Source organism: Citromicrobium bathyomarinum (assembly GCA_001306305.2).
GTDB lineage: Bacteria > Pseudomonadota > Alphaproteobacteria > Sphingomonadales > Sphingomonadaceae > Alteriqipengyuania > Alteriqipengyuania bathyomarina.
Map to the genome: position 1 here is coordinate 562,747 of CP155577.1, position 57,104 is coordinate 619,850.

A 57,104-nucleotide genomic window follows, 5' to 3' on the forward strand; every position below is an offset into this window, starting at 1 on the left:
CATCGAGCATCAGGGCCGCAAGTGGCTGCGTACCGGCGATGTCGCGCGGATCGATGCGGACGGCTTCATCGAGATCGTCGACCGGATCAAGGACATGATCGCGGTCGGCGGGTTCAAGGTCTTCCCCAGCCAGGTGGAGGACGTGCTCCAGACCCATCCCGCCATTCGCGACGTGCTGGTGATCGGGGTGCCAGACGATTACCACGGTGAGGTTCCGCGCGCCTACGCGACGCTGCAACCCGATCAGGAAGCCCCCACCGCCGAGGCGCTGCGCGACTGGCTCAACACCCGCGTGGGCAAGCACGAGCGGGTCGACCAGGTGGTGATTCGCAAGGAACTGCCGGTGACGATGGTCGGCAAGCTCGACCGCAAGGCGCTGAGGGCTGAAGTGCTTGGCTGATCACACGGCCTCGTTGCGAGGATACAGCGCATGAAAAAGGGGGCCGTCACGCGATCCGCGACGGCCCCCTTTTTTCGTAAGATCGGCGATCAGTAGTAGTTGGCGCTCGCGCTGGCACTCTTCTCGTCCGAGGAGTCATCCGAGGAGAAGGGCGAAATGCCCAGATCGGCGGTGGTCGAACCGCCCGCCGAAGAGGTGCTTTCGCTGCTGCTCTCGCTCTGGGCGCTCGCCTGGCTCGAAGAGGCACTGGCGGAACCGGCTTCGCGCGGGGCGAAACGGCCCTGGACCGAGGCACCCTGTTCCACGGTCAGCGCTTCGTAGTGGACATCGCCGTTGATCGTCGCGCTGCGCAGGATCACCAGCTCACGCGCGTGGATCGATCCGTCGACCCGCCCGGCAAGGCGCGCGCTTTCCGCCTTCACTTCGCCGGCGATCTGGCTGGCTTCGCCCTGCACCAGCGAGGCGCAGTCGATATCGCCTTCGACCGTGCCGTCGATATGCAGTTCGGTCGAGGCCGCGATGTTACCGGTGATGGTGACGTCGGCGCCGAGCACCGAGAAGCTCCCCGAGGAGGACGACGACTTAGACACCGGCGTTGCCCTGGGTGTCGCTGGCCGTGCGGGTGCGCTGGGCGCCGGAGTTTCGGCGGACTTTTTTGAGAACATCGGGGGCTAACTCCAAGAATGTGCGCGGATTGACTGCTGTGCCGTTCACTCGAACCTCGAAATGCAAGTGCGGGCCGGTCGAACGACCGGTGCTACCGATTGCGCCGATAACCGTACCTGCTTCAACCCGCTGCCCGACCCGCGCCTCAAAACGCGACATGTGGGCGTAACGGGTTAAGAGACCTTGCCCGTGGCTGATTTCGACCACGTTACCATAGCCGCCCTTTCGGCCCACAAATGTCACGGTTCCCCGCGCGGTGGCGAAGATCGGCGCGCCCATCCTGGCGGGGAAGTCCAGCCCGCGGTGCATCGCGGCGCGCCCGGTGAAGGGGTCACGGCGATAGCCGTAGGAGGAATTGACCGCCGCCGCCTTGGTCGGTGCGAACTGCGGCACGCCCTGCAGCGTCGCTTCGAGTGTGGCCATGCGCGACAGGCTCGCGCCGAGGCGTTCGAATCGCGGATCGATCTGCTCGTCCTTGCCGAACAGCGCTTCGAGCGGGCCGCCGCGCGCGCTGGTGTCGGCCGAGGCGAGCATCCGGTCCGGATCGAGGCCAAGCTCGCGCAGCGCCCACATCGCGCGGCGCGATCGCTGGTCGGCGTAGCGGGTCAGCCCTTCGACGAAGGCGAGCTGGCGTGATTCGATCCGCGCAAGCGAGGCCGCTTCGGGCACTGCGGCGGAGACCTTCTCGACCAGTTCGTCGGTCTCGTTGGTGCTGTCGGTGACATTGTCGTGCTTGACTGCATCGGGGGGCAGCATCTCGATCATGCCCTCGATGAAGTCCTGCCGCTTCTCCAGATCCTGCGTCACCTCGCCGATATTGGCGCGGTAGGCCTTCAGCCGCTCTTCCGAAGTGGCGACATCCGCCTCGCGCTCCAGCAGCGCGACCCGCTCCACGCTGGAGCGGTATTGCAGCACGCTCATCACGCCCATGCTGCCCACGAAGGCGACCGAGGCGGTCAGCGCCAGTGCGGCGGTGCGTTTCTGAAGTTTCGAACTGATCTTGATGAAACGGACCTGGCCTTGCGAGCGCATGAAAAACTCACGCTCCGGAAACCAGTTTTCCATCCGCTCACGCCAGGTGAGCCGGTGCTGCTGTTCGTTGCTCAAGTCGACCCCTACCGTTGTCCCGGTCCCGATTCGGGGGTTAACAGTGGGGCCCGACACGGTCGAATCCCGCGCCGAGTCGTTAGGACGAACGGAACCCTACCTACGATGAACTGTTAAATACCGATGGCGTTAACCATGTTTACGCGGGAACCACTTGGTCATTCGCGGGTTCCGCTGCGCTTGACCGACCGTCCGCCTCCACCATTCCACGCGTCCACCACCCGACGCAGGAGGCGGCGCGTCGGCCTGCTCGGGGGCAGCTTCAACCCGGCGCATGGCGGCCACCGGCGAATCTCGCTGTTCGCGATGGACGCGCTCGGGCTGGACGAGGTGTGGTGGCTGGTCTCGCCCGGCAATCCGCTCAAGCCGAAAGAGGGCATGGCTCCGCTGGCCGCGCGTTATGCCTCGGCGGTGGCGCAGGCGCGCCGCGCGCCGATCCGGGTGACCGCTATCGAGCGCGAGCTGGGCACGCGCTATACGGTCGACACCATCGCAGCGTTGCAGAATCGCTTCTCTGCCCACGAATTCGTGTGGCTGATGGGGTCTGACAATCTGGTGACATTCCACAAGTGGCGGGCGTGGCGCCGGATCGTATCGAGCGTGCCGATTGCGGTGATCGCCAGACCGGGGTATGAGATGGCAACCGTCGCCAGCCCCGCGGCGGCCATGCTGCGGCGTTTCCGGGTGGATCCGGCGCAGCTCAGGAAACGGGGCGAGTGGAGCGCACCTATTCTGGTGACATTGCGTTTTGATCCCGATGCCCGGTCCGCCACCGCGATTCGCGCTGGCGCGCCAGACTGGGCCGCCGATTATCGTGACGCTGCGCTCCGCGATCAGATTACCCATCGCCCCATCACAGATTTCAGTATCGATCCGGAGCCGGGCAGCGCATGACTCGCATATGCTCCCGGCCATTCCCATATCACTGGAATGACAGGAGTATCGACCTCGCCCATGACCAATGTGCAAGCCGCCATCATGCCCGCCACCAAAGCCCCGAGAGTTTCTGCCATGACTGAAGACAGGTCCGACGCGCTCCACGCGCTGGTGATGCAGCAGCTCGACGACGATCAGGCTCAGGACATCGTCAGCATCGACCTGGCCGGCAAATCGAGCATGGCCGATCACATGGTGGTCGCCTCCGGCCGGTCGACCCGGCAGGTCGCCTCGATCGCGCAGAAGCTGGCCGAGAAGATCAAGCAGGACGGCTACGGCTCGGTCCGGCTCGAAGGCTTGCCCGCCGCCGACTGGGTGGTGATCGATGCGGGCGACGTGGTGATCCACCTGTTCCGCCCCGAAGTGCGCAGCTTCTACAATATCGAGCGGATGTGGTCCTTTGGCGACGACGAGAACCGGACCGTCGCAGGCAACGCCTAGGTTTCCTCCTGGTGCGAGCGCTGAACAATGCTGCTTCACATCATCGCGCGCGGCAAGATCGGACGCTCGGCCGAGGCACAGCTGGTCGACCGCTATCTGACGCGGATTGCGTGGGACACCAAACTGACCGAACTGCCCGACACCGGCGGCAAAATCCCGCCGACCAAGGATCCGCACCGCACCGTCGCGCTCGACGAGAAAGGGCGCGATCTTTCCTCCGAACAGCTTGCCGAAATCCTCGGCCAGTGGCGCGATGGTGGGATTCGCGAGACGCGTTTCCTGATCGGTGCCGCCGACGGGCATAGCGAGGCCCAGCGCCAGGAGGCGGACCTGCTGCTCGCATTCGGCAGCGCGACCTGGCCGCACCTGCTGGCGCGCGCGATGCTGGCCGAACAGCTCTATCGCGCGACGAGCATTCTTGCAGGACATCCCTATCATCGGGCAGGGTAGCACGCGTGCTACACCGCCTCGCCCTGCTTGCCGCGCCGATTGCCGCGATCGCGCTGGTCGTCGCCGCGCCGCAGGTGCGTGGGCAGGGCGTCGAGGCCTACGAGAATGCGGACGCGGTGCGCGCCGCGATCGAGCGGGCGCAGCAGGCGTCGCAGCGGGCTGCTCAGCGCGCCCGCTCGCTTGAAGCTGCTGCCGCCGAGGCGGAGCAGGAGGCAGCGAAGGTCGCCCGCCAGTCCGCCGCGCTTGCCGCACGGATTCAGGAAACCGAGGCGCAGATCGCGGTGGCGCAAGGCCGCCTGTCGCTGATCGCGCGCCAGCAGCGCGCGCTCGATGCACGGCTGGCCGAGCGGCGCGAACCGCTGATCCGACTGACCGGCGCGTTGCAGAACGTCTCGCGCAGGCCGCTGGTGCTGTCGGTGTTCCGACCCGGATCGATCCGCGACAGCATGTATCTGCGCGCGGTTCTGGAGACGACCATCCCCGAAGTGCGCGGGCGCACCGCCGCGCTGCGCGGAGAGATCGACCGCAGCCGCGCGCTGCGTGATCGGGCCGAAACCCTGCTCGCCAAGCTGGCCGAGGAAGAGGGGCGCCTCGCGCTGCGCCGCAAGCAGCTGGCCGAGATCGAGACCCGCAAGCGGCTCGCCGCGCGCCGCCGGGGCGGGGAGGCCGACCGGCAGGAAGAGCGCGCGCTCGCCTTCGCCGAACAGGCGCGCGATCTGGACGGGCTGGTGGCGCGGATAGATGCAGCGGGCACATTGCGTGAGGAGCTGGCCGCGCTACCCGGCCCGGTGATGCGCCCGTCCGACCCGGGTCGTGCGCGCACACGCGCCATACCGATGCCCGCACCGACGCGCGAGCAGATCCGCTCGCCCGCAGGCCTGCGCCTGCCGGTCGATGGGCGCACGCTGCGCGGTTTCGGATCGGTCGACAGCTCGGGCGTGCGCAGCGATGGCATCCTGCTGCGCGCGGGCGGCGGAGCGCAGGTCGTCACCCCCGCACCGGGCCGGGTCGCCTTTGCCGGGCCGTTTCGCGGCTATGGCCGGATCGTTATCGTCGAACACCCGGGCGGCTGGACCAGCCTCGTCACCGGGCTCGCGCGCACCGACGTGACCGTGGGCGAGCAGCTGACCGAAGGCGCATCGCTGGGGGTCGCCCCGTCTGCGGGCGGTCCGATCGGGTTCGAACTGCGGCTGGGCGGGCGCCCGGCGAACCCTCTCGACCACCTGTCGAACTGAGCTTGCCCCCTCGCGGCACCGTCCCAAGTGCATCTGGCGTTAATGGCTTGCTCCCTATAAACGGGGGCGAATGTCCGGAAGGCTTGAGACTATGAAACTGCCCGTCGTCGCCCGCTCGCTCGCGCTGGTCACCGCCGTAGCGATGATTCCCATCGCCACCGCCGGCATGGCCCAGGTCGACAGCCGCGTGGCGCCCGAGTTCGCCAAGCTGTTCGCCACCTATCAGCGGATTCAGGCGAGCTATGTCGACGAAGTCGATGACGAGAAGCTGATTCGCGGCGCGATCGACGGGATGCTCGCGAGCCTCGATCCGCATTCGGCCTATCTCGACGGCAGCGATCTGGAGCGGCTCGAAACGCTGATCGACGGCAATTATTCAGGGCTCGGCCTGTCGGTCGTGATGGAAGACGGCGCGGTCAAGGTGATCAGCCCGTTCCGCGGCAGCCCCGCGGAAAAGGCCGGGATCAAGGCGGGCGACTTCATCACCCACCTTGATGGCAAGCTGATCTACGGCGGCGATCTGGACGAGGCGGTGCAGCAGATGCGCGGCCCCGCCGGCACCTCGATCAATCTGACGATCTTCCGCCCTGGCAGCGACGAGCCGATCGAAACCAGCGTGACGCGCGGCGTGATCGAGCTGGAGCCGGTCACCTACGAAGTGAAGGACGGCAAGATCGGGGTCATCACCGTCAACGAATTCTCGCGCGATGTCGGCGCGGACGTGTTTGCGGCGTGGAACGATATCCAGCGCGAGGCGGGCGGCCGGGTCAACGGCCTGGTGCTCGACCTGCGCTCCAACCCTGGCGGTTCGTTGGACGAGGCGATCGCGCTGTCGGACCTGTTCCTCGACGAGGGGCGGATCGTCTCGCAGCGCGGCCGTGCGCGGGGCGAATCGATGTCGTTCAACGCGGAGACGGTTTATCGTGGGCAGATCGCCAAGGATGTGCCACTGATCGTGCTGATCGACGCGGGCTCCGCCTCGGCAAGCGAGATCGTCGCGGGCGCGCTGCAGGATCACCGCCGCGCGCTGATCATGGGCGAACGCAGCTTCGGCAAGGGCAGCGTGCAGTCGCTGGTCCCGCTGGGGCCGGACGCCGCGCTCAAGCTGACCACCGCGCGTTACTACACGCCGTCGGGCCATTCGGTGCAGGAAGGCGGGATCAAGCCCGACATCCGTGTGCCGCAGCTGTCCGATCCGGACATGGAACGGCGCCGCAAGTACCAGCTGCGCGAAAGCGACCTGCGCGGTCACCTGATCAACGAGGCCGATCTGAAGGACGACGATCTGGAGAACGACATCCGCCAGGATCCGCGCTTCACCCAGACCGCCGCCGAGCTGGAAGAGCAGGGGATCGAGGATTTCCAGCTCGACTACGCGCTCAAGACGCTGCGCCGGACCACGCCCAGCTCGGTCGCGCTGCGCAAGTAGTCCGGGCGATACAGGCATGATCGATACGCCCACCGCGCGCACCGCACGCTGGATCGTCCTGCTCGTCCCCGCGCTGCTCCTGGGCGGGGCCTATGTCAGCCAGTACGTCTTCGGCCTGTACCCGTGCGAAATGTGCTGGTGGCAGCGCTATCCGCATTTTGCTGCGTTGGCACTGGCGCTGCTCGCCTTCATCGCCCCTCCCCAGCGGGTCTGGATCGCCCTTGCGGCGCTGGCGATCATCGCCTCGGGCCTGATCGGCCTGTTTCACGCAGGGGTGGAGTATCACTGGTGGCAGGGGATCACCGGCTGCGCGGCAATCCCCTCGGCCAGCGAAGGGGGCAGTGCGCTCGACGCGATCATGAACACGCCGCTGGTGCGCTGCGACGAGGCGGCGTGGCGACTGTTCGGGATCTCGCTGGCGGGCTATAACTTCCTGATATCGACTGCGGCGGGAATCGCCGCGATTTCGCTGCTGGCGAAGAAGGGCAAGCGCGCATGAAAGACCATATCCACCGGATGATCCGGGTCGATCAGGCAGGCGAGTTCGGCGCAACGCGCATCTATGCCGGGCAGCTGGCGGTGATGGGCGATCGCGGGCCGCATTCGGGCGAGATCGCCGCGATGGCGCGGCAGGAAGACGAACATCACGAAGCGTTCAACCGGCTGGTCGCAGAGCGGGGCGTGCGCCCGACCGCGCTGCACCCGTTCTGGTCCGTCGCCGGCTATGCGCTGGGCGCGGCGACCGCGCTGATCGGGCCCAAGGCCGCGATGGCCTGCACCGCCGCGGTCGAGACCGAGATCGACCTGCATTATTCCAAACAGCTCGACGAGCTGAAGGATGCCGACGAAGATCCCGAACTGCAGGGCATGATCGAACAGTTTCGCGAGGAAGAGCGTGAGCATCACGATGCCGCGATCGCTGCTGGGGCAGAGGAAACCCCCGGCTATCCGCTGCTCTCTGCCGCGATCCGGCTGGGCTGCCGCGCCGCGATCCGCCTGTCCGAGCGGGTGTGATGCGCGGGAACCGCCCCTCGCGCTCGCTCGCTTCAGTCACAGTTCAGCCATCCGGCGCGCTTATGCAGTGCGCCCACAGACCATCCCATTCCTTGCCGCAGAGGCCCACCATGAAAATCTTCGCAACCGCCGCCATTGCCAGCCTGATCGCCCTTGGCGCAGGCGCGCCCGCCGCCGCACAGGACGAGGCCGGGGACAAGGTCAGCATGGTCATCGCCTATGGCGACGATGAGGTCGACTGCCCGGAAGACACGATCTGCGTCGTCGCGCGGATGGACGAGAGTGAACGCTTCCGCATCCCCGAAAACCTGCGCTACAGCAACGACCCGGCCAATACCGCCTGGGCCAAGCGGGTCGAAAGCTTCGAATATGTCGGCAAGTTCGGCGCGATGAGCTGCTCGCCCTCGGGCGCGGCGGGCTTCACCGGCTGCACCCAGAAGATGATCGACGCCGCCTACGAAGCGCGCGAAGGCGGGTCCGCCGCCCGCTTCGGCCAGCTGATCGCTGAAGCGCGGGCGGAGCGGCTTTCGACCATAGACGAGGATGCCGCCGCCGAGCAGGAGCGCGTCGAACAGATCGAGCGCGAATACATGGAGCGGATCGAGCGTGAGCGGGAGGCCGAAGTCGCTGCCGAGGCGCTGCCGCAACCCACCACGCAGCAGCCTGATGGTTCGGGCGACGAGTAAGGCCCTCGCACGCAGTTAACGCGCCGTCTCGGCTTGTTAACCGATTTTGCGTAAGCGGGGCGACATGGCCCGCACGAACACCAACGCGCCGCTCAAGATTGCAATCGTCTTCGGCACCCGGCCGGAGGCGATCAAGCTCTTCCCGCTGATCCACCTGCTGCGCGAAGACCCGCGCTTTGCGCCTGTAGTCGTCTCTACCGGGCAGCACCGCGCAATGCTCGATCAGGTGCTCGATATTGCGCAGGTTGTGCCCGATCACGATCTCGCGGTGATGCGCGCGGACCAGAGCCTCGACGCGCTGACCGCGCGGCTTCTGACCGGAATCGGCGAAACGCTGGATGCCGAGTCGCCCGACTGGGTGGTCGTGCAGGGCGACACGGCCAGTGCGATGTGCGGCGCACTCGCCGCGTTTTACCGCAAAATCCCGATCTGCCATGTCGAGGCGGGCCTGCGCAGCGGCGACATCCACCATCCCTGGCCCGAAGAGGTCAACCGCAAGGTGATCGGCACGATGGCCGCGCTCCACTGCGCACCGACGCAGACCGCCGCCGACGCGCTACGACGCGAGAATATCGACACTGCCAGCATTCACGTCACCGGCAACACGGTGATCGACGCGCTCCACTGGGTACTCGGCGCGATCAAGCGTAAGCCCGATCTTGCGGCGGATCTGCACACGGCGGCGCAGCGCTTTGCAGGCAAGCGGATCATAGGCGTCACCACCCACCGCCGCGAGAATTTCGGCGAGGGGATGCGCGCGGTTGCCCGGGCGATCCGCGCGATCGCGGAGCGGGACGACACCGCCGTGCTGTTCCCCGTCCACCTCAACCCCAATGTCCGCGCCACCATGCATGACGAGTTGGAGGGGCTGGACAATGTCGCGCTGCTCGAACCACTCGACTATCCCAATTTCGCCGCGCTGATGCAGGCGAGCACGCTGATGCTGACCGACAGCGGCGGCGTGCAGGAAGAAGCGCCCGCACTGGGCAAGCCGGTGCTGGTGATGCGCGCGACGACCGAGCGGCCCGAAGGGGTCGAGGCAGGCACGGCCAAGCTGGTCGGCACCGATCCCGAAGCGATCCAGCGCGAGGTCTTCCGCCTGCTCGACGACGAGGCTGCCTATGCTGCGATGGCGCAGGCGCACAATCCGTTCGGCGATGGCCACTCATCGCAGCGGATCGCGCAGCTGATGGCTCAGCACTAACGGCGCTCAGCGCACGCCTAGTCGATCCCGTGATAGGCCTTGAACCAGCTGACGAAGCGCGGGAAGCCTTCGTCGGCGCTGGTTTCGGGCTGGAAGCCGTGGTCACGCGCGATCGCATCGATATCGGCGAAGGTGCGCGGCACGTCGCCCTTCTGCATCGGCAGCAGCTCGATCTGCGCCTTGCGACCACACGCGGCCTCGATGATCCCGATCACCCGCATCAGCTCTTCGGAGCGGTTGTTGCCGATATTGTAGAGCGCGTGCGGCGCTACGCTACCACCCGGCTTGGTCGCTCCGTCGTCGCCCGGCGGTCCGTCGAGGCAGGCGACGATGCCGCGCACGATATCGTCCACATAGGTGAAATCCCGGCTCATCTCGCCATTGTTGAACACCGGAATCGGCTCGCCTTTCAGGATCTTCTGCGTGAAAATCCACGGCATCATGTCGGGCCGGCCCCACGGGCCGTAGACGGTGAAAAACCTGAGGCCGGTCTGCGGCAGGCGGTAGAGATGGGCGTAGCTTTCGCTCATCAACTCGTCCGCCTTCTTGGTCGCGGCGTAGAGTGAGTAGGGGTGATCGACCCGGTCCTCGACCGCGAAGGGCACCTTCTCGTTCCCGCCATAGACCGAGCTTGAGCTAGCATAGACGAGGTGGTCGACGCCGCGTTCGCGCCCCAGTTCCAGCATGTTGAGATGGCCGGAAATGTTCGAATGCGCATAGGCGCGCGGGTTCTCGAGCGAATAGCGGACCCCCGGCTGGGCGCCGAGATGGACGATCCGGTCGAAGTCGTGTCCGTCAAGCGCGCGCGCCAGCGCCTCGTGATCGCCGAAATCGCATTCGATGAAGCGGAACGCCTCGCCCGCCGTCGCCGCCACCCGCGCGAGACGGTCGCGCTTCAGAGAGACCGCGTAATAGGGGTTGAGATTGTCGATCCCGATCACGCGATGGCCACGCGCCACCAGTGCCTCGGCCAGCGAGGCACCGATGAAGCCCGCCGCTCCGGTAACCAGAATGTTCACGCAGGTCTCCTTGCTCGCGCATGCCCCTAGCATCGGGGCCGTTACCATAAATTTTACCCGCGCCATGCAAAAGCGATGCGGAAGACTAGGCCACAGGGGCACGCAGACGCATGACCAACGACACACCCACGGTTGCCGTGGTCGGGCTCGGCTATATCGGCTTGCCCACCGCTGCAATCATCGCGCGCACCGGATGCGCGGTCACCGGCGTCGATGTCTCGCCCGAAGTGGTCGAAACGATCAACCGCGGCGCGATCCATATCGAGGAAGTCGATCTGGACGGGCTGGTCCAAGCGGTGGTCTCGCGCGGGACGCTGTGTGCCTCTACCCAGATGCCGCGCGCCGATGTCTATGTCATCGCGGTGCCTACCCCGTTCGAGAAGGATGGCGAGCATACGCCCGATACCGGCTACGTGATGGCCGCTGCCGACGCGATCGCCCCGGTTCTGGATGCGGGCGCGCTGGTGATCTGCGAGAGCACCTGTCCGGTCGGCACGACCGATGCGGTGCGCGACCGTCTGGCCGCGCTACGCCCCGATCTTGCGATGCCGGGGCTGGCGGCGGGCACGCCCGATATCGCCATCGCCTATTGCCCGGAGCGGGTGCTGCCGGGCCGCATTCTGGAGGAACTGGTCCATAATGATCGCTCGGTCGGCGGGGTCACGCCGCGCTGTGCGCGCAAGGCGATCGCCTTCTACAAGCGCTTCGTGCGCGGGGAATGCATCGCCACGGACGCACGCTCGGCAGAGATGACCAAGCTGGTCGAAAACGCGTTTCGCGACGTCAACATCGCCTTTGCCAACGAATTGTCGATGATCGCCGACAAGCAGGGGCTGGACGTGTGGGAGGTGATCCGCCTCGCCAACCGCCACCCGCGGGTCAACGTTCTCCAGCCCGGGCCCGGTGTCGGCGGCCACTGCATCGCGGTCGACCCGTGGTTCATCGTCCACGGCGCACCCGAAGACGCCCGCGTCATCCGCACCGCGCGTGAGGTCAATGATGCCAAGATGCAGCACGTGCTGGAGCGCGCGAGTGCGCTGATCGAAGAGAACCCGCGGGTGCCGGTCGCGTGCCTTGGGCTCGCGTTCAAGGCGAATATCGACGATTTTCGGGAAAGCCCCGCGCGCTTCATCGCCGCGCGGCTGGCGCGCACATTCGGCTCGCGGATCAATATCGTGGAGCCGTTTGCGCGCGAACTGCCGATCGAATTCGGGGAAACCGGCGCGAAGCTTGTCGACATCGACACCGCGCTGGAAACCTGCGGCATCCTGATCGTGCTGGTCGACCACGACCTGTTCCGCTCGATCCCGGCGGAAGAGCGCGCCCACGCGCTGGTTTACGATACGCGCGGTATCTGGGCGGCGGATACGCCTGCACCGGGCCGGGCGACTCCGCTACGCCTTGCAAGCTGAAGATGTGAAGCGGCCGGCGTGACTCAGGCCTTGGCCTTGCCGCCCTTCTCCTCATCCTCTTTGCCGTATGAGTATCCGTATTCGTAGCCGTAGGAATAACCGTAGGCGGATTTCTTGGCTTCGAACTTGGTGAGGAGGGCGCCGAAGATGCGGATGTTGGCGGAGTTCAGGCGTCCGATGGCGTTCTTGACGAGGCCGGCGCGGATATTGTGGGATTCGACCACGTAGAGCACGCCTTCGACATGGGTTGCGATGAGCGGCGCGTCGGCGAGGCCCATGACCGGTGGCGAGTCGATCACGACATGGTCGTAGGTTTCCAGCAGGCGGCGCATCAGCAGGTCGAGGCGGTTGCCGGTCAGCAGTTCGGCGGCGTTGGGCGGGATCGGACCGGCCGACATCGCGGTGAACCCCAGGTGGGTCATCGGGAAGGTCATGGTCTCGATCTCGTCGTCGCCGGCGAGGAAGTTGGACAGGCCGCGATCGTGATCGACCCCGCCCAGCTGGTGGACCGAGGGTGAGCGCATGTCGCCATCGACCAGGATCACGCTCTTGCCCGCACGCGCCAGCGTGGTGGCAAGCGCCAGCGAACTGGTCGACTTGCCTTCCGCAGGCCGGGTCGAGGTGACCGCGAACGAGCGCGGCACGCCGTGTTCGGTGGTGAAGCCCAGGTTGGTGAACGCGGCGAGATAGGCATCGACCAGGCTCGACTTGCGATCGAGCAGCGCCTCGTCCGGACGCCCCTCGGCAACCGTGGGGATCGTGCCCAGCAGCGGCAGGCCGAGCTTGCGGCGCACCTCCGTGGGATCGGTGATCGCCTCGTCGATCTGTTCGAGCAGGAAGGCCAGCGCCGCGCCCAGACCCGCGCCCACGATCAGCGAGAGCAGGATGTTCATCAGCAGGTTGGGGCTGGAGGGGGCCTGCGGGACATCGGCCGGATCGATGATCGAGACATTGTTGACCCCGACCCCGCCGGCAACGCCGATCTCCTTGAAGCGCTGCAGCAGCCCGTCATAGAGCGCGCGGTTGGTATCCACCTCCTGCTGGTAGATATTGTACTGGATCGAGCGGCGACGCAGGTCGAGATAGTCCGCCTTGAGGCGATTGACCCGCGCCTGGAGCGTCTGTTCGCGCTCCAGCGCGGCGCGGTAATCGCCCTGCAGCGAGCCCGAGACGCGCGCTTCCTCGCGTGCGATCGCCCGGTCGAGCTCGTCGATCTGCGATTGCAGCGCGCGCGCCTGCGGATAGCCCGGCTCGAACCGGACCATCAAAAGCTCGTACTGGCCGGCCAGATCGGCGCGCTTCTCGCGCAAGTTGTTGATCGCCGGGTTGGACAGCGATTCGGTGGAGGAGGAGCCGCCGCCCGCCTGGCGTGCGCGCGCCTCGGCCTGGATCCGGTCGGCGGTCGCCTCGGTCAGCGCGGCGTTGAGCGCGGCCAGATCGTCGGCCACGATCGAGCGTTCCTGCGTGCGCCCGTCGGCCCCGGGCTGTGCGGGCAGGTTGATGATCTCCTCGCTCGAGGCGTAGGTCACCAGCTGGCGCTGGGACTCATCGAGGCGTTCCTTGTAGTCGGCCAGCTGCGCCTGCAGCTGGTCGCGCCCGTAGGAGGTCGCCTGGACCTTGCGCTCGAGGTTGGACTGGATGAAGTTTTCCGCCCAGCTGTTCGAGACCCGCGCGGCAAAGGCGGGATCGGGCCCGGTAAAGCTGATGTCGACCAGCCGCGAGAGGCGCGCGGGCGCAACGCTGATATTGGCGAGCAGGATCTCGCCCGCGATCCGCTGACGGTCCTGGCGGCCCTGCGCGGTGTAGCGCCCGTTATCGAGCGCGAAGGCGGGGTCGTCTCCGCCTTCCACGCCGTAGGATGCGAAGAACTCGGGATTGTCGATCAGGCCCAGCTGGCCTGCCACCCGCTCGGCCAGGGTGCGCGCGCGCAGCAGGCCGTACTGGGTCTGGTAGAACTCCTGGTCGGAGATGGAGACCTCGCGCTCGACCCCTTCGAAGTTGGTCACCTGGCTGCCTTCGCGCGAGATCTCGATCGTCGCGGTGGCGGTGTATTGCGGGGTCATCAGCAGGGTCGCGACCAGGCCCAGCGCAACGCAGGCCGCGATCGAACCCAGGATCAGCCAGCGCCAGCGCTGCGCGATCCGCAGGTAATGCTGCACGATCGAGGGCCCATCGCCCTCGCCCGGCTGGCCCGCCTGCACGCCCAGCGGATTGCCGCCACCCTGCGGGGGCTGGTCGGAAGGGCCGGACTCGCTGCCGAACCGGGAGGCCTGGATGTTCATGCTCGGCTAAAACCTTGTTGCAGGCGCACGATTGCGCGCGCCCGGAAAAACCTACTGCAAAATCGTGACCAGCGGCGATGCCAGCAGCGGCGCCACCGTCAGGAAGTCGCGGAACAGACGTCGCTGGGGGGAGTCGCCCACCACCACGATGTCGTTGGCGTAAATCGCGGGGTCGTCGTACAGCCCGCGCTCGATCGCCTCAAGGCTGTAGAGCCCGGCCATCCGCCGGCCGTTGACCGTGCGCAGGATCACCACCTCGTCCTTGCGCGCAAACTCGCTCGTCCCGCGCGCCGCCGCGATCGCACGCAGCAGCGTCGTCTGGTTGGTCACCGGATACAGGCCCGGGGTCTCGACCTCGCCCGACACGGTCACCACCTGGCTGACCGAGTTGACGATGTTCACCGTCACCTCCGGATCGCGCACGTAACGCGCATCCAGCGCCCGCTCCACATCCATCGCCAGCTCGCCCGCGGTCTTGCCGCCAGCCTCGACCGTGCCCAGAAACGGCAGCGCAATCCGCCCGCTCGCATCCACCTGCACATCGCGCGTGAACTCGGGATAGTTGAATACCTCGATCCGGATCGTGTCCAGCGGACCAATCAGCGCAGGACGATCCGGCGCCACTAGATCATCCCGATTGGGAATAGGCAGCCCATCCGCAGCCTCCACCACCGTCATACGGTCCGTCGATACCAACGGCTCACGAGAACCGCACCCCGACAAAACCAGCACACACAATAGCAATATCAATCGATGCATCGCCAATCCCTTGCGGGCTTCTCCCCCCATGCGGGCGCTTGGTTAGGCCAAGAAGCCGAAAGAATAAAGCCCTCGCCAAGACTTGCCGCATGCAGACCCGCCGGGGTTGCGCGATTGCGGGACGCGGGCGGACAAAAGAGATGCGCGGATGCCACGCCTTTCCTAACGCCTTAAATACACGGTTGGAAAGCTTCGGCGGCCCAGCTAGAGGAGCGCCGCATCGGGCGCTGTGCTGATTGTGCGGATCGAGTATTGAAAATGGGACAAAACGCTGTTGACGCGGCATGCTCGTCGCGGGCGGCGGGCGCGGTTGGCCGAAGACGGCACACGACGCGGAGAAAAATCAAACGTTCGGTGACGATCAGCTTGCTTGCAGTGCTGGTGGCGATCCTGCTGCGCATCGTCATTTTCGGCATGCCCGAGGCGAGCCTGTTTCAGGTCGGCTACGCCTGCCTGGCGGCCTTCGCCTCTTCGCTGATCGGTGTCCTGCTGATCGAGAACGTCAACCGCTATCCAGGCGTTGAGCGCGCTTCCGCAATCGTTCCGTCCTTTGCGCTGGCCTACGGGCTGATCGCGATCGGCCTGCTGATGTTCAAGCTCGATTACAGCCGCTTCGTGCTGATCGGCAGCTTCGTGGCGGTGGTGCTGCTCTCGTACCTCGAACATTTCCGCTACAAGGATGAGCTGGTGCTGCGCATCAGCGTGCTTGCGCAGCCCGACGGGGCAGCGCTCCCGCAGCTCCCCTCGATCGACTGGCTGAAACATTCGGACCATGCCGGCTTCGACCATGCCGATGCGATCGCGGTCGACTTCCGGCTCCCGCTGACCGACCGCCAGAGCGAGATGCTGGCCGACGCCGCGCTCGCGGGGATTCCGGTCTACAACCTGCGACATCTGATCGAATCGGTGACCGGCGAAGTGACGCTGGAGCATATCTCCGAGACCGCGTACGGATCGCTCACGCCCTCTCCTGTCTACCAGACGATCAAGCATGTGCTCGATCGTCTGATCGCGCTGGTCGTGCTGATCCCGCTGCTGCCGTTCCTGCTTCTGGCGGGGATCGCGATCAAGCTCGACAGCCCGGGCCCGATGATCTTCCGCCAGAGCCGGATGGGCTATCGGGCGCAGCCCTTCACCGTCTACAAGTTCCGCACCATGCAGCATTGCACCGCTCCCACGCCTGCCGGGCTGGACGATCTCGTGACCAAGGATGCGGATGCGCGGGTCACCCGGATCGGGCGCATCTTCCGCCGCACACGGGTCGACGAACTGCCGCAGATCGTGAACATCCTGCTGGGACAGATGAGCTGGATCGGCCCGCGTCCCGAGGCCGAGAAGCTGTCACGGTGGTATGAGGAGGAAATTCCCTATTACCGCTATCGCCACGTGGTGCGCCCCGGCATCAGCGGCTGGGCACAGACCGTTCAGGGCCATGTCGCCGATGTCGACAGCGTGAGCACCAAGCTCAATCACGATTTCTTCTACATCAAGAATTTCTCCCTTTGGCTCGACCTGCTGATCCTCGCCAAGACGCTGCGCGTGATGGTCAGCGGGTTCGGCTCGAAATAGCTATCATCGACCTGTCACACGAAGCGCACAGGCGGGCGGCCGATGCCCTTCGCAAGCGCGAACCGAGATTGAGGAACACAGCCATTGCATAGCCAGCAACTGATCGATCGCCTGAACAACGGCACCGCCACCATCGGGGTGGTCGGCCTGGGCTATGTCGGCCTGCCTCTGGTGCTGCGCTATTGCGAAAAGGGCTACAAGACGATCGGCTTCGACGTCGATTCCCGCAAGGTCGAGAAGCTGGCCAAGGCGCAAAGCTATATCGAGCATATCTCGGGCAAGGATATCGCCGCCGCCAACGAGACGGGCTTCGAGGCGACCACCGACATGGGCCGGATCGACGAAGTCGATGCAATTATCCTGTGCGTGCCCACCCCGCTCAACAAATATCGCGAGCCCGACCTTACCTACGTGCTCAACACGACCGAGGCGATCGTGCCGCACATGCGCGCCGGGCAGGTCGTCTCGCTCGAAAGCACCACCTGGCCGGGCACGACCGACGAAGAGCTGAAGCCGCGGATCGAGAAATCCGGCCTGACCGTGGGTGAAGAGGTGTTTCTGGTCTATTCGCCCGAGCGCGAGGACCCGGGCAACGAGAAGTTCGAGACCGCGACCATTCCCAAGATCGTCGGCGGGGTAACCGAAACCTGCCATGCGGTGGGCCAGGCGCTGTATGGCGGGGTGATCGACACGGTGGTCCCGGTCAGCTCGACCAAGGTTGCCGAGCTGACCAAGCTGCTCGAAAACATTCACCGCGCGGTCAATATCGGGCTGGTCAACGAGATGAAGATAGTCGCCGACCGGATGGATATCGACATCCACGAGGTGATCCGCGCGGCGGCGACCAAGCCGTTCGGCTTCGTGCCCTATTACCCCGGCCCGGGCCTCGGCGGTCACTGCATCCCGATCGACCCGTTCTACCTCACGTGGAAGGCGCGCGAATTCGGCCTGCACACCCGCTTCATCGAGCTGGCGGGCGAAGTGAACAGCTCGATGCCCGATTTCGTGGTCAACAAGCTGGCGCTGGCGCTCAACGGCAAACACAAGTCGATCGCGGGCTCGAAGATCCTCGTGCTCGGCATCGCCTACAAGCCCAATGTCGATGACATGCGCGAATCTCCCTCGGTCGAGATCATGGAGAAGTTGCGCGATCTGGGCGCTGACATTCACTACAGTGACCCGCACATCCCGGTCTTCCCCGAAACGCGCGAGCATGATTTCGACCTGTCCTCGGTCGATCTGACGGCGGACTCGCTGGCCGGGTTCGACGCGGTGGTTCTGACCACCGACCACAAGGCCTTCGACTACGACCTGATCCTCGAACACGCCGCCGTCATCCTCGACACGCGCGGCAAGTTCGATCGCAACCACGAAAAGGTGTTCCCGGCATGAGCAACACGCGCATCGCCCAGATCGGCGTCGGCCACTGGGGCAAGAACCTTGCGCGCAATTACGCGCAGCTGGGCGCGCTGGCGGCGGTGGCCGACTATCACGCGCCGACGGCGGAGCGGATCGCGCAGGAGCACGGGACCGAGGCGCGCAGCTTCGAGGATATCCTCGCGGATGACAGCATTCACGGCGTGTCGCTGGCGACACCGGCGGAAACCCATGCCGATGTGGCGATTGCCGCGCTCGAAGCGGGCAAGCATGTCTATGTCGAAAAGCCGCTTGCCCTGCTGCCCGCCGACGGAGAGCGGATGGCGGCCAAGGCCGAAGAGGTGGGCAAGATCCTGATGGTCGGCCACCTGCTGCAATACCACCCGATCTTCCGCAAGGCGAAGGAGCTGGTGGCGGGCGGCGCGATCGGCCAGCTGCGCTATGTCTATTCCAACCGCCTCAGCCTGGGCAAATTCCGCACCGAGGAAAACGTCATGTGGTCCTTCGCGCCACACGATTTCTCGATGCTGCTCGCGATGGTGGGTGAAGCGCCCGATGCCGTGACGGCCGAAGGCGCGGCGTGGATCACGCCGGGCATCGCCGACTGGTGCACCGCGCACCTGCAGTTCCCCGGAGGCGTGCGCGGCCATGTGCAGACCTCGTGGAGCCATCCTTTCAAGGAGGCGAGGCTGGTCGCCGTGGGCGATGAGGGCATGCTGGTGTTCGAAGACAGCGCGCCCGACTGGGATCGCAAGCTTTCGATCTATCGCCACGGGATCGACCGCTCCGGCCCGGCCCCCGCACCGATCAAGGCCGATCCGGAATATATTGCGGTCGAACAGGGCGAGCCGCTGCGTTCCGAATGCCAGCACTTCATCGATTGCATCGAACAGGGCACGCAGCCGCTTACCGATGTGGCCGAGGGACTGCGCGTTCTCGAAGTCCTCGACCGCGCGGAAGCCGCGCTGCAGGCCTCGCTGGGAGAAAACAAATGACCGACAAGAAGCCCTATTTCGCGCACGAAAGCGCCTATGTCGACGAGCCCAGCACGATCGGCGCTGGTACCAAGATCTGGCATTTCAGCCATGTCCTGCCCAACACCACGATCGGCGAGAACTGCGTGCTCGGACAGAACGTGGTCGCCGGGCCCGACGTGACGATCGGCAATAACTGCAAGATCCAGAACAACGTCTCGCTCTACAAGGGTGTGGAGCTGGCCGACGGGGTGTTCTGCGGCCCGTCCTGCGTCTTCACCAACGTGCTGACCCCGCGTGCGGAGATCGAGCGCAAGTCCGAATTCGCACCCACTCCCGTGGGCCGCGGCGCGACCATCGGGGCCAACGCGACCGTCGTGTGTGGCCACCGGATCGGCGATTATGCGATGATCGCGGCCGGTGCCGTGGTTACCAAGGATGTAGCCGATTTTGCGCTGGTCGCGGGCGTTCCGGCAAAGCGGATCGGCTGGGTTTCGCGCACGGGCGAGCGTCTCGACGAGACGCTGGTATGCCCGCGCACGGGCGAGAAATACGAATATGACGCGAGCAGCGACACACTCCGGCTGACGGAAGAAAGGGCCTAACCCCATGCAATTTATCGATCTCGCCGCGCAGCAGCAGCGTATCCGGCCTGCTCTCGACGCGCGCATCGCCGCCGTGCTCGACCACGGCAAATATATCATGGGCCCCGAAGTGGCCGAGTTCGAAGGCAAGCTCGCCGAATTCTGCGGCGCGAAGCACGCGCTGGGCTGCGCCAACGGCACCGACGCGCTGCAGCTGGCGCTCATGGCGCTGGGCGCCGGGCCTGGCGACGCGGTATTCTGTCCCACCTTCACCTTTGCATCCACCGCAGAAATCGTGCCGATGACCGGCGCGACCCCGGTGTTCGTCGATGTCGACGAGCGGACCTACAACCTCGACGTCGAAAGCCTGAAGCGCGCGATCGCCTTCGCCAAGGCCGAGGGGATGAAGCCCGCCGGGGTGATCGCGGTCGACCTGTTCGGCCTGCCCGCCGATTACGACGCGATCGAGGCGGTTGCACAGGAAAACGGCATGTGGGTCGTGAGCGATTCGGCGCAGGGCTTCGGCGCGGATTACAACGGCCGCCGCACCGGTTCGATCGGCACCATTGCGACCACCAGCTTCTTCCCGGCCAAACCGCTTGGCTGCTATGGCGATGGTGGTGCGGTGTTCACCGATGACGACGAGCTGCGCGCGCTGCTCGATTCCTACCGCGTGCACGGCAAGGGCACGCACAAGTACGATAACGAGCGGATCGGCCTCAACTCGCGGCTCGACACGCTGCAGGCGGCGATCCTGCTGGAAAAGCTGGCGATCTACGAAGACGAGATCGAAGCCCGCCAGGTGGTCGCCAACCGCTATACCGATGCGCTGGGCGACCTGCTGATCACCCCGCACGTGCCCAATGGCTGCCGTTCGGTGTGGGCGCAGTACACGGTGCGCACCCGCGACGGTTCGGGCCGCGATGCGGTGATGGCGACCCTGAAAGAACATGGCGTTCCCTCGGTCGTCTACTACCCGCGCCCGCTGCACCTACAGACCGCCTATTCCTCCTTCCCCGGCGACCCCGAAGGGCTCGCCACGTCGGAGCGGATGGCCAATGAGGTCTTCAGCCTGCCGATGCACCCCTACATGGACGAAGGCACGCAGGCACAGGTGATCGAGGCGCTGCGCGCGGCGGTCGTCCCGGCCTAGCGGCGGAGGGCCCAGGTGACAGGCGCAAATCGTGGTGCAGGACGAGGCAGGGATTTCCGGTATTCGCGAGATCGGCGCGCGCATGGTCGCGGCGACACCGCAAGATAGCGCGAATTTCTTCGGCTTTTACGATCTCTGCCCGTTCTCGCCCGATGGGCGCGACCTGCTGTTGCTCAATTGCCCTGCCGACTGGGTGACCCTGCCCGTGGGGGAGCCTGCACTGGTGCGCCGCTGGCGGCCAGAAGACGCCACTTTCGAGACGCTCGGCGAAACGCGCGGCTGGAACTGGCAGCATGGCGCACGCCAGCAATGGCGGCGCGACGGATCGATCCTGTACAACGACGTCGACGGGCAGGGGCATGCGGTTGCGCGCAATGTTAGCCCGGATGGCACGCCGATCCGGACGCTCGATATGGCGATCGGCGCGCTGTCCCCCGACGAATCGATTGGCGTTGGGGGCAATTACGCGCGCCTCGCCCGGCTCGACCCGACCTATGGCTATGGCGCCGCCGTCGATCGCCATCTCGGCGAGGGGCCGACGCAGGACGGGCTGTGGAGCGTCAGCATGGCCGATGGGGCCGTGTCGCTGCTGCTCTCCTATGCCGAACTTGCCGAGACTGTAGGTTCGCCCCATTCGGATCGCCGGTTCGTCACCCACCCGGTCTTCTCACCCGACGGGACCCGGCTGGCCTTCTTCGTGACCGATGCGGGCGAGGGCGGGACCACCTATGCCCGGCTGCTGGTGCGCGATTGCGACAGCGGCAAGGTTCGCGTGGTCGCGCAGGAAAGAGTCAGCCATCCGGCGTGGATCGGTGAGGACCGGATCTGGTATTGGGGCCGCAATTCCGGGGCGGTGCGCGCGCTTGCGACTAATCGGCTGCTCGCCAACCCGGCGGTGCGTGCGGTCGCCAGGTTTGCCCGTCGCCTGCTGCGCGCGCGGATGAACCAGCTGGTGGCCGAAGGGTTCTACGTGTCCGATCTGAACGACGACACGCGCAAGCGGGTCGCCGAGCATACCCTCACCGAAGACGGCCATTACAGCTGGCGTGGACACGGATCGGTCTTGCTGGGCGATACCTATCCCGACGAAGACGCGTGGCTGACCCTGTTGCTGTTCGACCTCGCCTCTGGCCAGCGGGTGGATCTGGCCCGCATCCGGCACGAGGTCGCGACCCGGGAAGAGCCCATGCGGTGTGACCTCCACCCGCGCTGGGATCGATCCGGCACGCGGGTGTGCATCGACTTCGTCACCGACGGATGCCGCCGCACCGGCATTTTCGACGTTGGCCCTGCGCTCTCCCGGCTGGCAACGGCCGGCGCATGAACGAAGAGCCGCCTGTGACCCCCGCGCCCGATTCTGGCGCGACCCCGCCAATTGGGCGGATTGCGGCGCTGCGTGGGCGCGTGTCCGCGCTCGCCCAGCAGGGGCTGGTTCGTTCCACTGGGGTGCTGATCGGTGGCACGGTCGGTGCCAATCTCATCACCGCACTCTCGCTCCCGGTGGTGACGCGCCTCTACACCCCCGTGGAGATGAGTGTGCTGGCGGTTTTCGCCAGCCTGCTCCAGACGCTTTATGTGTCTATCTGTTTGCGGTTCGACATCGCCCTGTCGATGCCCGAAAGCGATGATGATGCGATCAATCTGCTGGCGCTGGGGGCCTTTTTTGCGGCCGTCCTGTCAGGATTGATTGCGCTCGTTCTGCTCGTCCTCCCGGCATCCGCCTATGACGCATTCGGCCATCCCGAACTCGTCAATCTTATCTGGTTCCTGCCTCCCTCGCTCGCGCTGGCCGGAATCTACAGCCTGATGCAGCTGTGGTATGTGCGCAGAAAGGGCTTCGGTCCGATTGCGCGAAGCCGGATGGCGCAGGCGGGCAGCGGTGCCGCGACCCAGATCGCACTTGGGCTCCTGCATACCGGACCGTTCGGCTTGCTGCTCGGCTATGCGATCAATTTCAGCGCAGGCTCAATCCTGCTCGGCACACGCTTCCTACGCGGTGAGTTAGACCTTCTCCGGAAGGTTTCGGTGTCCAGGATGCGCGCATTGTTCCGCGAGTACAGACTGTTTCCCGCCTACTCGGCACCCGAGGCACTGGCGCACTCTGCGGCGTGGCAGCTACCCATCGTGCTCATCGCCGCGCTGGCGATCGGGCCTGAGGCGGGTTACCTGACGCTCGCGATGTTCGTTGTCCAGGCGCCGATGTCGCTACTCGGCAATGCACTGTCTCAGGTCTACCTGTCCGAAGCCCCGGCCCGTCACCGTGATGGGGCGCTCGGCCCGTTCACCGTGCAGGTGGTCGGCGGACTGATGCGGATCGGGGTCGGGCCATTGATCGCGCTGGCAATCATATCGCCCTTCGCCTTCGCCTTCGTCTTCGGGTCGGAATGGTCGCGCGCGGGTGTGCTGGTAGTGTGGCTGACCCCCTGGTTCATCGCGCAGCTGTTGACCGCGCCTGTGTCCATGGCGCTGCAGGTGACCAACCGCCAGCGTACCGCCTTCGTCCTGCAGTTCGTCGGCCTCGCCCTGCGGGTGGGACTGGTGGTGGCAGTGGGCATTCTTTCCCCCCGGTTCGTTTCGGAAGCCTATGCCATTTCGGGGGCGATCTTCTATTTCGGTTATCTGGTGCTGCTGCTCCACGCGGTCGGTGCGCACGCGGGCGATGTCGTGCGCGAGATGCGCAGGGCTTTGCTCCCGATCACCGCATTTTGTGTGCTGGGTGTGATCGGTGCGTTCGCGGTGCACTGGCTGGACACCGTGCTGTGAAGCGCCGCGTCTTTCTTGGCGCGACGGCCGCGATGCCGCTGGTGTTTGCCGGTGGAGCGTGGACGAGCCGTGCGCGGAGCGTGCGCTGGCTCGATCTGCTGGACGAGCGGCAGCGCCGCCAGGTGCTCGTCGGCAGGCCGGATTTCGACGTTGCCGCCAGCCTGCGCCAGGCCCTCGAATCCCTGCCCGATGACGCAACGCTCGACGCGCGCGACCTGACCGGAGTGGTCGATCTGGCGAGCGATCCGTTTCCGCAGGCCCAGCGCCGCGCCTTTGCACTTCGCACGGGCGATGCGACATTCCGCTTCGATTTCAATCAGGGTTCGATCGCCTTGCCCTCGCGCGCGACCTGGCAGGGTGAGCGCACGCGGATCGAGCCTGCCCGCCCGATCGAGCGCGTGCTGACCGACGCCTCGCCCGCGGGAGGACTGGTCACCACCGCCATCGCCCCGGGCCTGTGCAGTGGGCGTGCGGGTAGCGACACGATCGAATTGTCGCACCCGATCGAGGCGCAGAGTCTGGTCCCGGGAATGCGGATCGCGATTTTCGGGCTGCGCGAGACGCCATCGCTGGCAACTTCGCTGGCATCCTCGATCGGACCGCAAACCCAGGAATTCGCCTTCGCCGGGAATGTCGATGCAACCATCGGGGCATCGCAGGTCTATCTGAGGATCGGCGAGGAAATCGTGCTCGGTACGGTTGCACAGGGTCGTCTGCGCGTCTCCGCCGATGGTCGCGGTGCGCTGGGCACGCAGCCCGCCGCGCACCGGGCTGGAGAGCAGATCGTACCGCAGCTGAGCTTCCTCGCCTCCATCACCGGAGTTACAGGCACATCGGTGACGCTCGACCGGCGGCTACCGCGCACTATTGTGCGGGCGCCGTTCCGCGCGGGCTCGGTCGGTTCACGGCTGGTGGGCCGGTTTGAGATCGACGGCGCCTACCGGGGCGGCGAGGCGGGGGCGTTTAGCTGCCTTGCCTCGACCCTCTCTCAAGATTTCATGGTCGAAGGAGAGATCGTCCTGTCCCGTGCCTCGCATGGCGGGTTCATGGGCTTTGGCTGTTCGGACGCGAAGATTGCGCTGGCGAGCGTGACCGCGATCGGCCGTCCGCAAGAGCAGTTCGGGGGCAGCATCTGGCTCTATGGCTCTGCGAGCGGCAACCGGGTCTCGGCCGGAAGTCTCAGCGATGGCAATGGCGGCATTTTCATTGACGACAAGTCCTACGGCGTGTCGCGATACGCGCTCGAAGGGCCGTGTGACGACAACACCGTGAGCATCGGGCAGATCGTCCGGCACCGGGTTGCCGGGCAGATCAGCGGCTCGAGCGGCAATACGGTGACCATCGGCCTCGCCCAGGTGAGCGACACCGCGTTCATCGTCGACAAAGGTGCAGCCCAGTCGTCTCGCGGGGTCGGCACCGAGCGCAACATGGTCGATATTGGTCAACTGACCGGGGCCGATCGCATGTTCGGCGATGCCTTGAACGAGACCGAGCTGCGCGGCCCGTTCCGCATCGAGCAATAGCGCGATGGGAGGATTGGTCCTGACTGCAGGCTCTGCTAACCCGGGCCCGTCCAAACCCTTGCCCGACCGAATGCAGCCGCGTCACCGCGTGACGCGATATACCGGAACACCATCATGCTAGATCGCGCCCAGCCAACCGCCGCACACCGGTCACCGGCCGCACGCACCGGCCAGGTCGTGCTGGAATCGCTGGATTCGAGCGCGGCGGTCGTGATCTGCTCGCTCATCTTCGCATGGGCCATCCACCAGGCGCACATCACGATTCTTCAGCCGCAGTGGGATTATGTTGGCTTCAGCTACGCTGCTCCCGGTCTTGGCACGATCGCGATCATGATACTGCTGATTTCGATCGGATCGGTGGCCATGCCAAGCCGGATCGAGCGGCCCTCGTCGATGATCCTGCTTTTCCTTCATGTATCTGTATTCATACCCGGCGTAACCATTGCGCTGTGCCTGCGGATCGACAGTGTGCAGGCCTACGCGCCGATGCTGGCCGTGCTGACGCTGGTTCACGTCATAACCGGCGTGGTGTCGCGCAATGGCCCGGCACCGCCCCAGGGGGAGCGTTTCGTTCCGGGACCCGAGGTCACGCTTCTGCTGATCGGAGTGTGGGCGCTGGTCACTTTGCTGATCATTTACGTCTTTGGCGAGATCATGCGCTTCGCAAGCCTTACCGAAGTGTACGACCAGCGGTTCGCCGTCGATCGCTCGACCAGCATCATCGGCTACATCCGGTCCTATTACGTCAACTTGATCTGCCCCGCGCTGGTCGCGATCGGACTGCTGCGGCGCAACGTTGTCGTGGTTGGAATTGGCTGTGTCGGTTGCCTTAGAGCCTGACTCAGAAGTTTATGCGATCTGGCAGTGGCTTGCGATGAGGCGGGTGAGGCGGCGGATGTGGGCGATGGTAGTCCATGCGGTGGAACTTTCGATAGTTCTTTCCCAGTCCTTTGCGAGCCGTCGACATCTGCCGAGCCAGGCGAAGGTGCGCTCGACCACCCAGCGGCGCGGGAGCAGAACAAAGCCCCTGGCGGTGTCGCAGCGGCGCACGATCTCGAGCGTCCATTGCCCATGCCCTTGAAGCGCGCCGATGAGCTTGTCGCCTGCGTAGCCCCCATCGGCGAAGAGGTGGCGCAGCCACGGGAAGCGGTAGCGGATTGCCTTGATGAGATCGACCGCCCCGTCGCGATCCTGAATGCTGGCAGCGTGGATGGTGACGAACAACATCAGTCCGAGCGTATCGGTGATGATGTGACGCTTGCGTCCCATGATCTTCTTGCCCGCATCGTAGCCCCGTGGGCCGCCACTCTCGGTGGTCTTGACGCTCTGGCTATCGATCACCCCGGCGCTGGGGCTGGCCTCGCGCCCTTCGATCTGGCGCGCAGCCATCACCAGCAGGTGATTGATCGTCTGCCATAGGCCGCTGTCGCGCCAGGCATAGAAATAGCGTTGAACCGTCGAGAGCGGAGGGAAATCCTTGGGCAGCATCCGCCATTGGCAACCGCTTGTTGCCAGATAGAGGATCGCGTTCATCACCTCGCGCAGGTCGGCGCAGCGCGGCCTGCCGCCAGGTTTCGCGGGCGGCAACAGAGGCTCGATCAAGGCCCACTCGGCATCGCGCAAATCGCTTGGATAACGTAGACCCGGGCGGCTATGCTGCTGCCGGGAGGTATCGGTCCACATCGCTTATTCCTCGGTCGTTTCTGGCGAAACCCCGGAATCAGCGATGCACCAGCGCGTCAAGCGCAACCAGCTGATATCTCCCAACTACTTTTGAAGACAGGCTCTTATCGCCTACATGGTCGATGCTCAGAAAGCCGCGCTCGCGCTGCCTGTGCTCATGATCGCGATGTACTACGCGCTACGTTACGCCCCGAACGTGGCGAAGCTGTTCACCGTCCCGATCCTGTTCCTGGCATTTCTAACGCTGGTCTGCATCGTTTTGCGGAGCACGGAGGTTGGCTTTGCGCTTCAATCGGTGTTTTTCACCCGCGGGATTGCCATCCCTTCGCTGACCCTGGTGCAGTATTACGACCTGTTTTCCACCTACGGATATACATGGTGGAGCAATATTACCGGGCTGTCGCTGGTTCTGCCGGCGCCGCCGGCATTCGCCAACGACCCGTCATGGCCCGCGCTCGGCCAGATCGTGGGCGATCACTACTATGGCGCGAGCATCAACCTGAACGCCAACGCAAACCCCTATTCGGGTGAGGGGCTCGCCGCAGGCGGGCTTGTCGGCCTGCTGGTGATTGGCGTGATTATGGCGGCTTTCCTACGGGTCTACGACCTGTGCGTTGCCGGATGGGATCGCCTGTTCGTGCTGCTGATCGCGGTGCCGGTGGGCTTCGCGCTGAGCAACGCGCACCTCAGCACCGTGCTGGTATCCTTCGGGCTCGCCGCCTGGCTGCTGATTTTCGCCTTCTACAAACCGGGCAGGGGTGGGTGGCTCTGATGAGGATCTTCATGCTGTGCGATTTCTTCAACGAGGAACTCGAATATCAGGAAAATCATCTCGTCGATTATTACCGCCGGCACGGCCACGAGGTGATCGTGGTGTGCTCGCTCTACGAGAACGTGTTCGACTATTACACGGACAAGAAGGTCGGCGGGCCGGGCCGCGATTACGAGGTCAACGGTGCGCGGATCGTTAAGCTGCCCTATCGCTACAACATTCTCAACCGCATGCGCGCCTACCCGAAGATCGATGGGTTGCTGGAGGAATTCGAGCCCGACCTGATCTTCGTCCACGACATCATGCTCAACCTGCCGGAATGCATCGCCTATGTGAAAAAGCATCCGCAGACCAAGATGATCATGGACTATCACGCGGATTATTCGAACAGCGGCAAGAACTGGGTCTCGCTGAAGATTCTGCACGGAGTGCTGCGCAAGCGCTTCCTCGACAAGGCGCGCCCGCATCTCTCGATGATCTATCCCATCGTCCCCGCCGGGTTCGACTTCCTGAACGAGGTCTATGGCGTCCCGCGCGACGAGATGAGCCTGCTGCCGCTGGGAACGGACCTGGAATATGGCGCGCAGGTTCACGCTTCAGGGGCGGGCAGGGCAATCCGGCGCGAACTGGGCATCGCGCAGAGCGACTTCGTCATCTTCACCGGTGGCAAGCTGACCCCTTTCAAACGGACCGAAACGCTGGTCGAGGCGGTTAACGCGCTGGATCGTGCCGATGTGCACCTGCTGGTGGCGGGTGCGGCAGGCCCCAACGAAGCGGAGTATTTCGCCGGGCTCGAACAGATGGCCCAAGGCAATCCGCGCATCCATTTCCGCGGCTGGCAGGACAAGCTGGGCGTCTACCGCCATCTCGACGCGGCGGACATCGCGGTGTTTCCCGCCAGCCAGTCGATCCTGTGGCAGCAATCGATCGGCATGGGACTGCCCGTGATCGTGGGCGACCGCTCCGAATTCATGGTCCCGTCCGATGCCAGCTACCTCAACCGCAACGGCAATCTCATCGTGCTCGACCATGAAGAGGATACCGCCCCCCAGATCGAGCGACTGCTGCGCGGCCTGATCGAGGATCGCGAAGCGCTCGCGAAAATGGCCGAAGGCGCGCGCCGCACGGCTGCCGAGATGCTCGACTGGAATAAGCTGATAGACGAGACGCTACGCCATGTGCCTGAGGAGGTAAGGTCCTAACAATGACACCCGCAAACGACGCTCGAACCGGAACGGGCACACATCGCTCTCTTATCGAGATTCCATGCCCCTACTGCTCAGGGACAAGCCATTCTTTCTGGGCCGAAGAGCGCGGATATACCGTGGTCCGGTGCGACGGTTGCCGTTTCCTGTATCTCAACCCGGCGCCACCACCCGAAAGCGTCTCGGAAGCCGTGATGACGGGTTTTCACCACGATGAGGCTGGCGATCTCGATGTGAGGGCGCATCGCAGCGAAAAGAAGGTCGATCATTACGAGGCCATCATCAAGACCATGTTCGCGGACAAGTGGAGCAGCGAACAGCCGATCCACTGGCTCGATATCGGCTCTGGCTATGGCGAAATCATCGAGGCGGTTTCACGGCTGGCGCCGAAAGGCAGCACGATCGAGGGGATCGAGCCGATGAAGCCAAAGGCCGATGCCGCGCGCGAGCGCGGCCTCACCGTTACCAATGATTATCTGCGGCGCGATCATCCCAAGGTCGACATCGCGTCTTCGATCGACGTGTTCTCTCACATCCCGGACTATCGGGCCTTCCTCGCGGACGTGGTGGCAGTACTGAAGCCGGGCGGCGAATTTCTGATCGAAACGGGCAACCTCGCCGACGTCGACGAGCGCTCACAGTTTCCGTTCGAACTTGGGGTTCCCGATCACCTGACCTTCGCCGGACGCGCGCACCTCGAGGGCCTCCTCGACGAGGCCGGCTTCGAAGTGGTGACTGTACAGGAACGCCGCGTCGACGACTTGATGGGCGCGGCCAAGAATCTGGTGAAGATCCTCATCGGTCGCCCGGGCGTGCTTTCGGTCCCCTACCAGTCGAAGTATCGGCAGCTGGTGATCAGGGCGCGCTTGCGCGAGTGAAGGACGCTGGCGGCTTGCGTTTACGGTTCTTCGTCGGGAAAAAGGTCTTGGCGATGAAGAAGAAATCGATCCGCAGGGTCGGTCCGCGAGAGCCGAAGGCGCACTGGTGATGCCGCATTGCGCCATGGCCGGGCGACCACCCATTGAGGGGTTGGTTCACCCGGCCTTGTCCGCTATCAGCCCGCCGAACATCCCTTGAGGTTTCCCGAACATGTCCGAGATCTCCGCCCAGGCGCGGCCCTACCAGATATGCACGAACTGCATCATGGACACGAGCGATTCGAAGATCGTGTTCGATGAAAACGGTGTGTGCGAATACTGTAACAACTACTACAGCAATATTCTGCCCAACTGGCACACCGACGAGCGTGGCGAGCGCGAGATCATGGCGCAGATCGAGAAGATCAAGCGCGACGGCGAGGGCAAGGATCACGACTGCCTGATCGGCCTCTCCGGTGGGGTCGATTCCAGCTACGTCGTCCACCACGCGAAGGAAAAGTTCGGCCTGCGCCCGCTGCTCTACCACGTGGATGCCGGATGGAACTCCCAGCAGGCGGTCAACAATATCGAAAAGCTGGTCGATGGGCTCGACCTCGACCTGTACACCGAGGTCGTCAACTGGCCCGAGATGCGCGACCTCCAGCTCGCCTTCTTCAAGGCGCAGGTGCCGCATCTCGACACCCCGCAGGACCACGCCTTCTTTGCCGGGCTGTACAACTTTGCGGCCAAGAACAAGGTCAAGTACATCCTGACCGGCGCGAACTATTCGACCGAATGCGTGCGCGAGCCGCTCGAATGGCATTATCACGCGTCGGACTTGCGCCAGCTGAAGGACATCCACAAACGCTTCGGCACGCGTCCGCTCAAGACCTTCCCTCTCGCAGGGATCTTCAAGTTCAAGATCTACTACCGCTACGTGCACGGCGTGCAGGTGGTGAAGCCCTTGAACTACATGCCTTACCACAAGGAACAGGCGATCGAGGAGCTGGTCGGCATCTACGGCTGGCAGCGCTATGCCCACAAGCACTATGAATCGCGCTTCACGCGTTTCTACGAAGGCTACTGGCTGCCGAGCAAGTTCGGTTACGACAAGCGCCGCGCGCACTTCTCCTCGCTGATCCTGACCGAGCAGATGAGCCGCGAGGAAGCGCTCGAAAAGATCGCGATCCCCGCCTACACACCGGAGCAGATCGCCGAAGACTTCGAATATATCGCGACCAAGCTGGGCCTTACGGTCGAAGAGCTGCAGGCGCTTCACGACGGTCCGAACAAGACCCACTTCGACTACAAGAACAACACTGCCTTGATCGATCTGGGCACCACGGTGATGCGCAAGCTTGGCCTGCAACGTTCGGTGATGCGTTGATCACCATCGTCGACTACGGCCTCGGCAATATCGCCGCCTTCCTGAACATGTACAAGCGCCTGAACATTCCGGCGCGGGCGGTTCAGACGGCGGCGGAGCTGGCAACGGCGGAGCGGATCGTGCTCCCCGGCGTGGGCGCGTTCGACTATGCGATGGACCTGCTCGATGCATCGGGCATGCGTGAAACGCTCGACGAGATGGTGACGCAGAAGAAAGTCCCCGTGGTAGGCATCTGCGTCGGCATGCAGATCCTCCTCGATGGCAGTGACGAGGGCACGCGCGAAGGGCTCGGCTGGGTGCCCGGGCGGACCCGCGCCTTTGCCACTCGCAACGATATGGAAGGCCTGCCGCTGCCGCATATGGGCTGGAACGACGTGACGCCGGGCAGCGGGCGCGTGCTGTTCGATGCGCTGGACGAAGATCCGCGCTTCTACTTCCTCCATTCCTATTACGTCGAGCCGGCGGAGCAGTCCGATGTCGCGGCGACCGCGCATTACGGGTTCGACTTCGCCTGCGCGATCCATCGCGACAATGTGTGGGGCGTGCAGTTCCACCCGGAAAAGAGCCACCATTTCGGCGCCGCCGTGCTGAAGAGCTTTGCGGAGCTGTAAGACCAGATGCTGCGTCCCCGGATCATCCCCTGCCTGCTGGTGCACGAAGGCGGCCTCGTGAAGACGGTCGGCTTCGGCAATCCGAAATATGTCGGCGACCCGATCAATGCGGTGAAGATCTTCAACGAGAAGGAAAGCGACGAGCTGATCGTCGTCGATATCGACGCGAGCGTGACCGGCGCGGAGCCCGATTTCCAGATGATCGCGCACCTGGCCGCCGAATGCCGCATGCCGCTGTGCTATGGCGGCGGGGTGAAGACTGCGGCGCAGGCCAAGCGGATCGTCAGCCTGGGCGTGGAAAAGGTTGCGGTCAGCGCCGCAGCGGCCGAGCGCCCGGCACTGATCGGCGAAATGGCCAACGAGGTCGGCCGCCAGAGCGTGGTCACCGTGATCGACTACAAAAAGCGGCGGCTGCGCGGCGGCTACGAAATGGTCACCCACAACGCGACCCGCAACGCCAAGCGCGATCCGGTGGAATTCGCGATCGAAGCCGAGGCGCAGGGCGCGGGCGAGATCGTGCTCAACTCGGTCGACAATGACGGCAAGATGACCGGTTACGACCTGACGCTGGCCAAGCAGCTGCGCGAGAAGGTCGATGTGCCGATTACAATTCTGGGCGGGGCTGGGTCGCTCGACGATATTGCCGAGGCGATCCGCGAAATGGGCATCATCGGCCTGGCGGCGGGCAGCCTGTTCGTATTCAAGGGCAAGCTGCGCGCGGTGCTGATCAGCTATCCGCAGCCCGATGCCAAGGAACAACTCATCCGCGACGCCATGGCGGCGCGCGGGCAAGCGTAAGCCGAGGGGACACGCGAGACATGTTTACCGACAAGACCCTGCTGATCACGGGCGGGACCGGCTCTTTCGGCAATGCCACGCTGCGCCGGTTCCTGGATTCCGACATCAAGGAAATCCGCATCTTCTCGCGCGACGAGAAGAAGCAGGACGATATGCGCAAGGCCTATGCCAGCGACCGGCTCAAGTTCTACCTCGGCGACGTGCGCGACGAGGCGAGCGTTTCCGCAGCGATGCGCGGGGTCGACTATGTGTTCCACGCCGCTGCGCTGAAGCAGGTGCCGAGCTGCGAATTCTACCCCATGCAGGCGGTTAAGACCAACGTGATGGGCACGGAGAACGTGCTGCGCAGCGCGATCGATGCCGGGGTCGAACGGGTGGTGTGCCTGTCGACCGACAAGGCGGTCTACCCGATCAACGCGATGGGCATTTCCAAGGCGATGATGGAAAAGGTCATGGTCTCCTCCTCGCGCAATCTCGAAGGCTTCGACACGACCATCTGCGGCACCCGCTATGGCAATGTGATGGCCTCGCGCGGGTCGGTGATCCCGCTGTTCGTACGCCAGATCCTCGATGGCAAGCCGATCACCATCACCGACGATCAGATGACCCGGTTCATGATGACGCTCGACGATGCGATCGAGCTGGTCCTCTACGCGTTCGAGCATGGCAATAATGGCGATATCTTCGTCCAGAAGGCACCCGGTGCGACGGTCGGGATCCTCGCCGAGGCGCTGCGCCAGATGCTTGGCAAGCCGGAGCACGAGATCCGCATCATCGGCACCCGCCATGGCGAGAAGCTGCACGAATCGCTGCTCAGCCGCGAAGAGCGCGCGGTGGCCGAGGATCTGGGCGAATATTACCGCGTGCCCCCCGACGGGCGCGACCTCAACTACGAAAAGTTCGTCGACGAGGGCGAGAAGCGCCTGAGCACGGGCGAGGAATACAACTCGCACAACACCCACCAGCTCGACGTCGAAGGGATGAAGCAGCTGCTGATGAAGCTGCCCTTCATCGTCCGGCTGGTGAATGGCGAAGACGCCGAGATGGAGCTGCTGGGATGAGCATTGCGCTGGTGACCGGGGCCGAGGGCTTTATCGGCCGCAACCTCACGATCCGGCTGGGCGAGCTCGGCCACGAAGTGATCCCGATCGGGCGCGGCCACGATGCGTCCGATCTCGCCGACGCGGCGAAACGCGCCGGTTTCGTGTTCCATCTGGCAGGTGTGAACCGGCCGCAGGACCCGGCGGACTTCGCGACCGGCAACCGCGATTTTACCAGTGAGGTGTGCGAAGCGCTGGCCGCAGCGGGCAACACCGCGCCGATCGCCTATACCTCCTCGATCCAGGCCGCTGCCGACAATCCCTATGGGGAGAGCAAGCGCGGGGCCGAGCAGGCGCTGGAGCGCCACGGCGAGGCAACCGGCGCGCCGGTGCTGATCTATCGCCTGCCCAACGTGTTCGGCAAATGGGCGCGGCCCAACTACAATTCCGCGGTTGCGACCTTCTGCCACAATATCGCGCACGGGCTTGAGATCACGGTCAACGATCCCGCCGCGCCGCTGCGGCTGGTCTATGTCGACGATGTGGTCGCCGCTTTCGCCGCGCTGCTTGAAGACGGCGCCAAGCGGGACAGCGGTTTTCACGAAGTTCAGCCTGTTTACGAGACCACGGTGGGCGAGGTCGCGGAGACGATCCGCAGCTTCCCCGGCAGCCGCGATACGCTGGTCTCTGCGCGCGTGGGCACCGGGCTCACCCGCGCGCTCTATTCGACCTACCTGAGCTATCTCGAGCCCGAGCAGTTCAGCTACGGCCTGCCGATCCATGCGGACCCGCGCGGAGCCTTCGTGGAGATGCTCAAGACGCCCGATGCCGGGCAGTTCTCCTACTTCACCTCCGGCCCGGGCGTGACCCGCGGCGATCACTACCACCACACCAAGGCGGAGAAATTCCTGGTCATCCAAGGCACCGCCCATTTCGGCTTTCGCCATATCGTCACCGGCGAAACCTACGAGGTGGTGACGAAGGGCGGCGAGGCCAAGATTGTCGAGACCATTCCAGGCTGGACGCACAATATCACCAATATCGGCGAGGACGAGCTGATCTGCATGCTCTGGGCGAACGAGATTTTCGATCGCGACCGGCCCGATACCATCGCCGAGAAGGTTTGAGATTATGGGCAAGATGAAGGTCATGACGGTCGTCGGGACACGGCCCGAGATCATCCGCCTGTCGCGCGTACTGATCGCGCTGGATGAGGCGTGCGAGCATATTCTGGTCCACACCGGGCAGAACCACGATTATGAGCTGAGCCAGGTCTTCTTCGACGATCTGGGCATCCGCAAGCCCGACCATTTCCTCCACGCAGCCGTCGCCGGAGCGCCGGTCGCGACGATCGGCAACATCATGATCGGGATGGAAAAGCTGCTCAAGGAGGTCCAGCCCGAAGCGCTGCTGGTGCTGGGCGACACGAACAGCTGCTTGTCCGTCCTCCCCGCCAAGCGCGCCAAGATCCCGGTGTTCCACATGGAGGCGGGCAATCGCTGCTTCGACCAGCGCGTGCCGGAGGAAATCAACCGCCGGATCGTGGACCACACCGCCGATATCAACCTGACCTACAGCGATATTGCGCGTGAATACCTGCTCGCCGAAGGCCTGCCGCCCGATCGCGTGATCAAGACCGGCAGCCCGATGTACGAGGTGCTGCACGCCTATATGGACCGGATCGATGCGTCCGACGTGCTCGACCGTCTCGAGCTCGAGGAGCACGAGTACTTCGTGGTCAGCGCGCACCGCGAGGAGAATATCGAGAGCGATGCGAACTTCCTTCGGCTGGTCGCGATCCTCAACCGGATCGCCGAAACCTACGACCGGCCCGTGATCGTCTCGACCCATCCGCGCACCCAGAACCGGATCGACCGGGCGGGGGTGGAATTCCATCCCAACGTGCGCCTGCTAAAGCCGCTGGGCTTCCACGACTATGTGCGGCTGCAGAAATCGGCCCGCGCCGTGCTGTCGGACAGCGGCACGATCACCGAGGAATCCTCGATCCTCAACTTCCCCGCGCTCAACATCCGCGAGGCGCACGAGCGGCCCGAGGGGATGGAAGAAGGCACCGTGATGATGACCGGGCTCAGCATCGACCGGGTCGAGCAGGGCCTCGAAATCATCGCCTCGCAGGCGCGCGGCGAAGAGCGCGATCTGCGGCTGGTGGCGGATTATTCGATGCCCAACGTCTCGGCCAAGGTGGTGCGGATCATCCATTCCTACACCGATTACGTGCGCCGCACGGTCTGGAAGGAATACTGACGCGCAGGCCGACGCCGGGCCGCCTGCATGGACTCGCAGGGGCCGGGGGCATATATCGACCTGCGACACGCGGCGGAGCGGGGCCGATAATCACGCCGCGGAGCAAGGAAATCCGATGAACGAGATGGTGACGCAGAAGAAGCTGGCGGATGCCCAGATCGAAGCCTTCTACCACGACGAATTCGTCGAGGATCAGGTGCGCGACTTCGGCAACCTCAACGACGCGGATTCGGGCGGCAAGGCGATCGTCGATATCGGCGGCGGCTGCGGCTTCTTCGCGCGCAGCCTGAGCGACGTCCATGGCTATCGCACCCGCGTGCTCGACATGGACACCCGCTCGGTCGCGAAATGCCACGAGATCGGCGTCGACGCCGAACTGGGCGATGCGCTTGCCCCGGAGCCGACCGGCGACGAGGACGTGGTCTGCTTCAACCTGATCCTCCACCACCTCGTCGGCAAGAACGAGGCGGAGACGCGCCGCCTGCAGATCCAGGCGCTCAAGGCGTGGCACGGCAAGGCCCGGCGCGTGTTCGTGAACGAATATATCTACCAGAGCTTCGTCCCGCACCTGAGCGGGCGGTGGATCTTCGAAATCACCTCGAGCAGCCTGCTGTCGGCAGTGGGCAGCGCGATCGGCAAGGTTGTACCCGCACTGCGCGCCAACACCTTCGGCGTCGGCGTGCGCTTCCGCTCCAACGAGCAATGGCGCGAGCTGTTTGCCGAAGCGGGATACAAGGTCGTGGGCCATGCCGAAGGCAAGCCAGAGCCGATCTCGCCGCCGCTGCGCGGTCTGCTGATCAAGACGATCCGCCGCGACAGCTACCTCCTTGAGCCGATCCCCGCCGCCTGACACGCAAAGGGGGCAAGCGATGAACGATATCCGCCATCCGGCGGCCCAAGGAGCGGCTGATGTCCCCGCGGATGACGCCCGCAAGCTGAAGATTCTCATCCTCAGCCAGTATTTCTGGCCCGAGGGTTTCCGGGTGAACGACCTCGCCAGCGAACTGATCGCGCGCGGCCATGAGGTCACCGTGCTGACCGGCCTGCCGAACTATCCGGATGGCGAGGTCTTCCCCGACTTCCGCGAGAATCCCGAGAAATACGCCAGCTTCGAAGGAGCCCCGGTGCACCGCGTGCCGGTGATTCCGCGCGGGAACAGCAGCCTGAAGCTGATGCTCAACTATATTAGCTTTGCACTTTCAGGCACGATCTTCGGCCCAGGCAAGCTGCGCGGTCAGCGCTTCGACGCGATCTTCGTCTTCCAGACCTCGCCGATCACCTCGGCGCTGCCCGCGCTGTGGATCGGCTGGCGCAAGCGCGCGCCGGTGCTGATGTGGGTCCTCGACCTGTGGCCCGATACGCTCTCCGCCATCGGGGTGGTCAAATCGCCCGCGCTGCTGGGGCTGGTCGGCAAGCTGGTCAGCTTCATCTACAAGCGCTGCGCCCGCATCCTCGTCCAGTCGCGCGCCTTCTACGACAATGTCGAGCGCTATGCGGGCGGCACGGACACGATCCGTTATTTCCCCGGCTGGCCCGAGCCCGTGTTTCAGAACGCGGTCGACGGGCTCGCCCCTCCGCCCGAGCTCTCTCCCTATGCGGATGACTTCAAGGTGATGTTCGCCGGTAATCTGGGCCAGGCACAGGACATTCCGGCGATCATCGAAGCAGCCGACGTGCTGCGTGACGAGCCGGGCCTGCGCTGGATCATCGTGGGCGACGGGCGTGCGGGCGAAGATGCGCGCGCCGAGGTCGCCAAGCGCGGGCTGGGGGACAAGGTGATCTTCGCGGGCCGTCACCCGCTCGAACGCATGCCATCCTTTTTCAGCGCCGCCGACGCGCTGCTGGTGACGCTGCGTGACGAGCCGATCTGGTCGATGACCATCCCCGGCAAGGTCCAGTCCTACCTCGCCTCCGGCCGCCCGCTGCTCGGCATGTTCAACGGCGAAGGCGGGCGCGTCATTCGTGAGGCCGAAGCCGGGATGACTGCACCCGCCGGCGACTATTGCACGCTGGCAGACAATGTCCGCACAATGATGCGCATGTCGCGTGAAGAGCGCGCCGAGCTTGGCAGGAACGGGCGTGCCTACGCGCAGGCCCATTTCAACCGCGCTGCGTTAATCGCCAGTCTGGAAGAATGGATTGTCGAACTTGGTGACAAGACGACTGTGGAGCGACAGCATGCCTAATCTCGCCGATCTCACCCCTGCCTTCCTCGACGAGTTGAGCGAGGCGGCGCTCCGGTCCGACCGGCGGCGGATGCACTATTGCATCCACGCCGACCACTCCGACCCGGTGCAGATGATGGTCAATGCGGTTGCGCCCGACAGCTACATCCGCCCGCACCGCCATAGCCTCGATCCGAAAGTCGAGCATCTGAGTGCGCTGCGCGGAACCTTTGCCTGTTTCGTATTCGACGATGCGGGAGAGGTCCTGTCCAGCAAGATTTTCGGCGAGCACGGCGATGCGCCTTTCGGCATTACCCTGCCGCCCGAGGCATGGCACACGGTGGTCGCGCTGGATGATGGCGCGATCCTGCTCGAAGTGAAGCAGGGCCCGTTCCGGCCCGAACTGGCGAAGGAGCCTGCCGACTGGTCGCCCGAGGAAGGCACGGCGGAAGGTGCCGCGCTGATCGAGCGGCTGCGCGCCGGGCTTCCCCCGCTCAGTTAGAGCCCGCGCCGACCCGCGTGATCGTGGGGCTGGCGAAGGACGTGTTCTGTGCCTGGAATCCGCTCGACTGGCGCGCCGTGAGCGTCAGCGTCTGCTGCGGGCAGTCGGCGGGCACGGTGAAGGCTGTGCGATAGGCCTGCGTGCCCTGTCCTTCGGCGAGGTCCACCATCGCGAAGGGCTGGCCATCCGTGCAGGCGATTTCCCAGCGATAGGCGGAACGATCGCTTCCCTGCGGCGCCTCGAAGCTGCCCGCAAGGCGATAGCGGCCCGGGGCGAGCCGCAATGCCTGACTGGCGACCGCACCCGATGATGATGGGACCTTGCTCACGTCGAGGACGTAATCGTCCCCCGAACGGATAATCGTGGGCAGGATGCCCGTCGGTTCGTCCAGCTTCCAGTCGAAGGATGTCGAATAGGCCCGCGTCTGGCTGAAGGGCCGGATCGTGCCTGGCTTCCGGTTGATCCGGCTGGTGTAGTAATCCCAGGCGTCCTGGCGGAAGCCCCGGTTGTACAGGTTGGTCGCAAGCAGCTGATCGGCGGGATAGGCGATCTTGGTGCCCGCACGCCGCAGTTCTTCGACCAGCAGCGCGATATCCTTGGGGTTACTGGCGCTCATCGCCGCAACGTTGATGAAGTTCTGACCCCATGGTGGGTTGCTGCGAAACAGGCGGATGAGTTCCTTGCGCACCAGCGGCTCGCTCGCCGCACTGGCCAGCGTCGGGAAGAGGACGTCGGTTGCGTTCTCTTCGGTCCGAAGCGCGAGGTCGTAGTGCTCCAGCGCGCCGCGGATGTCGCCCCGCATGGCCGCCTGCTCGATCGCCCAGATATGCGCGCGGGTCTCGCGGCGCGACATCCGCAGCGCATAGGCGAATGCTTCGTCGGTTTGTGCCGGTTGGTTGTTGAGCTGGCTCGCAAGGCCGATCGCGACCGCAGCGTCGACCGCAGTCGGGTCTTGCTCCAGCGCGCGCGCCGCGACTTCGCGAAAATTGGTCGGACGATCACCTTGGATCGGGTTTGACACCTCGGAGAGGGCAAAGCGGCCCGCGATCACTGGATTGGACGGATCGACCGCATAGGCGAGATCGATCGACCGTCGCGCCATCGCCGAACCCAGCGAATAGACCCCGCTGGCCACGCCGCTCAGCACTGCGAGGGCAGCAATGACGTAACGGGTCCGTCTGCCCAGCGGCAGCGAAAAACCGGACGCGGAAGCTCCACCCGCGGCCGAGGCACTCGCTTTCGCGGTGCGAGCTGGTTTGGCGTCAGGCACTCTTGCCTTCGTCCTCCTTGCCGTATGAGTATCCGTATTCGTAGCCGTAGGAATAACCGTAGGCGGATTTCTTGGCTTCGAACTTGGTGAGGAGGGCGCCGAAGATGCGGATGTTGGCGGAGTTCAGGCGTCCGATGGCGTTCTTGACGAGGCCGGCGCGGATATTGTGGGATTCGACCACGTAGAGCACGCCTTCGACATGGGTTGCGATGAGCGGCGCGTCGGCGAGGCCCATGACCGGTGGCGAGTCGATCACGACATGGTCGTAGGTTTCCAGCAGGCGGCGCATCAGCAGGTCGAGGCGGTTGCCGGTCAGCAGTTCGGCGGCGTTGGGCGGGATCGGACCGGCCGACATCGCGGTGAACCCCAGGTGGGTCATCGGGAAGGTCATGGTCTCGATCTCGTCGTCGCCGGCGAGGAAGTTGGACAGGCCGCGATCGTGATCGACCCCGCCCAGCTGGTGGACCGAGGGTGAGCGCATGTCGCCATCGACCAGGATCACGCTCTTGCCCGCACGCGCCAGCGTGGTGGCAAGCGCCAGCGAACTGGTCGACTTGCCTTCCGCAGGCCGGGTCGAGGTGACCGCGAACGAGCGCGGCACGCCGTGTTCGGTGGTGAAGCCCAGGTTGGTGAACGCGGCGAGATAGGCATCGACCAGGCTCGACTTGCGATCGAGCAGCGCCTCGTCCGGACGCCCCTCGGCAACCGTGGGGATCGTGCCCAGCAGCGGCAGGCCGAGCTTGCGGCGCACCTCCGTGGGATCGGTGATCGCCTCGTCGATCTGTTCGAGCAGGAAGGCCAGCGCCGCGCCCAGACCCGCGCCCACGATCAGCGAGAGCAGGATGTTCATCAGCAGGTTGGGGCTGGAGGGGGCCTGCGGGACATCGGCCGGATCGATGATCGAGACATTGTTGACCCCGACCCCGCCGGCAACGCCGATCTCCTTGAAGCGCTGCAGCAGCCCGTCATAGAGCGCGCGGTTGGTATCCACCTCCTGCTGGTAGATATTGTACTGGATCGAGCGGCGACGCAGGTCGAGATAGTCCGCCTTGAGGCGATTGACCCGCGCCTGGAGCGTCTGTTCGCGCTCCAGCGCGGCGCGGTAATCGCCCTGCAGCGAGCCCGAGACGCGCGCTTCCTCGCGTGCGATCGCCCGGTCGAGCTCGTCGATCTGCGATTGCAGCGCGCGCGCCTGCGGATAGCCCGGCTCGAACCGGACCATCAAAAGCTCGTACTGGCCGGCCAGATCGGCGCGCTTCTCGCGCAAGTTGTTGATCGCCGGGTTGGACAGCGATTCGGTGGAGGAGGAGCCGCCGCCCGCCTGGCGTGCGCGCGCCTCGGCCTGGATCCGGTCGGCGGTCGCCTCGGTCAGCGCGGCGTTGAGCGCGGCCAGATCGTCGGCCACGATCGAGCGTTCCTGCGTGCGCCCGTCGGCCCCGGGCTGTGCGGGCAGGTTGATGATCTCCTCGCTCGAGGCGTAGGTCACCAGCTGGCGCTGGGACTCATCGAGGCGTTCCTTGTAGTCGGCCAGCTGCGCCTGCAGCTGGTCGCGCCCGTAGGAGGTCGCCTGGACCTTGCGCTCGAGGTTGGACTGGATGAAGTTTTCCGCCCAGCTGTTCGAGACCCGCGCGGCAAAGGCGGGATCGGGCCCGGTAAAGCTGATGTCGACCAGCCGCGAGAGGCGCGCGGGCGCAACGCTGATATTGGCGAGCAGGATCTCGCCCGCGATCCGCTGACGGTCCTGGCGGCCCTGCGCGGTGTAGCGCCCGTTATCGAGCGCGAAGGCGGGGTCGTCTCCGCCTTCCACGCCGTAGGATGCGAAGAACTCGGGATTGTCGATCAGGCCCAGCTGGCCTGCCACCCGCTCGGCCAGGGTGCGCGCGCGCAGCAGGCCGTACTGGGTCTGGTAGAACTCCTGGTCGGAGATGGAGACCTCGCGCTCGACCCCTTCGAAGTTGGTCACCTGGCTGCCTTCGCGCGAGATCTCGATCGTCGCGGTGGCGGTGTATTGCGGGGTCATCAGCAGGGTCGCGACCAGGCCCAGCGCAACGCAGGCCGCGATCGAACCCAGGATCAGCCAGCGCCAGCGCTGCGCGATCCGCAGGTAATGCTGCACGATCGAGGGCCCATCGCCCTCGCCCGGCTGGCCCGCCTGCACGCCCAGCGGATTGCCGCCACCCTGCGGGGGCTGGTCGGAAGGGCCGGACTCGCTGCCGAACCGGGAGGCCTGGATGTTCATGCTCGGCTAAAACCTTGTTGCAGGCGCACGATTGCGCGCGCCCGGAAAAACCTACTGCAAAATCGTGACCAGCGGCGATGCCAGCAGCGGCGCCACCGTCAGGAAGTCGCGGAACAGACGTCGCTGGGGGGAGTCGCCCACCACCACGATGTCGTTGGCGTAAATCGCGGGGTCGTCGTACAGCCCGCGCTCGATCGCCTCAAGGCTGTAGAGCCCGGCCATCCGCCGGCCGTTGACCGTGCGCAGGATCACCACCTCGTCCTTGCGCGCAAACTCGCTCGTCCCGCGCGCCGCCGCGATCGCACGCAGCAGCGTCGTCTGGTTGGTCACCGGATACAGGCCCGGGGTCTCGACCTCGCCCGACACGGTCACCACCTGGCTGACCGAGTTGACGATGTTCACCGTCACCTCCGGATCGCGCACGTAACGCGCATCCAGCGCCCGCTCCACATCCATCGCCAGCTCGCCCGCGGTCTTGCCGCCAGCCTCGACCGTGCCCAGAAACGGCAGCGCAATCCGCCCGCTCGCATCCACCTGCACATCGCGCGTGAACTCGGGATAGTTGAATACCTCGATCCGGATCGTGTCCAGCGGACCAATCAGCGCAGGACGATCCGGCGCCACTAGATCATCCCGATTGGGAATAGGCAGCCCATCCGCAGCCTCCACCACCGTCATACGGTCCGTCGATACCAACGGCTCACGAGAACCGCACCCCGACAAAACCAGCACACACAATAGCAATATCAATCGATGCATTATCTGCCTCTGGCGTGAATGGTCGAGTGGAAGAAATCCGGGCAGACCCGATGCGCCCCCAGACTGGCGGCGCAGATAGGCCTAAACGCTATTCCGGTAAAGTGCTCATTGGGAAGGGTTCGTGTTTCGCCGCCGGGTGCCACCGCCGGACTTGCGCTTGCCTGAACCGGATTTTCCGCTGCCGGCGATGCGCTCTTCGCGCGGGTATCCGCCCGCCAGCCAGACCGCCGCGATCGCGCCCAGCGCCATGATGATCGGCGTGCGCGCGGGGTAATCGACGAAGCTGGCCGCGAACACCAGCAGCAGCATCCACGATCCCAGCACCGCCAGCCCGCGCCCGGCAATCCATGCGCGCACGCTGGCATAGGCCCACCAGCCGATCCCCACCACCAGCAGCAGTGCTCCCAGTACACCGCCTTCGAGCACCACCTGCAGGAAATCATTATGCGCAAGGTTGTAATAGCGGAACTGGAGCATCGCGTCGGGCTCGGCGATGCGGAAGACCGGATCGAAAGTGCCGAAGCCGCTGCCCACGGGGGCGAATGTGGCAGCCATCATCGACACCACCCCGGAGAGATCTTCGCGCGCATCGCCGGAGATCGATGCGGAGCCCAATCTTTCGAAGGACTCTGCCCGTCCGAGCACGACGCTCGCGACAACCAGGCCGATCAGGATCGCCGCGCCCACAAGCAGCGCGGATCGTGGAATCTTCGGCGCATTGCCGCCCGGGATGACAAAGACCGAGGCGCCCGCCACCAGTGCAAGCGCGCCAAGTGCCAGACCGGCGCGCGACCCCGTGGCGAGGATCACCAGCACCATCAGCACGATGGAGAGCCCGCCACCGCCCAGCGCGAAAGCGGGAGAGAAATGGCCCCGGCGAACGCCGCGCGCCGCGACGAAAAACACGGCGACAATCGCCATGGCGAGCATCAGCGCCTGATGGTTGCGGTTGGCGAACACCCCGCTTGCCTCGCCCGCGCTGTCGTTGATCAGCGGGTGGTCGAGGCTGATGCCGGAAAATTCTCCGAGCCCGACAAGCAGTGAGAGCACAGCCATAACAATCAGAGCCTGTACGATGCGCCACTGCGCCTTTTCGGGCAGGTAGGCAGCGAAGGCGACCGCTGCGACCGGTACTACCAGCGACATCAAGGCGTTCATCGTACCCGGAGGCGAAAGGCTGATCGGCCGCCATGGCTGTGTGCCAAGCCCGGCGACATCGGCGGCGTCCAGAAACAGGTCGCGCCCCGGCATGGCGGTCCACAATCCCGGCGGCAGGGGGATCAGCTGCACCGCGACCAGCAGCGCTGCGCCGGCGAGCAGGATCAGCGGCATGCCCAGCTTGAAGTGCGTCGGCCGAGCCTTGAGCACGAAGAACACCAGCACGGCCCAGGTGCCCACGCGGGTAACCATCTGGCCCAGCGCATCGGCGCGCGACGCGCCGCCGGCCAGCCAGACAATGGCGAGCAAAACCAGCAGGCACACGAAGGCGAGGCTTTCCGGGCCGCCGCTACGTTCGAACGGAAGCCAGGATTTCAGAACATTGCGCTTCATTTTGAAATTGTTTCCGTCCGGGGTATGCGACGCGCGTCTTTAGGGAAGTTTCAATGATCAAGCGAATCATGCTGCTGGTTGCAGCCTTGGGATGTCAGGCATGCGGCCAGGAGACCATCGAGCCGTACAAGGTCGATAGCTTCGCCGGTCGTGAAATTCCAGCGGCGCAAAAGAAGGCTGCCCAGGCGCTCTCGATCGGCAACGCGTCTGCGCTGACCTATTCGGACAGCCCCTATACCCAGGCGGTGCTGTGCGATGTGGCGACCGACACCGTGCTGGGCCCCTATCGCAATTCCGCCCAGCTCGACCAGACGCAGCAGGCGGCGATGGGGCAGTTGCTCGAGCTGTTCGACAAGCGGGTGCAGACCCAGGCACGCGAAGCGCAAAAGAGCGCGAGCGAACTGGCGCAGGATCGCGAATCGCTGGCCGAGCAATTAATGCCTACCCGCCCGGCCAAGGCGAAGGTCGCGCTTGCCTGTATTCGTGAGATCGAAGGCTTCGGCGACCTCCCCGGGATCTAGCCCCGGGATCTGGCCCAGGGAAGCTAGCCGAGCGCGATATCGGGCGCGTCTTCCTGCTTCATCCCGACGACGTGGTAGCCCGCGTCGACATGGTGGACCTCGCCGGTGACGCCCGATGACAGATCGCTCAGGAAATAGAGGCCCGAGCCACCGACATCTTCGATCGTGACATTGCGGCGGAGCGGGGAGTTGAGCTCGTTCCACTTGAGGATGTAGCGGAAATCGCCGATCCCGCTGGCGGCCAGCGTCTTGATCGGCCCCGCGCTGATCGCGTTCACCCGAATGTTGTCCGGCCCCAGATCATTGGCGAGATATTGCACGCTGGTTTCCAGCGCGGCCTTGGCGACGCCCATCACGTTGTAATGCGGGATGACCTTTTCCGCGCCGTAATAGGTGAGCGTCAGGATGCTGCCGCCATCAGGCATCATCGCCGCCGCACGCTTGGCCACCGCGACCAGCGAATAGGCCGAGATGTTCATGGTCATGAGGAAATTGTCGAGGCTGGTGTCGACATATTTGCCGCGCAGCTCGCTCTTGTCCGAAAAGCCGATCGCGTGGACCACGAAATCGAGGCTGTCCCAGTGGCCCTTGAGCGTCTCGAACGCGGTGTCCAGATTGTCCATGTCGCTGACATCGCACGGGAACACGATTTCCGAGCCGAGCTGCTCGGCCAGCGGGCGGACCCGCTTTTCCAGTGCCTCGCCCTGATAGGTGAAAGCCAGCTGCGCGCCCTGCGCGGCGCAGGCCTTGGCGATGCCCCAGGCGAGCGACTTGTCGTTGGCGAGCCCCATGATGAGCCCCCGCTTGCCTTCCATCAGACCGGTCATGGTTTCTCCTTTTCGTATCCCAGCGCCTCTGGCGCGATCCGCGGCTCGTGCGCGCTCATCGTCGCCAGCCGCTCTTCCTCTGGCGTCTCTGCGAGCGCCGCGTTCAATTGCGCCCCGATAACGACGCCGAGCCCTACCAGCCAGAAAAACAGCAGCGTGATGATGATTCCGGCGAGCGAACCATAGGTGAGGTTGTAGCTGAAAAAGCTGCGCAGCACCTGCGGCAGCGCGACCGTCACGCCGACCCACCATAAGGTGACCGCCAGCGCGCCGGGCCATTTGGGATAGCGTTTCTTGCGGTACTGGCCGGGCGTCAGCACGTAGAACAGCGCGTAGAAAGAACCGAACAGGCCGAAACCGGGGACGAAGCGCGCCAGTGCCAGCTTGCCCAGCGCATCGCTGAGGGGCGGGAAATAGGCTGCAATGATTTGCTGCGCCGTGCCGATCATCACCTGCGCGATTAGCGAAAGCATCAGCACGATGACCGCCGCGATGATGATCCCGGTGGAGGCGAGGCGGTACCGCCAAAAGGCCTGGGTCGCCTCGGTGCCGTAGGACCGGCGCAGCAGGTCGCGAATCGTTTCGATCAGGCTGCCCACGGTCCACAGGCCCAGCAGCCCGCCCGCCCACAGCAGCCAGCCCTGCCGCGCGTCGATCACGTTGCGCGCCACGGGCTCGATCACCTCCGCCACAACCGGCGGCATCGCGAGCAGGAGGGCGTTGATGCTGGCCGCGCGCTCGCTGCTCTCGCCGAACGCGGCGAAGATTGCCGCACCGGTGATGAAGAAGGGAAAGATCGCGAGCATCGCGAGATAGGCAAGGTTGCCCGCGTAGAGGAAGCCGTCGTTGAACGTGCCCACCAGCACCCGGCGCGCAACCTCGTAGGAGCGGAAATACTTGTGTTCCGGCGCGCCGCGCGAGGTCCGCAGGGCCTGCGCCTCACGCCGCCGGTCTTCGGGGGTCAGCGAGTGGATCTGCCGGTTTTCAGGGTCGGGAAGCGCCTGTCTGAGGCGCGGAATGAGGCGGCCCATCGCCACCTCAGGTGCTCAGGTCCGCGCGTGGATCGCTTGCGTCGGTCCATCCCTCGAGTGCTTGCTGAAGCGGGCCGATATCCTCGGGCAGGACGATCTGGATCGTTACCAGCTGGTCGCCGCGGCCACCGGTCTTGCGGGAGAAGCCCTTGCCCGACAGGCGCATGGTCGTGCCGCCGCTGGTACCCGGCTTGATCGTCAGCATGACCGGCCCGTCGACCGTGGGCACGCGGACCTTGCCGCCGCGAACCGCCTCGCTCAGCGTGATCGGCAGTTCGAGCCGGACGCGGTCACCGTCGCGTTCGAAATGGGGGTGCTTGTCGATTTCGACCGTGACCAGAGCATCGCCTGCGCCGCCGGGCCCCTGTTCGCCCTTGCCGCGCAGCCGCATCTGGGTGCCGCTCTCGACCCCGGCGGGCAGTTTCAGGTCGATCGTCTTGCCGTCGGACAGGGTGATCCGCTGATCGATCAGCCTTGCCGCATCGACGAAGGGCACGCGCAGGCGATAGGCGATGTCCGCACCCTTGCGCGGGGGTGCGCTGCGCGAGCCGAAGCCGCCGCCTCTGGCGCTCCCGCCGCCCATCGGCCCGGTCCGGCCGCCGCCGAACAGGCCTTCGAACAGGTCGCCCAGATCCACGTCTTCACCGCCGAAGCCGCGAAAATCCTGGTTCGAATAGCCGCCGCGCGGCCCTGCGCCGCTGCCGCCGAACCCGCCGCCACCGAAGGGATTGGTCGGATTGCCTTCGAGGTCGATCTCGCCGCGATCGTAGCGGGCACGCTGTTCCTTGTCGGACAGCAGATCATAGGCCTTGGTGATGTCGGAAAAGCGCTCGGCCGCCTTGGGATTATCCTTGTTGCGGTCGGGATGCAGCTGCTTTGCGAGCGTGCGATAGGCGCTCTTGATCTCCTTTTCGGACGCACTGCGCCCGATGCCGAGGATGTCGTAAGCGTCTGCCATGAGCTGCTAGCTAGAATTCGCACCGGGTCCGCGCAAGGCGCTTGGCGACATAAGCCGGGTTACGCACAGCACAATCAGGCATTTGCAACGCGGGTCTCCTCGACCAGAATGGCACTCGCGTCGGGTCGCAGCGCAAGGCCGCGCAGCCCGCGCGCAAGCGTACAACTGCCCACGGGCAGCGGCTGTTCGTCCAGCGTGACTCCGTCGGACAGCGGCAGGACCAGGCACTCGCGCCCGAAACGCCGTTCGGGCAAAGCGGCAGAACCGGTGAGTTTCGCGACCCGGAAAAATGGCCCGTCGATGAGTTCGGCATAGTCACCGCTCGTCTCCCCGGCACGGGTCAGCAGAGCGTCGTCGAACGGCTGACGCCGGGCGACCCGCAGCGCCTCTTCGAGATGCAGGTCGCGCGGGCGCCCGTAATCGTACAGGCGATAGGTCACATCGCTGTTCTGCTGCACCTCCAGCAGGCTGATGCCCGGGCCGATCGCGTGGATCGTGCCGGCGGGGATTGATACGAAATCGCCCGGCTGCACTTCGAGCCACCGCACCGCGCTCTCGATCGATCCGTCGAGCGCGCATGCACGCAGTTCGTCCACGCTCATCGTCCGCTCCAGCCCGACCGCGATGGTCGCGCCGGGCTGCGCATCGAGGATGTACCAGCACTCGTTCTTGCCGCGCTGGCCCGCCGGGGCCTGCGCATCGTCGGGGTGGACCTGCACCGACAGGGCGGCATCGGTGAAGATGAATTTGACCAGCAGGCTGTCGAGCTCGGGCGGCGGATCGAACCATATTTCGCCCAGCGGCTCTTCGCCCGGATTGGTGAAAGGCGCAGGCGGCATCTGCCGACCCCACACCTTGTGCACCAGATGGGCCGGGAGCGTCCTCATGAGAGAGAGGCTCCGTCCAGCTTGCCGACATCCTGCGCCGCATCGGCCCGCATGACGAGAATTTCGTCGCCGTCGACCACCACGATCACGTCGTCCAGCCCAACCACCGATACCCGGGGCCCGTCGCTGTCGACCATCACTCCGCTGCAATCGAGCAGTTCGTAGGGCCCGCGAGAGGCGCCTCCGCGCGCCTCGCGCAGAGCATTCCAGCTGCCGATATCGGACCAGCCCATGGAGACGGGGACCATCGCTGCATGGGCGGTGTTTTCCATCACTGCGTAATCGATCGATTCGCTGCGGATCGTCTCGAACACGTTGGCATCGGGGCGGAACAGCGCCCCGTCCTCGGCGCCCTGCGCCACCGCAGCCTCGCACAGGGCCGCCATTTCCGGTCGGTGCCTGCGCAGCTCTTCCAGAAATACGTCGCGGCCGAAGGCGAAGATGCCGCCATTCCAGCTATAGCGGCCATCGGCGAGGAACCGCTGCGCTGTGGCAAGGTCGGGCTTCTCGACGAACGCGTCGAGCCGGAAGCCGTCTGCGAGCGCTTCCCCCCGCTTAAGGTAGCCATAGCCGGTGTGGGGCTTGCTCGCCTCGATACCGAAGGCCACCAGCGAGCCCTGCTGCGCCAGCTGTGCTGCGGTGCGCGCGGCCTCGCGGAATGCGCGCGCGTCGGCAATGTAATGGTCGCTGGGGCAGACCAGCAGGACGCTTCCCTCCGGTGCGCGCAGCGCGGCCAGCGCGATCGCGGGCGCGGTGTTGCGGCCTATCGGTTCGGCGATAATCGCAAGCTCTCCGCCGCCCTGCTCGCGCACCAGCGGCACGTGTGGCTCGCCCGCCACCACCATCGCAGGCGCGAATTGATCGGGATCTGCCACCCGGTCGAGCGCCTGCTGGAACAGCGTCCGCTCTCCCAGCAGCGGCAGGAAGGGTTTGGGCCGGGCAAGGCGAGAGCGCGGCCAGAGGCGTGTGCCTCCGCCGCCGCACAGGATCACGGGCTTGATTAACGCCGACATGGCCGGGTGTTTACCAAGCACTCCTTACCAAATGAATGCGCCAATTGCGGCTCTGCACGGGCGGGGCTAGGGACCGGGCATGAGCGACACCCCCCATACGCCCGCCACCAGCAGCGCGCTGCCCACGGATGGCCCGCTGGCGCTGTTCGACCAGTGGTATGCCGAAGCGCGCGCGAGCGAGCCGAACGATTCGAACGCAATGGCACTGGCAACCGCCACGCCGGAGGGTCGCCCGTCGGTGCGGATGGTGCTGCTGAAGGACTTCGGCGAGGGCGAGTTCACCTTCTACACAAACGCGCAGAGCCGCAAGGGCGAGGAAATCCGCGCCAATGCGCATGCCGCGCTGCTGTTCCACTGGAAGAGCCTGCGCCGCCAGATCCGCATCGAAGGCCCGCTCACCCAGGTAAGCGACGCGACCGCCGACGAGTATTTCCACTCGCGCTCGCGCCCGGCGCAGCTTGGCGCGGTCGCCTCCGACCAGTCGCGCCCGCTCACGGATCGCGAGGCCTTTGTCGCGCGCTACCACGAAGCCGAAGCACGCTTTGCGGGCGGCGAAGTGGAGCGGCCCGCGCACTGGACCGGGTTCACCCTGCACGCCGAGCGGATCGAATTCTGGCTCGACCGCGACAACCGCCTGCACGATCGCCGCGTGTTCCTGCGCGAGGGCGACGGCTGGACGAGCACGCTGCTGTTCCCATGAGGAGCGGGTCGGCCAGCGAGAGGGCAAACCTCGGCCGCGCCGCCGCCATCGCATCGATTTCGACCGCGCTGCTGCTGGTCGCGCTCAAGCTATGGGCGGTGTGGCAGACCAGTTCGGTGTCGCTGCTCGGCAGCCTGGCGGACAGCGCGCTCGATCTGGTGGCGAGCCTTGTCACCCTGCTTGGCGTCATCGTCGCTGCGCGCCCGGCGAGTTCCACCCACCGTTTCGGGCACGGCAAGGCGGAGGCGCTGGCAGCGATCTTTCAGGTGATGCTGATCGCGGTGTCCGCCGCAGGCATCGCCATGCGATCCGGGCAGGCGCTGGTCGAAGGCGAGCGGGTGGTCGCCGCGCAGGAAGGGATCGTGGTCAGCGTGATCGCGATCCTTGCAACCTTCGCGCTGCTTGCCTTTCAGCGTTACGTTCTCGCGCGGACGGGCTCGCTCGCGATCCATGCCGATCATGTGCATTACCAGTCGGACCTGCTGCTCAATCTCGCGGTGATCGCGGCGCTGGTGCTCGATCGCTATATCGGCGTGGCCTGGGCGGATCCGTTGTTCGGCCTCGCGATCGCCGCGTGGCTGCTGTGGGGCGCATGGCGCGCAGGCTCGGAAGCGGTCGATCATCTGATGGATCGCGAATGGCCGGAGGAAAAGCGCCGCCGCTTCGTCGAGGTCGCAGCGCACCATCCGGAACTCGCCCGCCTGCACGATCTGCGCACGCGCACCAGCGGCGGAATCGATTTTGTTCAATTTCATGTGGACCTCCCCGGCGACTACACCGTTGAGAAGGCTCACGATATCATCGACCGGGTCGAACAGGAGCTGGGCCTCGAATTTCCAGAGGCCGAGCTGCTGATCCACATCGACCCTGCCGGTCATGTCGATGAGCCCGGAAACACGCTCGTCGAGCAAGACGAGTTCGCCAAGCTGGAGAGCAAACCATGACCACGCTGCCTTACTGGCACGTCGACGCCTTCGCCAACCGGCCCTTCGCCGGCAACCAGGCGGCGGTGATGCCGCTCGCCTCGTGGTTGTCGGATGCGACGCTGCAGGCGATCGCAGAGGAGAACAATTTCGCGGAAACCGCCTTCGTGGTGCGCGATACCAGCGGCGGGGCCGACTGGGAGCTGCGCTGGTTCACCCCGACCAGCGAGGTCGCGCTGTGCGGCCATGCCACGCTGGCCGCGGGGCACGTGCTGCTGGACCCGGCCAACCGCTTCGGAAACGAAAGCGGCGACAGCGATTCTGTCACCTTCCGCACCCGCAAGGCGGGCCTGCTCGAAGTGCGGCGGGTCGAATCGGGTTATGAGCTCGCGCTGCCGATCACCAAGGTGGAGGAGGGCGAGTATCCCTCTCTGCTCAATGCACTGCACGTCTCCGCGCCGTTGTTCGAATCGGTCAGTGGGGCGGAACAGACCACCATCGTGCTGCTCGAGAACGAAGCGGAGGTCCGCGCGCTGGAGCCGGACATGCGTGCGCTCGCCAAGATCGACCGGATGGTCATCTGCACCGCGCCGGGCGACGAGACAGACATCGTCAGCCGCGTGTTCGTGCCCGCTTGGGGCGTGGCGGAAGACAGCGTGACCGGATCGGCCCACGCCGCGCTGGCCCCGTTCTGGGCCGAGCGGCTGGGGCGCGACACGATGAGCGCTTTCCAGGCCTCCGCCCGGGGCGGGCATCTGCATTGCCGGATGGATGGCGAGCGGGTGTGGCTCGGCGGACCATGCGTCACCGTGGTCGAGGGTAATTTCCACCTGCCCGAATAGGGCGTGTGGGCGGGGCCGCGCCCTCCCCTGCGTTACGGAGTGGGGTAGAGTTCCACCAGATCGTTGATCTGGCGCAGCAGCGCGCGACGCTCTTCCGCGTCCGAATGGCCCAGCCGCACGATCGTCAGCTTCTGCTTGGGCGAGACCACGATGTACTGGCCCATGTGGCCGATCGCGGCGAAGATGCCTTGCGGGTTGTCGATCGGATAAAGCTGGTTCTGCGGATCGGAGGCTTGCGTGTTAAGCCAGATCTGCCCGCCATAGAACGGCGCGGGCAGACTGGGTTCGAGCATGAAGTCGATCCACTGGCGCGGGACCAGCTGGGTCCCGCGATAGCTGCCGTGATTGCGCAGGAATTCGCCGAAGCGCGCCCAGTCGCGCAAGGTGCCGTGGATCGCGCTGCCGCCGATCAGCGTGCCCGCCGCGTCGTACTCGGGCACCATCGAGGTCATGCCCAGCGGGCCGAACAGGCGAGTGCGCAGGTAGGTGTCGACCGCCTTGCGCCGTTCCTCCGGGTCCTGGCTGTCCCTGGTCAGCACGTCGGCGGCGATATCGGCGAGGATCACGGTGGTGTTGCTCGAATATTCGAACTTCTCGCCCGGCTCGGCCTCCAGCGGCTGTTCCTCGGCGAACTTCGCCATATCGTCGCGCTGGTCGAGGAACAGCATGCGCACTTCGCTCGATTCGTAGGGCACCTCGCCGCCCTCTGTATGGTCGAGGCCGGAGCGCATCTGGAGGAGGTCGCGCAAAGTGATCTCGGCGCGCGCATCGCCGGGGCGCTGCCACTCGGGCACCGGCGCGGGCGCATCCAACTCCAGCGCACCATCGGCGACCAGCATGCCGATCATCACTGCGGTCACCGTCTTGGCCATCGACCAGCTGATGAAGCGGGTGTCTGCATCATAGCCGTCGGCATAGCGTTCGCCGACGATCTCGCCTGCGTGCATCATCAGCGCGGCGCGGGTTTCGCCAAGGCCCTGCTCATCCTCGAACAGGTCGCCGAATTCCATCGCCAGCCGCTCCCGCCCGACGCCGGGATTGTCTCCGATCACCGACAGTTCGGCCTCGGTTGCGCCCGGATCGGTCTCCGCGCCCCCACCGCACGCAGCGAGGCACAGAGCGAGGGGGAGGGTGAGGCAGACAGGGCTTGCAAGCGCACGGACGCGGGGCGAGAACATGCGCAGCAATTCGCACGAGAGAAGCCCGCTTGGCAACGACAGATACCCATTCCGCTTACACCGCCAGCCGCCAGGGCGCCCGCCGCCGCCTGTGGCCGCGCATCCTGCTGGTCGCGCTGCTGGTGCTGGCGAGCATTGCCGCGATCGCGTTCTTCGCCAATCGCACGGCGATCAACGGTTATGCCGTGACCGGCGCGGCCTACGCGGCGCGGGTCGGCTGCTCGTGCCGCTATATCGGTGGCCGCCCGAGCGGTGATTGCGCGAAAGACAAGGTCGCCGGGATGGAGCTGGTCCGCCTGTCCGACGATCCGGCGACGAAGAGCGTTACCGCCACGTTCCCGCTGCTCGCCAGCCAGACCGCGACGTATCGCGAAGGCTATGGCTGCGTGCTGGAGAAGTGGGACGACTAGCGCGGGTTGGCGCGTGTCAGGCCGCGGGCCGGGTGCTGTCGATCCAGCCGCCGCCGACTGCCCGGTCGCCCGCATAGATCACCGCCGCCTGCCCCGGGGCGACGCCGTATTCGGGCGTCTCGAAGGTGATCGTGACGGGTGATCCCTCGCCCAGCGAGCCTTCCAGCGTGACCGGTACCGGCTTGGCGAGCGAGCGGACCTTCGCCGTCAGCGGCAGGTCGGGCAGCGGGCCGATCCGGTTGGTGTCGACCAGCTGCGCGCTCGCGGTGGCAAGCATGGCCTTGGGCCCCACGCGCACTTCCGCGGAGTTCGCATCGAGTTCGACCACGTAAAGCGGCTCGGGCTGGCCGCCGATTTCCAGCCCGCGACGCTGGCCGACGGTGAAGTGGACCACGCCTGCATGCTCGCCCAGCGTCTCGCCGGTGCGCGCGTGGACGATGGCGCCGGGGGTCGCGCCCTCTGGCCGCAACTTCTTGACGATGCCGGCATAATTGCCGTCGGGCACGAAGCAGATGTCCTGGCTGTCGGGCTTGGCCGCGTTGCGCAGGCCCGCTTCCTCGGCGAGCGCGCGGACCTGCGACTTGGGCATTCCGCCCAGCGGGAAGCGCAGGAAATCGAGCTGCGGCTGGGTGGTCGCGAACAGGAAATAGCTCTGGTCGCGCCCCGCGTCTTCGGCCCGGTGTAGTTCCGATCCGCCCGCACCCATGACCCGGCGCACATAGTGCCCGGTGGCGAGGCAATCGGCATCCAGTTCGCGCGCCATGGTCAGCAGATCGGTGAACTTGGGGCCCATGTTGCAGCGGATGCAGGGCACCGGCGTGCGTCCGGCGAGGTAATCGTCGGCAAACTGCTCGACCACCGATTCGCGAAACGCGCTCTCATGGTCGAAGACGTAATGCGCGATCCCCAGCCGGTCCGCCACGGCGCGCGCGTCGGCGATATCGTCGCCCGCGCAGCAGGCACCCTTGCGCCCCGTCGCGGCACCATAATCGTAGAGCTGCAGGGTGATGCCGACCACGTCGGCGCCCGTCTTCGCCGCCAGCGCGGCGACAACCGAACTGTCGACCCCGCCCGACATCGCGACCACGATCCGGCACTCGGAGGCCGGGCGCGGCAGATCGAACAGGTTCGCGGCCTGATCGGCGTTGGAGAGGAAGGTGGTGTCGGTCATGGGGATACTCGCAAGCCCCGCATATAGACCCGCGGGCCCAAGAGACAAGAAAAGCGCCGTTTGCGGGCACCCGTCACGTTAACCCAGGCCCGCGCCAAGCGACTGACTTATGGCGGCATTTACCCTCTCTTGACCATATTTGGGTTAGGCAGGGTGCATGTTCGAGGGAGCAGACAAGATCGCCGCGGCCAAGCCAGCGGCAGACGAGCACGGCCTCAGGCGAGTCGGGTGGTCCGAACTGGCCGCCGCGATCAGCCTTTCGCGTGCCCTGCGTACGCAGGACCCGGGCCTCCTTTCGCAGTCCGGCCCGTCCTTCGACCGAACCGAAGCAAAAGACGAACGCGGCGTTAACCTTGTGTCTTTAGCGCGCCGCAAAGCGAGCAGGGGTAGGGCTTCTTCCAGCGCCAACCCGTCCCCCGAGCGCCATCGAGAGAATCCATGATCGAGAACCAGAAAATCAAGCCCGACCAGGTTATCGGCCCGCTGGGCGAGCCGCTGACGCTGGCCGATCTGCCCAGCCCCAAGACCAAGCGCTGGGTCGTTCGCCGCAAGGCGGAGGTCGTCGCCGCAGTCAATGGCGGCCTGCTGACCATCGACGAAGTGCTGGAACGCTACGGCCTGACGCTGGAGGAGTTCGCCTCCTGGCAGCGCGCGGTCGACCGCTCGGGCATGCAGGGCCTGCGCGTCACCCGAATCCAGCACTATCGCGATCTTTACGAACGCCAGTTGAAATACTGATTTCGCCACGTTCCCGGCGGCCCGACAGGCGACAATTCGTCGCCCGTCGGGAACCTCCTGTCCCTCGCTCCCGTTGCTGACCCGTGACCCGAACGGGGTAGAATAAAAACAGGAGCTGGGACATGTTGAGTTGGATTATCGCGATTATCATCGGCGGTGTGGCGGGCTGGATTGCCTCCATGATCATGGGCCGCGATGCCTCGATGGGCATCTTCTGGAACATCATCGTCGGCCTTATCGGCTCGCTGATCGGTAACTGGGTCGGCAACGCCTTCTTCGGCGTGGGTGGCCCGATCGGCGAATTCAGCCTGACCGGCTTCATCGTCGCCATCGTCGGTGCCGTGATCCTTCTCGCGATCGCCAATCTGGTACAGCGCGGGCGCGTTCGCTAAGCTCGGCACGTCATAGAGACACCGGAAAAGGCGGTGCGGCCAGCAGGTCGCACCGCCTTTTTGCTGTGCGCTGCGCGGCCCCGAACACAGCTCTCGTTCGTCAGGCTTGCTAGGCAGTTGGTAGAGGAGCCGATTGCCGGTTGCGAATAGCGGCCCTAAGGCAAGTCCGGATCGATAAATCGCCCCCGACCTGCGTCGGAGAGGCGAAGCAACCGCCAGTGCGAACGGACCGAACATGAATTATCAGCCGACGGTCGGACACGACGAGAATGAGGGCAGGATGAGCAACCCCTACACGACCACTCCAGACAGTGAATCGAAGGGTGGGCGGACACGCATTGTCATCATCCTGGCGGTCGTCGTGGTCGCGCTGCTTATTGGCGGCTGGTTCTACCTCAGCTCGACCAACGAGGCCCCGGCCCCGGTCGATGCGGGCTCCCAGGCGGCCGACATCACGGTCATGAAGCCGGGCAGGGGCGCGATCGAGGGCACCATCACCGCGACCGGCACCATCGCCGCGCGGCGTTCGCTCCCCGTCGGCGTGGTCGGCGAAGGCGGCCGGGTCGTTTCGGTCAACGTCGAACAGGGCCAGTGGGTCAATGCCGGGCAGGTGCTCGCTTCGATCGACCGCTCTGTCCAGAACCAGCAGGCGCGCGCACAGGCCGCGCAAATCCAAGTCGCCCGGGCCGACGCCGAGCTGGCCCAGAGCAATCTCGACCGTGCGCTCCAGCTGGTCGAGCGCGGGTTCGTCTCGCAAGCCGATGTCGACCGTCTGACCGCGACGCGCGATGCAGCCCGTGCACGGGTTGCGGTGGCACAGGCCCAGCTGGGCGAGCTGCGTGAGCGCAACGCGCGGCTCAACATCGTCGCGCCCGCATCGGGTCTTATCCTGGAACGCAATATCGAGCCCGGGCAAACGGTGGGCGGTGGCACGCCATCGGTCTTCGTGATTGCCCAAGGTGGCCAGATGGAACTGCGCGCGCAGGTTGGCGAAAACGAGCTGCAGAAGCTGTCTGTCGGGATCCCGGCAGAGGTCTCTCCGGTCGGATCGAACGAGACCTATACCGGCCAGATCTGGCAGATCGAGCCGACCGTCGACGCGCAGAGCCGCCAGGGAGTCGCCCGGATCGCACTGAAGTACGCACCCGGTTTGCGGCCCGGCGGCTTTGCAACCGCAACCATTCGCAGCGGCACCACGGTTGCTCCGCTGCTGCCCGAAAGCGCGGTCCTTGCCGATGACGAGGGCAGCTATGTCTACATCGTCGGCCCGGACAACACCGTCGTCCGCCGCGCGATCGAGACCGGCATGGTTACCTCGCGCGGGGTCGCGATCACCGGTGGTCTGTCGGGCGACGAGCAGGTCGTGCTGCGCGCAGGCGGCTTCCTCAATCCGGGCGAGCGGGTGAACCCGGTCGCGCAGAAGGAC

The 57,104-nt window shown here is 65.3% G+C and carries 57 protein-coding genes (2 of these 57 only partly in view); 40 read left to right on the forward strand and 17 right to left on the reverse strand.

What is annotated here, in order from left to right:
• Positions 1–400, forward strand: the end of a protein-coding gene (locus VO57_002870; protein ID XBL70296.1) for a long-chain fatty acid--CoA ligase. 1,268 nt of this gene lie to the left of the window's left edge; only the last 400 of its 1,668 coding nucleotides appear in the window; the start codon falls outside the window, past its left edge; the stop codon is at positions 398–400.
• Positions 401–489: 89 nt separating this feature from the next.
• Here the strand turns inward: VO57_002870 and VO57_002875 are convergent, their stop codons facing one another.
• Complete coding sequence (locus VO57_002875) at positions 490–954, reverse strand: polymer-forming cytoskeletal protein (GenBank protein ID XBL70297.1); 465 nt, start codon at positions 952–954, stop codon at positions 490–492.
• A gap of 28 nt (positions 955–982) precedes the next feature.
• Positions 983–2,173 carry a peptidoglycan DD-metalloendopeptidase family protein gene (locus VO57_002880; protein ID XBL70298.1) on the reverse strand — a complete coding sequence of 397 codons (1,191 nt, stop codon included), beginning with the start codon at positions 2,171–2,173 and terminating at the stop codon, positions 983–985.
• 180 nt (positions 2,174–2,353) lie between these two features.
• Here VO57_002880 and VO57_002885 point away from each other — a divergent pair, with 180 nt between their 5' ends.
• The 9 genes from VO57_002885 to wecB (VO57_002925) all read left to right on the forward strand — a co-directional run bounded on the left by VO57_002885 (position 2,354) and on the right by wecB (VO57_002925) (position 9,568).
• A complete protein-coding gene (locus tag VO57_002885; GenBank protein ID XBL70299.1) occupies positions 2,354–3,067 on the forward strand; it encodes a nicotinate-nucleotide adenylyltransferase in 714 nt (237 codons plus the stop codon).
• 117 nt (positions 3,068–3,184) lie between these two features.
• Positions 3,185–3,550, forward strand: coding sequence for a ribosome silencing factor (rsfS, locus tag VO57_002890; GenBank protein XBL70300.1), 366 nt, complete (start codon positions 3,185–3,187; stop codon positions 3,548–3,550).
• Between the two features lie 27 nt (positions 3,551–3,577).
• The gene (locus VO57_002895; GenBank protein ID XBL70301.1) at positions 3,578–4,000 is read left to right on the forward strand and encodes a 23S rRNA (pseudouridine(1915)-N(3))-methyltransferase RlmH; all 423 of its coding nucleotides are present in this window, start codon (positions 3,578–3,580) and stop codon (positions 3,998–4,000) included.
• A 5-nt stretch (positions 4,001–4,005) separates the two neighbouring features.
• Positions 4,006–5,235 carry a peptidoglycan DD-metalloendopeptidase family protein gene (locus tag VO57_002900; protein XBL70302.1) on the forward strand — a complete coding sequence of 410 codons (1,230 nt, stop codon included), beginning with the start codon at positions 4,006–4,008 and terminating at the stop codon, positions 5,233–5,235.
• Between the two features lie 91 nt (positions 5,236–5,326).
• Entirely contained in the window at positions 5,327–6,664 is a 1,338-nt protein-coding gene (locus VO57_002905) for a S41 family peptidase (protein XBL70303.1), read from the forward strand.
• Positions 6,665–6,680: 16 nt separating this feature from the next.
• On the forward strand, positions 6,681–7,163 hold the full coding sequence (locus VO57_002910; protein XBL70304.1) for a disulfide bond formation protein B: 483 nt from the start codon (positions 6,681–6,683) through the stop codon (positions 7,161–7,163).
• A complete protein-coding gene (locus VO57_002915) occupies positions 7,160–7,678 on the forward strand; it encodes a demethoxyubiquinone hydroxylase family protein (protein XBL70305.1) in 519 nt (172 codons plus the stop codon). The genes VO57_002910 and VO57_002915 overlap by 4 nt, the downstream gene beginning before the upstream one ends.
• A 110-nt stretch (positions 7,679–7,788) precedes the next feature.
• Positions 7,789–8,364 carry a hypothetical protein gene (locus VO57_002920; GenBank protein ID XBL70306.1) on the forward strand — a complete coding sequence of 192 codons (576 nt, stop codon included), beginning with the start codon at positions 7,789–7,791 and terminating at the stop codon, positions 8,362–8,364.
• A 64-nt stretch (positions 8,365–8,428) separates the two neighbouring features.
• Positions 8,429–9,568, forward strand: coding sequence for a UDP-N-acetylglucosamine 2-epimerase (non-hydrolyzing) (gene wecB / locus VO57_002925; protein XBL70307.1), 1,140 nt, complete (start codon positions 8,429–8,431; stop codon positions 9,566–9,568).
• A 17-nt stretch (positions 9,569–9,585) separates the two neighbouring features.
• On the opposite strand, the gene VO57_002930 is transcribed toward wecB (VO57_002925), so the two are convergent.
• Positions 9,586–10,587, reverse strand: a complete 1,002-nt coding sequence (locus VO57_002930) for an NAD-dependent epimerase/dehydratase family protein (protein ID XBL70308.1) — start codon at positions 10,585–10,587, stop codon at positions 9,586–9,588.
• Positions 10,588–10,697: 110 nt separating this feature from the next.
• Here VO57_002930 and wecC point away from each other — a divergent pair, with 110 nt between their 5' ends.
• Positions 10,698–11,999: a UDP-N-acetyl-D-mannosamine dehydrogenase gene (wecC, locus tag VO57_002935; protein XBL70309.1), complete on the forward strand. Its 1,302-nt coding sequence runs from the start codon at positions 10,698–10,700 to the stop codon at positions 11,997–11,999.
• A gap of 23 nt (positions 12,000–12,022) precedes the next feature.
• Here wecC and VO57_002940 read toward each other — a convergent pair whose 3' ends face one another.
• Together VO57_002940 and VO57_002945 are read right to left on the reverse strand one after the other, a co-directional pair.
• Complete coding sequence (locus VO57_002940) at positions 12,023–14,281, reverse strand: polysaccharide biosynthesis tyrosine autokinase (protein XBL70310.1); 2,259 nt, start codon at positions 14,279–14,281, stop codon at positions 12,023–12,025.
• Positions 14,282–14,332: 51 nt separating this feature from the next.
• The gene (locus tag VO57_002945; protein XBL70311.1) at positions 14,333–14,905 is read right to left on the reverse strand and encodes a polysaccharide biosynthesis/export family protein; all 573 of its coding nucleotides are present in this window, start codon (positions 14,903–14,905) and stop codon (positions 14,333–14,335) included.
• Between the two features lie 489 nt (positions 14,906–15,394).
• On the opposite strand from VO57_002945, the gene VO57_002950 reads away from it, so the two are divergent.
• From VO57_002950 to VO57_002990, 9 genes are all read left to right on the forward strand, one after another.
• A complete protein-coding gene (locus tag VO57_002950; GenBank protein XBL70312.1) occupies positions 15,395–16,609 on the forward strand; it encodes a sugar transferase in 1,215 nt (404 codons plus the stop codon).
• An 84-nt stretch (positions 16,610–16,693) separates the two neighbouring features.
• On the forward strand, positions 16,694–18,001 hold the full coding sequence (locus VO57_002955; GenBank protein XBL70313.1) for a nucleotide sugar dehydrogenase: 1,308 nt from the start codon (positions 16,694–16,696) through the stop codon (positions 17,999–18,001).
• Positions 17,998–18,981: a Gfo/Idh/MocA family oxidoreductase gene (locus VO57_002960; GenBank protein ID XBL70314.1), complete on the forward strand. Its 984-nt coding sequence runs from the start codon at positions 17,998–18,000 to the stop codon at positions 18,979–18,981. Before VO57_002955 ends, VO57_002960 begins: the two co-directional genes overlap by 4 nt.
• Positions 18,978–19,565: an acyltransferase gene (locus VO57_002965; protein ID XBL70315.1), complete on the forward strand. Its 588-nt coding sequence runs from the start codon at positions 18,978–18,980 to the stop codon at positions 19,563–19,565. The genes VO57_002960 and VO57_002965 overlap by 4 nt, the downstream gene beginning before the upstream one ends.
• A gap of 4 nt (positions 19,566–19,569) precedes the next feature.
• Positions 19,570–20,697, forward strand: coding sequence for a DegT/DnrJ/EryC1/StrS family aminotransferase (locus VO57_002970; GenBank protein ID XBL70316.1), 1,128 nt, complete (start codon positions 19,570–19,572; stop codon positions 20,695–20,697).
• A gap of 31 nt (positions 20,698–20,728) precedes the next feature.
• Entirely contained in the window at positions 20,729–22,021 is a 1,293-nt protein-coding gene (locus tag VO57_002975) for a hypothetical protein (protein XBL70317.1), read from the forward strand.
• Positions 22,022–22,101: 80 nt separating this feature from the next.
• Positions 22,102–23,460, forward strand: a complete 1,359-nt coding sequence (locus VO57_002980) for an oligosaccharide flippase family protein (protein ID XBL70318.1) — start codon at positions 22,102–22,104, stop codon at positions 23,458–23,460.
• Positions 23,457–24,983, forward strand: a complete 1,527-nt coding sequence (locus VO57_002985; protein ID XBL70319.1) for a hypothetical protein — start codon at positions 23,457–23,459, stop codon at positions 24,981–24,983. The genes VO57_002980 and VO57_002985 overlap by 4 nt, the downstream gene beginning before the upstream one ends.
• A gap of 114 nt (positions 24,984–25,097) precedes the next feature.
• Positions 25,098–25,823 (forward strand): hypothetical protein, encoded by a 726-nt coding sequence (locus VO57_002990; GenBank protein ID XBL70320.1) that lies wholly within the window; start codon positions 25,098–25,100, stop codon positions 25,821–25,823.
• A 9-nt stretch (positions 25,824–25,832) separates the two neighbouring features.
• Here the strand turns inward: VO57_002990 and VO57_002995 are convergent, their stop codons facing one another.
• Complete coding sequence (locus tag VO57_002995; protein XBL70321.1) at positions 25,833–26,666, reverse strand: IS5 family transposase; 834 nt, start codon at positions 26,664–26,666, stop codon at positions 25,833–25,835.
• A 115-nt stretch (positions 26,667–26,781) separates the two neighbouring features.
• Here VO57_002995 and VO57_003000 point away from each other — a divergent pair, with 115 nt between their 5' ends.
• The 12 genes from VO57_003000 (at position 26,782) to VO57_003055 (ending at position 38,268) form a co-directional block, all read left to right on the forward strand.
• The gene (locus VO57_003000; protein ID XBL70322.1) at positions 26,782–27,438 is read left to right on the forward strand and encodes a hypothetical protein; all 657 of its coding nucleotides are present in this window, start codon (positions 26,782–26,784) and stop codon (positions 27,436–27,438) included.
• Positions 27,438–28,640, forward strand: a complete 1,203-nt coding sequence (locus VO57_003005) for a glycosyltransferase family 4 protein (GenBank protein XBL70323.1) — start codon at positions 27,438–27,440, stop codon at positions 28,638–28,640. Before VO57_003000 ends, VO57_003005 begins: the two co-directional genes overlap by 1 nt.
• A 197-nt stretch (positions 28,641–28,837) precedes the next feature.
• Positions 28,838–29,521, forward strand: a complete 684-nt coding sequence (locus VO57_003010; protein XBL70324.1) for a class I SAM-dependent methyltransferase — start codon at positions 28,838–28,840, stop codon at positions 29,519–29,521.
• A 211-nt stretch (positions 29,522–29,732) separates the two neighbouring features.
• A complete protein-coding gene (locus VO57_003015) occupies positions 29,733–30,887 on the forward strand; it encodes an N-acetyl sugar amidotransferase (GenBank protein XBL70325.1) in 1,155 nt (384 codons plus the stop codon).
• Positions 30,884–31,498 carry an imidazole glycerol phosphate synthase subunit HisH gene (gene hisH / locus VO57_003020; GenBank protein XBL70326.1) on the forward strand — a complete coding sequence of 205 codons (615 nt, stop codon included), beginning with the start codon at positions 30,884–30,886 and terminating at the stop codon, positions 31,496–31,498. The genes VO57_003015 and hisH overlap by 4 nt, the downstream gene beginning before the upstream one ends.
• Positions 31,499–31,504: 6 nt before the next feature.
• Positions 31,505–32,296, forward strand: a complete 792-nt coding sequence (locus tag VO57_003025; protein XBL70327.1) for an AglZ/HisF2 family acetamidino modification protein — start codon at positions 31,505–31,507, stop codon at positions 32,294–32,296.
• 20 nt (positions 32,297–32,316) lie between these two features.
• Positions 32,317–33,357 (forward strand): polysaccharide biosynthesis protein, encoded by a 1,041-nt coding sequence (locus VO57_003030; GenBank protein ID XBL70328.1) that lies wholly within the window; start codon positions 32,317–32,319, stop codon positions 33,355–33,357.
• On the forward strand, positions 33,354–34,463 hold the full coding sequence (locus VO57_003035) for a capsular polysaccharide biosynthesis protein CapF (protein ID XBL70329.1): 1,110 nt from the start codon (positions 33,354–33,356) through the stop codon (positions 34,461–34,463). The genes VO57_003030 and VO57_003035 overlap by 4 nt, the downstream gene beginning before the upstream one ends.
• Before the next feature lie 13 nt (positions 34,464–34,476).
• Positions 34,477–35,601, forward strand: a complete 1,125-nt coding sequence (gene wecB / locus VO57_003040; protein XBL70330.1) for a UDP-N-acetylglucosamine 2-epimerase (non-hydrolyzing) — start codon at positions 34,477–34,479, stop codon at positions 35,599–35,601.
• Between the two features lie 115 nt (positions 35,602–35,716).
• The gene (locus VO57_003045) at positions 35,717–36,451 is read left to right on the forward strand and encodes a class I SAM-dependent methyltransferase (protein ID XBL70331.1); all 735 of its coding nucleotides are present in this window, start codon (positions 35,717–35,719) and stop codon (positions 36,449–36,451) included.
• Positions 36,452–36,470: 19 nt separating this feature from the next.
• Entirely contained in the window at positions 36,471–37,787 is a 1,317-nt protein-coding gene (locus tag VO57_003050) for a glycosyltransferase family 4 protein (protein ID XBL70332.1), read from the forward strand.
• Complete coding sequence (locus VO57_003055) at positions 37,780–38,268, forward strand: WbuC family cupin fold metalloprotein (protein ID XBL70333.1); 489 nt, start codon at positions 37,780–37,782, stop codon at positions 38,266–38,268. The genes VO57_003050 and VO57_003055 overlap by 8 nt, the downstream gene beginning before the upstream one ends.
• Here the strand turns inward: VO57_003055 and VO57_003060 are convergent.
• From VO57_003060 to VO57_003075, 4 genes are all read right to left on the reverse strand, one after another.
• The gene (locus tag VO57_003060; protein ID XBL70334.1) at positions 38,261–39,538 is read right to left on the reverse strand and encodes a hypothetical protein; all 1,278 of its coding nucleotides are present in this window, start codon (positions 39,536–39,538) and stop codon (positions 38,261–38,263) included. The genes VO57_003055 and VO57_003060 overlap by 8 nt on opposite strands.
• Positions 39,531–41,777 (reverse strand): polysaccharide biosynthesis tyrosine autokinase, encoded by a 2,247-nt coding sequence (locus VO57_003065; protein XBL70335.1) that lies wholly within the window; start codon positions 41,775–41,777, stop codon positions 39,531–39,533. The genes VO57_003060 and VO57_003065 overlap by 8 nt, the downstream gene beginning before the upstream one ends.
• 51 nt (positions 41,778–41,828) lie before the next feature.
• Positions 41,829–42,401, reverse strand: a complete 573-nt coding sequence (locus tag VO57_003070; GenBank protein ID XBL70336.1) for a polysaccharide biosynthesis/export family protein — start codon at positions 42,399–42,401, stop codon at positions 41,829–41,831.
• Between the two features lie 240 nt (positions 42,402–42,641).
• Positions 42,642–44,087: an O-antigen ligase family protein gene (locus VO57_003075; GenBank protein ID XBL70337.1), complete on the reverse strand. Its 1,446-nt coding sequence runs from the start codon at positions 44,085–44,087 to the stop codon at positions 42,642–42,644.
• A 53-nt stretch (positions 44,088–44,140) separates the two neighbouring features.
• Between VO57_003075 and VO57_003080 the strand changes: the two genes are divergently transcribed.
• The gene (locus VO57_003080; protein XBL70338.1) at positions 44,141–44,608 is read left to right on the forward strand and encodes a hypothetical protein; all 468 of its coding nucleotides are present in this window, start codon (positions 44,141–44,143) and stop codon (positions 44,606–44,608) included.
• Between the two features lie 23 nt (positions 44,609–44,631).
• Here VO57_003080 and fabI read toward each other — a convergent pair whose 3' ends face one another.
• The 5 genes from fabI to VO57_003105 all read right to left on the reverse strand — a co-directional run bounded on the left by fabI (position 44,632) and on the right by VO57_003105 (position 49,324).
• Positions 44,632–45,435 carry an enoyl-ACP reductase FabI gene (gene fabI / locus VO57_003085; GenBank protein ID XBL70339.1) on the reverse strand — a complete coding sequence of 268 codons (804 nt, stop codon included), beginning with the start codon at positions 45,433–45,435 and terminating at the stop codon, positions 44,632–44,634.
• Complete coding sequence (locus tag VO57_003090) at positions 45,432–46,466, reverse strand: YihY/virulence factor BrkB family protein (protein ID XBL70340.1); 1,035 nt, start codon at positions 46,464–46,466, stop codon at positions 45,432–45,434. The genes fabI and VO57_003090 overlap by 4 nt, the downstream gene beginning before the upstream one ends.
• Positions 46,467–46,473: 7 nt before the next feature.
• Positions 46,474–47,424: a J domain-containing protein gene (locus tag VO57_003095; GenBank protein ID XBL70341.1), complete on the reverse strand. Its 951-nt coding sequence runs from the start codon at positions 47,422–47,424 to the stop codon at positions 46,474–46,476.
• Between the two features lie 74 nt (positions 47,425–47,498).
• Positions 47,499–48,311, reverse strand: a complete 813-nt coding sequence (locus VO57_003100; protein XBL70342.1) for a class I mannose-6-phosphate isomerase — start codon at positions 48,309–48,311, stop codon at positions 47,499–47,501.
• A complete protein-coding gene (locus tag VO57_003105) occupies positions 48,308–49,324 on the reverse strand; it encodes a mannose-1-phosphate guanylyltransferase (GenBank protein ID XBL70343.1) in 1,017 nt (338 codons plus the stop codon). The genes VO57_003100 and VO57_003105 overlap by 4 nt, the downstream gene beginning before the upstream one ends.
• Positions 49,325–49,403: 79 nt before the next feature.
• Here VO57_003105 and pdxH point away from each other — a divergent pair, with 79 nt between their 5' ends.
• Genes pdxH through VO57_003120 form a run of 3 tightly spaced genes read left to right on the forward strand, consistent with a single transcriptional unit; the run spans position 49,404 to position 51,789 of the window.
• Positions 49,404–50,024: a pyridoxamine 5'-phosphate oxidase gene (gene pdxH, locus VO57_003110; protein XBL70344.1), complete on the forward strand. Its 621-nt coding sequence runs from the start codon at positions 49,404–49,406 to the stop codon at positions 50,022–50,024.
• Positions 50,021–50,968: a cation diffusion facilitator family transporter gene (locus VO57_003115; GenBank protein ID XBL70345.1), complete on the forward strand. Its 948-nt coding sequence runs from the start codon at positions 50,021–50,023 to the stop codon at positions 50,966–50,968. The genes pdxH and VO57_003115 overlap by 4 nt, the downstream gene beginning before the upstream one ends.
• Complete coding sequence (locus VO57_003120) at positions 50,965–51,789, forward strand: PhzF family phenazine biosynthesis protein (protein ID XBL70346.1); 825 nt, start codon at positions 50,965–50,967, stop codon at positions 51,787–51,789. The genes VO57_003115 and VO57_003120 overlap by 4 nt, the downstream gene beginning before the upstream one ends.
• A gap of 32 nt (positions 51,790–51,821) precedes the next feature.
• On the opposite strand, the gene VO57_003125 is transcribed toward VO57_003120, so the two are convergent.
• Positions 51,822–52,967, reverse strand: coding sequence for a serine hydrolase (locus VO57_003125; GenBank protein XBL70347.1), 1,146 nt, complete (start codon positions 52,965–52,967; stop codon positions 51,822–51,824).
• 29 nt (positions 52,968–52,996) lie between these two features.
• On the opposite strand from VO57_003125, the gene VO57_003130 reads away from it, so the two are divergent.
• Positions 52,997–53,377, forward strand: a complete 381-nt coding sequence (locus VO57_003130; GenBank protein ID XBL70348.1) for a hypothetical protein — start codon at positions 52,997–52,999, stop codon at positions 53,375–53,377.
• A 16-nt stretch (positions 53,378–53,393) separates the two neighbouring features.
• Here VO57_003130 and mnmA read toward each other — a convergent pair whose 3' ends face one another.
• Positions 53,394–54,548 carry a tRNA 2-thiouridine(34) synthase MnmA gene (mnmA, locus tag VO57_003135; GenBank protein ID XBL70349.1) on the reverse strand — a complete coding sequence of 385 codons (1,155 nt, stop codon included), beginning with the start codon at positions 54,546–54,548 and terminating at the stop codon, positions 53,394–53,396.
• A gap of 438 nt (positions 54,549–54,986) precedes the next feature.
• Between mnmA and VO57_003140 the strand changes: the two genes are divergently transcribed.
• The 3 genes from VO57_003140 to VO57_003150 all read left to right on the forward strand — a co-directional run.
• Complete coding sequence (locus tag VO57_003140) at positions 54,987–55,286, forward strand: DUF1153 domain-containing protein (protein ID XBL70350.1); 300 nt, start codon at positions 54,987–54,989, stop codon at positions 55,284–55,286.
• A 122-nt stretch (positions 55,287–55,408) separates the two neighbouring features.
• The gene (locus tag VO57_003145; GenBank protein ID XBL70351.1) at positions 55,409–55,678 is read left to right on the forward strand and encodes a GlsB/YeaQ/YmgE family stress response membrane protein; all 270 of its coding nucleotides are present in this window, start codon (positions 55,409–55,411) and stop codon (positions 55,676–55,678) included.
• 280 nt (positions 55,679–55,958) lie between these two features.
• Positions 55,959–57,104: the 5' portion of an efflux RND transporter periplasmic adaptor subunit gene (locus VO57_003150; GenBank protein XBL70352.1), read on the forward strand. The gene runs 3 nt beyond the window's last position; the window shows 1,146 of its 1,149 coding nt (coding positions 1–1,146); the start codon lies at positions 55,959–55,961; its stop codon lies off the right edge, out of view.

Bases quoted from the DNA above. Each gene is read 5' to 3' on its own strand.
- rsfS (XBL70300.1), top strand. From the start codon at position 3,185: ATGACTGAAGACAGGTCCGACGCGCTCCACGCGCTGGTGATGCAGCAG.
- VO57_002895 (XBL70301.1), top strand. From the start codon at position 3,578: ATGCTGCTTCACATCATCGCGCGCGGCAAGATCGGACGCTCGGCCGAG.
- VO57_002905 (XBL70303.1), top strand. From the start codon at position 5,327: ATGAAACTGCCCGTCGTCGCCCGCTCGCTCGCGCTGGTCACCGCCGTA.
- VO57_002910 (XBL70304.1), top strand. From the start codon at position 6,681: ATGATCGATACGCCCACCGCGCGCACCGCACGCTGGATCGTCCTGCTC.
- VO57_002915 (XBL70305.1), top strand. From the start codon at position 7,160: ATGAAAGACCATATCCACCGGATGATCCGGGTCGATCAGGCAGGCGAG.
- VO57_002920 (XBL70306.1), top strand. From the start codon at position 7,789: ATGAAAATCTTCGCAACCGCCGCCATTGCCAGCCTGATCGCCCTTGGC.
- wecB (XBL70307.1), top strand. From the start codon at position 8,429: ATGGCCCGCACGAACACCAACGCGCCGCTCAAGATTGCAATCGTCTTC.
- wecC (XBL70309.1), top strand. From the start codon at position 10,698: ATGACCAACGACACACCCACGGTTGCCGTGGTCGGGCTCGGCTATATC.
- VO57_002940 (XBL70310.1), bottom strand. From the start codon at position 14,281: ATGAACATCCAGGCCTCCCGGTTCGGCAGCGAGTCCGGCCCTTCCGAC.
- VO57_002960 (XBL70314.1), top strand. From the start codon at position 17,998: ATGAGCAACACGCGCATCGCCCAGATCGGCGTCGGCCACTGGGGCAAG.
- VO57_002965 (XBL70315.1), top strand. From the start codon at position 18,978: ATGACCGACAAGAAGCCCTATTTCGCGCACGAAAGCGCCTATGTCGAC.
- VO57_002970 (XBL70316.1), top strand. From the start codon at position 19,570: ATGCAATTTATCGATCTCGCCGCGCAGCAGCAGCGTATCCGGCCTGCT.
- VO57_002990 (XBL70320.1), top strand. From the start codon at position 25,098: ATGCTAGATCGCGCCCAGCCAACCGCCGCACACCGGTCACCGGCCGCA.
- VO57_002995 (XBL70321.1), bottom strand. From the start codon at position 26,666: ATGTGGACCGATACCTCCCGGCAGCAGCATAGCCGCCCGGGTCTACGT.
- VO57_003000 (XBL70322.1), top strand. From the start codon at position 26,782: ATGGTCGATGCTCAGAAAGCCGCGCTCGCGCTGCCTGTGCTCATGATC.
- VO57_003005 (XBL70323.1), top strand. From the start codon at position 27,438: ATGAGGATCTTCATGCTGTGCGATTTCTTCAACGAGGAACTCGAATAT.
- VO57_003010 (XBL70324.1), top strand. From the start codon at position 28,838: ATGACGGGTTTTCACCACGATGAGGCTGGCGATCTCGATGTGAGGGCG.
- VO57_003015 (XBL70325.1), top strand. From the start codon at position 29,733: ATGTCCGAGATCTCCGCCCAGGCGCGGCCCTACCAGATATGCACGAAC.
- VO57_003025 (XBL70327.1), top strand. From the start codon at position 31,505: ATGCTGCGTCCCCGGATCATCCCCTGCCTGCTGGTGCACGAAGGCGGC.
- VO57_003030 (XBL70328.1), top strand. From the start codon at position 32,317: ATGTTTACCGACAAGACCCTGCTGATCACGGGCGGGACCGGCTCTTTC.
- VO57_003035 (XBL70329.1), top strand. From the start codon at position 33,354: ATGAGCATTGCGCTGGTGACCGGGGCCGAGGGCTTTATCGGCCGCAAC.
- wecB (XBL70330.1), top strand. From the start codon at position 34,477: ATGAAGGTCATGACGGTCGTCGGGACACGGCCCGAGATCATCCGCCTG.
- VO57_003045 (XBL70331.1), top strand. From the start codon at position 35,717: ATGAACGAGATGGTGACGCAGAAGAAGCTGGCGGATGCCCAGATCGAA.
- VO57_003050 (XBL70332.1), top strand. From the start codon at position 36,471: ATGAACGATATCCGCCATCCGGCGGCCCAAGGAGCGGCTGATGTCCCC.
- VO57_003055 (XBL70333.1), top strand. From the start codon at position 37,780: ATGCCTAATCTCGCCGATCTCACCCCTGCCTTCCTCGACGAGTTGAGC.
- VO57_003065 (XBL70335.1), bottom strand. From the start codon at position 41,777: ATGAACATCCAGGCCTCCCGGTTCGGCAGCGAGTCCGGCCCTTCCGAC.
- VO57_003075 (XBL70337.1), bottom strand. From the start codon at position 44,087: ATGAAGCGCAATGTTCTGAAATCCTGGCTTCCGTTCGAACGTAGCGGC.
- VO57_003080 (XBL70338.1), top strand. From the start codon at position 44,141: ATGATCAAGCGAATCATGCTGCTGGTTGCAGCCTTGGGATGTCAGGCA.
- fabI (XBL70339.1), bottom strand. From the start codon at position 45,435: ATGACCGGTCTGATGGAAGGCAAGCGGGGGCTCATCATGGGGCTCGCC.
- VO57_003090 (XBL70340.1), bottom strand. From the start codon at position 46,466: ATGGGCCGCCTCATTCCGCGCCTCAGACAGGCGCTTCCCGACCCTGAA.
- VO57_003095 (XBL70341.1), bottom strand. From the start codon at position 47,424: ATGGCAGACGCTTACGACATCCTCGGCATCGGGCGCAGTGCGTCCGAA.
- VO57_003100 (XBL70342.1), bottom strand. From the start codon at position 48,311: ATGAGGACGCTCCCGGCCCATCTGGTGCACAAGGTGTGGGGTCGGCAG.
- VO57_003105 (XBL70343.1), bottom strand. From the start codon at position 49,324: ATGTCGGCGTTAATCAAGCCCGTGATCCTGTGCGGCGGCGGAGGCACA.
- pdxH (XBL70344.1), top strand. From the start codon at position 49,404: ATGAGCGACACCCCCCATACGCCCGCCACCAGCAGCGCGCTGCCCACG.
- VO57_003115 (XBL70345.1), top strand. From the start codon at position 50,021: ATGAGGAGCGGGTCGGCCAGCGAGAGGGCAAACCTCGGCCGCGCCGCC.
- VO57_003120 (XBL70346.1), top strand. From the start codon at position 50,965: ATGACCACGCTGCCTTACTGGCACGTCGACGCCTTCGCCAACCGGCCC.
- VO57_003125 (XBL70347.1), bottom strand. From the start codon at position 52,967: ATGTTCTCGCCCCGCGTCCGTGCGCTTGCAAGCCCTGTCTGCCTCACC.
- mnmA (XBL70349.1), bottom strand. From the start codon at position 54,548: ATGACCGACACCACCTTCCTCTCCAACGCCGATCAGGCCGCGAACCTG.
- VO57_003140 (XBL70350.1), top strand. From the start codon at position 54,987: ATGATCGAGAACCAGAAAATCAAGCCCGACCAGGTTATCGGCCCGCTG.
- VO57_003145 (XBL70351.1), top strand. From the start codon at position 55,409: ATGTTGAGTTGGATTATCGCGATTATCATCGGCGGTGTGGCGGGCTGG.